The organism is Burkholderia sp. MSMB1589WGS, from assembly GCF_001636105.1.
GTDB classification, from domain to species: Bacteria; Pseudomonadota; Gammaproteobacteria; order Burkholderiales; family Burkholderiaceae; genus Burkholderia; species Burkholderia humptydooensis.
This window is the reverse complement of sequence record NZ_LNJT01000008.1, coordinates 1,949,749-2,007,419: the sequence shown is the minus strand read 5'-3', so window position 1 is coordinate 2,007,419 and position 57,671 is coordinate 1,949,749. Positions and strand designations below refer to the sequence as shown.

The window sequence follows — 57,671 nt, the reverse complement described above, 5'->3', positions numbered from 1 at the left end:
CCACCCACGTCCCGTCGCGCCACACGTATTCGTCCGACGGCCGCGGCGGCGTCGTCAGGCCCGCGTCCTCGGGCGTGATGCCCGCCTTCGTGATCTCGGCGGGCGCGCCGGTGCCGGTGCGGTACAGACGCGCGCCGCCGTGCGCATTTCGAAGACAATCTGCCTGACCGTGGCCGACGCGAGCTCGCTCGCGATCCATTGCGTCGTCGCGAAGCGATTCGACCGGTCGCTCGCGTCCGGGTGGCTGCCGAATGCCGGTTTGTCGAAGTACGTTCCTTCCGGCGCGAAATGCACGGTCTGAACGCCGTTGCTCGTCACGCCGAAGTGGCCGTCGGCGATATGGAACAGGCCGGTGTCCGGTGCGCCGTCGTTCGCGAACGTCAGCGACGGGAACGCGGTCGAGCCTTCGGCCAGCACGATGCGCGCGCCCGGATCGAGCTTCAGCTCGCCCTTCAGCGCGCCCTTGTGCCGGACGGCCTTGCCGTCGACGAGGAACGTGCGGTCCGCGAAGACGTGCGAGGCACGCATGCTCAAGATGGCGGGAACGATTATCCTAGCGCACCGGCAGTTCATGCTCGAGCACCATGACGCGCTGATGCAATGCCACCGCCGAACATTCCGGAGCCGGCGCAACGAGGACTTTTACTGCAGAGGAACCATGTACGTCTTGATCTACATCGCGGCTGTCGTCGCAGCGAACCTGAGCGTCGCGCACTTCGGCCCGGCATCCACGCCGATCAACGCCTTCCTGCTGATCGGCCTCGATCTGGCGATCCGTGATCGCCTGCACCTCAACTGGCGGGGGCGCGCGCTGTGGGCACGCATGTTCGCGCTGATCGCAGGCGCAGGCGCCGCAAGCTATTTGCTCAATCCCGCGTCGGGCGTAATCGCGGTGGCGTCTCTCGCTGCATTCAGTGCCGCGGCCGTCGCCAGCGCAATCGTGTTCCAGGCTGCCCGCCGTTATCCCGTTCTCGCACGCGCAAACGGCGCCAACATAGCCGGCGCCGCCGTGGATTCGCTCATCTTCCCTCTGATCGCGTTCGGCACGATATTCCCGACAATCGCGTTTCTGCAGTTCCTCGCGAAGGTCGCCGGCGGCGCTGTCTGGTCGTGGCTTGTCTTTCGCAATGTCCGTGTCGCCGGATGCGAAAGCAACTGAAGCGGGAAGGAGTAAGCTGAAGGCGGCACGGCTGCACTGACGCTCAGCTCTGCGCGCGCACAAATAGATCCGCGAATGTCTGCGCCAAGATAGTCGGTTCGACGGATAACAGCAGTGCACATCTCGATTTCGCACCCTCATCAGAAAGCGGTACGAAGGACACATCGCTCAAGCCTAACGTCGTCACCCGCTCCGGAACAATCGCCACCCCGTAACCAGCCGCGACCAAATTCAGCATCGACGTTTTGGGAGAAACGATCCGTGAAGCTGTTGGCACGAAACCGCGCTTCATGCAAAGATCGATTACGACACGTGCTAGTGTCCTGTTCCGTTGTTAACTGAAAAATGTTCGCGTAGCATGTTGACGTCAACGGAACGGGAGACGTCAGCATGCCAATGGGACGACCGAAGGCGGAACTGGTGCTGAGCGAAGACGAACGCTCGCAACTGATGTCGATAGCACGTTCTCGTTCGATTTCGGCTGCGCTGGTCGCGCGGGCGCGCATCGTGCTGGCGGCTGCTGACGGCGAATCCAACAGCGCAATCGCACAACGTCCCGGCAAGCCACGCACGATCGACGATGAGCGGCTGGCTCAACTGATTCACAAGACCCTGCACACGAAGCCGGCAGATGGATCCACTCACTGGAGCGTGCGCACGATTGCCGTCGAAACCGCCCTCCGCAAACTCGGCAATCATTCTTCCTCTATCGCGGCGCAGCCCTGCCTCATTAGCCGGCCCTGAACAGTTCTGAAAGATTTATGCAGCGAGGCTGCGAGATCGAAACGGTGTTGTTGAATTTGCAGGGAGCAAGCATATTGATACTTGAATCCTGGAAATCCTGATGAGATATGAATGGATCCGAAGACGCCAGCGCCAGAGGAAGATCGCCGGGCTGCTGTACTCGCGACATGCATTCGACCTGTCGGACGAAGAGGTCATTTGGCAATGGTTAGAGAATCCATACTGGCAAGTGTTCGCCGGCGAGACGTACTTGCAAACGAAGCCGCCGATCGATCCTTTGAGCCTGACGCGCTAGCGCAAGCGACTGGGCGAAGCCGGCGTAGAAGAACTGTTGGCCGAGACGACCGAAGCGGCCAAACGTGCAAACGTCATCAAAACTTCGGGCCTGAAGCGGATGATTGTCGATACGGCGGTGATGGAGAAGGCGATTGCGTACTTTCCTCGATTCGCTCGAACTCGCCAAGGAGAAACTCATCCCCCATTAAAGACTCGTTCTTTGTCGGTCCGACTACCTGTCAGATCGAGTCCCGGCTAATACAGATGCAGCGCGTAGCCAAGACCGACCACATCGATGCAACCACCCTCGCCGAGTTCGCTGCCGTACTGGCCCAACGTCCCGACTACGAGCGCTTCGTGCGACCGCTCAGCGATCCCGCACAGCAGAATCTGGCGGCTCTGGTCACCCGGCGATGCCAGCTTGTGGTCATGCGACTCTCCGAGCGTCAGCGCCTGCGCCTGGCTCGCCCGGTCACACGCCCGAGCATCCAGGCGTTGCTTGATGCCATTTCCTGTCAATCAGAGGTCGGAGGCGCATCGCCGGCGGGCGCTCCGGGCCCGTCAACACTTCCATCACTTCCTGCCTGGTATTAGTCAAAAACACAGCCTTATGCCTACCCGCTAGTTTAAGTGAGAGGCTATGTCCGGTGTTTCAGGGGGCTGCTCCACTTCACATCGATAGTTCTTTTCGCAGATCGGCCGCCGTCTGCATCATCAAACTATAACGGCTAGAAAGATCAGCCGTCGCCCAAGGTTCGCGAAGCCATGCCACGAGGTCCCCTCCATTGACGATTCCTACCTGCAACGGCTGTGTCCTAGCATTGAACGCATTGAGGTTCAGCAGTAGTAGTGCCTGCCCCTGGTTCAACGAAGGTGGCACTGGACCGATACCAACCGCCATCAGATAAACATCGTTCATTTGCTTGAGCAGGAAGGGGTGTTCGTCAATAGTAAGTGTGATCAGGGTAGAATCAGACACTTGAACGCGCATCTCACTGAGCCAACTCTCGACCCAAGTCTGGTAATCAAACATCAATATCTCCTTTCTCCATTCGCCGACCAAACTCACACTCGCCTGTCTGGAATGCGATACGCCTTGGCGTCATCGATAGTTTTCGAAGAAATAGATTCAGATAAAACACTGATTCGCGGTTTGTAATTCGCCGCCAAATTTGACAACGCTTCGTTATACTCTTTACGCGTTGATGCTTTGTTGAGTCGATCCTCAGTTAAATTGAGTAATGCGTGGTTGGCCGCTGTTTGACCATACTTGAAGCGTGCACGATAGATAATGTCCGAGATTGCTCTACGCGATGCGTTGACTGTATCCTGCTTCTCGTTCAGCGCCTGTACCGCGCGCAATGTCGGTGAATTTGTCTCCGCGCCGCGAATCGCATCGGTGATGCGTGCGAGCGATTTGGGCTGTTGCGGGTCCAACATTTTCCTCGCCAAATATGTCGCCCTATCAGCATCGCCTTCGGTCAATTCGTCGAGTCGTTGAACGAGCAAAGCCAGCCTATCCGGTGCAAGACGCTCCATCCCGGCAATTGAATTCGAGAGATCGCCAAGCATCTCGTTCGCACGAGTACGAAATCTATGCAGATTCGCTGTCAAGTGTGGATGATCGTCGTGTAATGTGTGAAATTCACTATCGGCAAGTGCCAACATAGCGGCATCCGTGGACAGGAATTCCATGGTGATTTTCTGCTGACCGCGTAGAGCAATGTGCTCTTCAACCTTCGACTGTAAGTCGCGCTGCATCGCTCGCTTGTCGTCTATCGACATGCCAAAGTTCAGCGTCCCGCTCATCAATCCCGAGAAGTCGCCACGCTCGTTTTTTAATGGCACTTGCACAATCTGCTCACGCAAATCACCTAAGCCGCGCATTTGCAACGAATTTAATGCTGACATCGGTGCACCGGTCAGCCAGTCCGCGATGACGTCCGATAGGCCGGAAGGCGCGATCGGCTTGTCCGGCACCGCGCTGAACATCAAAATCAATGCATTCGGGTGCGGCAGCGCCCGGCTAGCGGATTCATGATTGACAAGGGCCGGCGCGGGGACATTGAACATGATCCCACCATCCTGATAGCGCGCGGTGCCAAAGGCCGAACTATGCGTCTGTTGCGCAAAAACGAAGGGTAAGGAGCTAGAAATGAGAGCCGCTTTTGCAATATCCATTTCCGGCGTAGTTTCCGCTGAAAAAATCGCGATCTGAGGACGATTCTTCTCCATCATCGTCCCCGTGCAACTCAACTCCTTGATAGCTGGAATATGTGGACTCAACGTATGAAGATCCCCAAACGTCACCGCCCCACCTGCCTCGAGCCGGAAGCGAATTGCTTCGATGGCGGCTTTCTGTTCACCACATTTTTTCAGATCAAGACCTGATAAATGTGCCATCACGCTCGCGCGTGATTCTTCGCGGATCAGATTTTCCAGCGCAGGTGCACGTGTTTGTGCATTCATCAAAATCGTGAGCGTGTCTCCTACATTCTTGCCGATCCCTGTTTTCTCGCCGATACGCTTGCTTGTATCGCGCAGAATCTCCTCCGCAACGTGTCTGCCAATCTGGAATGCCGGCGGGCCAGCCCGCTGCCGAAGCAAATCCACAAAATCAACACTATTGGATAGTTTAGTGAAATGTTCGCTGGAAATACCAGATGCAAGTAGGGCGGCAGTAATGGCGCCGGCTGACGATCCCGAGATTGACCTAATTTTCGACATGACCCCTTGGGCCTCAAGCGCGACTACCGCGCCGGGATACGCAGCTCCCTTTGCACCTCCACCACTCAATACAAGATTTTTTATTTCCGGATAGTTCAGCGAAATTCGTGCTTTGCCATCCTGATTTTTTTCCAATGTCAAATTGCGCGGACCCACGTTCTGAGCCAATGGCACGTATGCTGATGCGGACGTGGCAGCTCGCCCTGCCTGCACGTTAAACTTCAACCCGATTCCGGCGGCTATTTTCGCAGCATCTGCGAGCAAGTTCGACTCGGTATTAATATGTACGCCAGGCGCGGCACCTGCGATTGGAGATAATGGCTTTGATTCGCGAACCTGGCCAGCCATCAAAATCTGCCTATTGATCGGCATCGACTTACTCCTGTTTCACTGAACAGAGTCAATAATGCTTCCAAATTCGTTTTGATAATTACTGAAATTTCAGTGATTTTTTGTTTCTTTCAATCTCAAACCGATAATTTGGCGGCCGACTGAATCGGCAAACCTAATAGTAGCCGATTCAGCAGAATGTCGACCAAGAGCATTCTGTTTCCGCTGACGATCAAGCAACCGGGTGTCGAAGCCGCGGGGTTCCACCATCGACAGAGCGAGTTGTCTATCTCAACCGCGAACAATTCCGCTGATGCAAATACTCGATCACCATCAGAAGAACAATCGTGCAAGTTCGGCTCCCGGATGCTCCGCGCGCATGAACGCCTCGCCGACGAGAAACGTGTTCACGTTCGCGGCGCGCATTGTTTCGACGCTGGTCCTCGACAAGATGCCCGATTCAGTAACGACAATCCGGTCCTGCGGAATCATGTCGAGCATGTCAAGAGTCGTCTGGATCGTCGTCTCAAACGTGCGCAAGTTGCGATTGTTGATGCCGAGAAGTGGCGTCTTCAGCGTCAGCGCCTGCTCCATCTCATGGCTATCGTGCACTTCAACCAGCACTGCAAGCCCGAGCGAGTGCGCATACGCCTCGAGATCCTGCATCTGTGACGTGTCGAGCGCTGCGGTAATCAGCAAGATCGCGTCCGCCCCCATCGCACGAGCTTCGATGATCTGGTACGCGTCAATGATAAAGTCTTTGCGCAACACGGGCAGCGTACAAGCGGAACGCGCCTCCTTGAGATAGCGGACTCCACCTTGGAAAAATTGCTCATCGGTCAGCACGGATAGGCACGCGGCTCCGTGCAACGCATACGAGAGGGCGATGTCGGCTGGCGCAAAATGCTCGCGCAGCACGCCCTTCGACGGACTCGCCTTTTTGATTTCCGCGATGACGGCCGCGTCGCCGGTCGCGTGCTTCGAACGCAACGCCCCAACGAAATCGCGCAAATCGCATGTGGAGGCTTCCCGTTTTAGCGCCTCGACTGGCGTACTACGCATGGCCGCTGCGACTTCTTCGCGCTTGACCGCGATGATTCGTTCGAGAATATCGCTCATTTGAGTTTCTCCACAATTCATAAAACAAGGTTATAGAGACCGCAGGAGCAGATTGCGCACATGATCCGGTCAGGCGATCATGCTGGCGGCAGCGCCGTCTCGAAAGGTGCAATTGGAAGGATATTTATTTGCCACTGTAATGTAATTGTATGCTTTGTTGCATCCGGGTTTTCATGGATGAATGATTCCTCGCATCGGCGATCGGATGCTGATTCGCTGCCAGAGCGCAATCAGGCTTGCCGGAATCTTCGTCGCAATGGTTTTTCAAGGATCGGTCCGACGCTGAGGCCGATCACGACAACCGCCCCGACGCGCCGCTTACCCTGCGCGACCTCGCCGGCCCGTAGCACGGCATGCTGAGCGGCGGCACGCTCGACGCATCGCCGGACAATCTCCCCTTGCATTGAAGGAATGCCTCGCCCACCCGTCAAATCCGCGCGTTGTACCGGATATTCAGTGCATACAAACTGCTTTCAGACGACTATTGTTCTCAGTACCCCAAAACGCCGCCGACTACTGACCAGCCCCACGTAAACGTTAATCGATTGGCATTGCCCACGTTGAAGACGAAATGGCATTGAATCGTAGGAATGCAAGAGTGAAGCAGCGTCCGCTTCGATGAACTTTCTTCGTAAACACGCTTGATAACGCAGCGCTTTTCATGTGCACGACGAATTGCTCCCATGAATCGACCACGGCAAATTCCGCATAACCGACAGGTTCGCCAGCGTGCACATTCCAAAAACCTGTCTCGCATTCTCGATCGAGGCTCTGTTTCGCGCATTACATTGCCCGATTCGGCGTCGACTCTTTGCGGGCCATTCCTTCGGAAGCGCGGTCTCTTGAACCAAGGTGTTCGGAACACGACACTGCCTGGCAAGAGCGACCGGTAGCTGAAAGTCCATGAGCGCGGCGCTGGTCGGCACGTCTCGCTTTACTCGCACGCTCCACTCCGAAAGCTCACATCTGCGAACCTCTCGGCGCGTCATGGATTACTGCCGAATCGAGTAAATCCATGTTTCCTTGGAGAGGCCGGCTGCCCACTTTCCATCGGCGGAACCGAAATCCAACTTGCTGGAATCATTTCATGACAGATCTTTTAGACCGACTTAGATCTATAGAGGATTTTCAGGCGGAACTCCTCTTCCCCGAGCAGGAATTCCTCCTTCGCGTTCACGCGGCTTCCAGCCCGCCCGCGGTCGCGTGGGTCACGAAACACCGTCAATTGCTGCGCGAAGCACTTCTGCGCTATGGCGTCGTGTTGATTCGCGGGCTGGATTGCGACCGGAAAGCATTTGGCTCGATCGCGGAATTGCTCGAGCCGTCCGAATTCGATTACACCGCCGGGAGCGGACCGCATACGTCCGTCGACGCCAATGTCTTCACGATAGACGTACCCGGTTCCATGGCATTGCCGCAGCACAATGAGATGGCCTATAACTTTTACTGGCCGATGCATGTTCTCTTCTTCTGCGAACAACCGCCCGCACCAGGCACGGGCGGAACGACGTCCGTATGCGATTCCCGCCAATTCTTACGCGACATGGCTCCGTCGATCCTGGAGCCGTTCCTGAAATTTGGCATCCGGTATGTACGGAACTTCCCTAAACACATGCCGTACAAGTCGATAGAAGATACTTTTGGAACGAGCGACCGGACCAGAGTAAACGAGATATGCGCGGAGCGGAAGATCGAACCGATCTGGATCAGCGATGACCACCTGCAGATTCTCCAGCATGCCACAGCCGTCAGGCGTCACCCCATCACCCAGGAAGAAAGCTTCTTTAGCTCGGTTTGCGTCTGCCATCCAGCGAGTTGGTGGGATTTGGTCAAGCGGGCGTACCCGAACGCCCCGCCTCCGCGCTCGCAAGATGAAATATGGCAGACGGCCTTATACGGAAACGGCGCTCCAATTCCCGACGATGTAATACGGCATTTGCTTCATGCTTACGAGCAGCGTGAATATCATGTGGAATGGGAAAAATCCGACATTCTCTATATCGACAACATGCGCGCATCGCATGGCCGCCGTGCGTGCATCGGTACGCGCACGATTCTCGGCTCGTTCCGTACTTCCATGACAATGGCGCAGTTGGAGGCGCACAACTCCTGAATGTTTCAGGCACGATCCCGGTTGGATCGTCGATGACTGGATAAATTGCATCGGCGCCATCGCATCCGATTATCGACGACCAAACCGGACAATCATCACTTTGACTAGCTTCACCATCCAGTCAATTTTTCGATGCGAGAAAATCATGAATGAGTTGACCGGAACTTGGTCGCTGGAGGCAAGCGAATTTAGGTTGGCGAATGGTCGAATCATCTACCCGATGGGGCGCAGCCCGATGGGACGCATCATCTATACGGACACCGGGTACATGTCCGTGATCATGATCGCCCGAGGAAGGAAAAATATCGAATTCATTCCAGAGGCATTTTGGAAAAACATATTCAGCATAAAAAAAATGATCGGCATGATTCGATTGATTCGCGCAAATTCCGGAATCCTGAGCTACTCCGGAAAATATTCCATAGAGGGGAAAACCGTCTTGCATCACGTGGATTTGTCCAGTTACCCGGATTTTACCGGAATGAATTTGTTGCGGGATATGAAATGTGACGACGGCAAGCTCGTTCTCGATAATGCAACCGCCTCCGGCTCGAGCCGCCTGGTTTGGATACGTGAAACCTGATCAACGGCCGAGAACGGAGGTTCTGGTAATTCCGGCTATTTTATTGAAACAACTCGACTTGAGCGTTGAGTCGCGCCTGAACGTAAACAATGCGCCAAGCAAGACAGGGAGGCAGAAACGGCACAGTGGCAATTGCAAGGCGCAAGCATATTGACGCGTAAATCGTGCAAATCCAGACAAGGGGCCGATGAGTTCGAAGACGCCTGTACTGAAGGAAGATTTCCTGCGCCGACTTTCGCGTGAACGGCGACTTGCCGCCTCCGCGAGCCCGCGTGGCCAAATTGAGCGACTGCGATCGATCGAGCGTGGCAATGAGCTCGAGCGGTTTGGAACGGGAGGCGGTAGGCAATCTCGTCGCACCATGCGGCAGGACTGCCGCGCTTGACGCATATCGTTGCCCCGTCGAAGAAGGACATGGTCGTGCAGTAGTTCAGGAAGCCGTATCGGCAGATCCTCAAGGGCAAGACGTACTTGCAGACGAGGCCGGCGTTCGATCCGCGGTGTTTGACGCGCAGGCGCAGCAGCCGGGTGAAGCCGACGTTGAGGATGGCCGGCGGAGACGGTCGATGCGGCGAAACGGGCGAACTCCATCAAGAGCGCGAGCTTGAAGCGGGTCGCCGGAAGATCGGTTAAATCACGAACAATGGAGTTCGCAAATGAGAGATATGAGCAAATTTGAATATGATGCGGCCAAGATCAGACCCTTCAACATAGATCCTCAAGTTGCAGCCATCATCAAAAACCCGGAGCGGCCTGAAGCCTTTCCTCCTTTGGCAAAAGTACCCAAGAGCATCCCCGGAACCAGCGGATTCATTGCAGGAATGAAATCCCTCTTCGCCTATAAGCGCGAAGGGCTACAGTTTTTCGCGAATCAGGCAAATATTCACGGCAAGGTGTTTCGCAATCAGCTCGGCCCGTATTCGATCGTCGGCGTGGTCGATCAGGAGGTCATTTCTCAAATATTAAAAAACGGGGATCGATGTTGGTCGACTGCACTTGCGGTAGAGAGAGTGACGCGAGGGCTCAGTTTCGATATCGACCTGAAGAAGAAGAGCCGCTTGATGTCGTTGGATTTCGATGCTCACCGGCAGGTGCGCACTTTGGTTCAGCCTGCTTTCAGCGATCGCGCGCTCGCTAGCTATTTGGCCATCATCCAGCAGGAATTCACTCGGAATATCGAGGCGTGGCCTCGCGATGGAGAAGTGCCGTTCCGAGTGGAGGCCCGTCAAATTTTTTCCCAACTTGCAGCACGCCTTTTCTTCGGCATTGAGGATTCGAGCGAAGCCGCACGTCTCGAAGGAGCCACACGTGATTACTGGAATGCGATTCCCGTCGTGTTGAAGAATCGGCACCTCAACGAACGATGGAGACGTGGTTTGGACGGAGTCGCGACGCTCAGCAGCATCATGTACGACCTGATTCCAAAGCGCCGCGACGAAGGAGGGATGGACCTGTTCAGTCAACTGTGCAAGTCGAGGGAGGATACGGGGGGCCTGGACGACGACCAACTGGTTGATTTGATGCTCAACATTGTCTTCGCCGCGTTCGACACGACGACGATGGGAATCACCAGCATGGCCTATCTGCTTGCCAAGCATCCTCATTGGCAGGAGGTCCTGCGAGCAGAATCCATGCGGCTACCTGAGCAAGCGGCGTTGGCGGACTTCAACGGCATGGAGCGAACCACCCAGGTCTGGAAGGAAACGCTTCGAATGTATCCCGTATCCGCCATCACGCCCCGCGTTTCCCTAGGCGAATGTCAAGTCGGCCCTTACGTCGTTCCCCCTCGAACGCTGGTCTTCAATTTCACCGGCCTGCTTGGTCAGGATTCCGATCTTTGGGATCATCCACAGCGCTTCGACCCCGAGCGATTCTCGCCGGAGCGCGCGGAATACCAACGGCATCGTGGCCAATACCTCCCCTTCGGACACGGCGTTCATACTTGTGTCGGCGCCGCCTTGGCGAATCTTGAGGCGAAAGTATTTTGGAGCATTGTTCTGACTCGGTATAAGTTCAGTCTTGCCAAGGATTACGATGCGGTTCATTGCATGAATCCCTTGGGTAGTGTCTCCGGCGAAGTGGCGTTGAAGGTCGAGAGATTGTGATCAGGCATGCTGCCCATACGTCGCGTGGACAAGAGGAGCCTGCATCGTGCGCGCGCGTACGCAACCCATGTTGCCGGTGGGCTACGTCGAAGGCGTCACGCATGAGGATGCCCGACACAGCATCACCACGCAGCGCCCCCTCCTGAACGCGCTCGACGGTGCCGTGCCCGCGTTACTATCTTCCCGCCCCGATAATCGGTGCTTTGGCCAGCCAGGTCCGACATGATTCCCGCCCCCAGTCGCGGTCCTTATAAGGGGGTGTTGTCACCGGGCCTGGTGGGTGGCTGGTGATCGCTGATAGGGGGTTTGGCCGGGATATCCCGCGCCGTCCGTAACGTGGATGCCGAGACTTGCCACCGTTGTTGCAGGCCAATTCGTTCACTCTGCATAAACTGTGATGCAAGAAACCCAACAACATATCGCCGTCGATGTCTTCGTCGTCGTCGTCGTCGGTAAAGGCCAGCTCCCGTGGCCCATTGCCCGCAATGAAGGCGTACTCGTCGCCCGTCTGCCGGGACAGGCCATGCGTCGCATCGCCGATCTGCATGCCGGCGAAGCGAAGACCGACAAGCCGCATAGAGCCGCATGGACTTTGCGCGCCAATCAGCGGAGGGACCCTAGCGGATCGCCTCGCGCACCGAGAAGCGTGCAACGACGGCGGCAAGCTGCTCGAGGTCGTTCCCGAGCAGCGTCAAGATCGGGTGCGCACGCGGCGCCGCACCCGGCACCGCATATTTGACGAAAGTGGCCAGCGTGCCCGAAGGGCCGACATCGACGTAATCACACGGTCCGATGGCTTCGAGCCGGGTGATCGCCGCCTCGAAGCGGATGGGATCGCGCACCGCCGCGAGAAAATGCGCGCGGCGCACGGGCTGAACCATCTCTCCGCTCGCGCAGCAGACCACCGGCAGCCGCCCAGCGCCCACGGCCATTGTATCGAGCACCGCTTCGAGCGGCATTTCAGCCGCGCGCACGAAGCACGAATGAAATGCGAAGGAAACCGGCAGGTACTGATAGGCGATGTCCCGTGCACGCAGGATGCGCTCCACCTCGGATGCGCCGGTCAGGCTCGCGCTCACCACGAAATGCGAGGCAAAATTCAGCGCCGCGAGTTCAGCGTGAGCGCCGAGTCCGGCCTCGTCGAACAGCCGTGGGCCGGCAAGCACCGCGATCATCTTGCCGTGCTCGCAGCTTGCTTCCAGAGCCTGGGCGTGACGAATCACGGCGACGAGTGCGTCGCGCGCATCGATGCACCCGGCGACGGCCGCGGCCGCGAAGGTGCCGAGGCTCGTGCCGAGCACTGCATCGGGTTCGACGCCGGCCTCGATCAACGTGCGCGCCAGCGCGTATTCGACCATATAGATTGCAGGATGGCTGAACAGCGTGCGATCGAACACGTCGGTTTGCACGCGGCTTCGGCAATACAGCGTCGAGACCACGGACGCACCGGCCAGCTCGCGTGCGACGTCGTCGAGCCGATCCATCCATTCACGGAACAGAGGCTGCCGTTCGTAGAGCGGGCGCGCCATCTGGAAAGATTGCGAGCCTTGCCCGGAAAACAGGAAAACAACGCGCGGTCGGGGCATCGGTCTATACCTTTCTTCCGTCCTGAAGGCCGCTCAACGATCGGGATACCGGCGCGCGCGACAGGCGGCCGGCACGTAGTACGAATATTAGACGGCAGTCAGCTCATCGAGATCGAAGTAGCCGTGATAGCCGTTCATGTAGACCGCCGCGCGATGATTGAACAGCAGCACCGCCTCGGTCCGCGTAACGAGGTCGCGATATTCGGGCCGCGTCGAGCTCACGCGCGTGCCAACCGGATGATGACGGTTCCAGTCCGCGACTTTCTCCGCGGCGCTGCGCGAATCCGTCAGCGCGGCGCCCGGGCGCCGTGCAGGCGCGGCCGCGCCCACCATCGCCTCCGCCTCCTTCTCGTCGGTCATCGCCATTACGTCCGCCTCGCCGGCCAGGCCGGCAATCAGATCCGCAGGCGTCTGCTCGCGGATGGTCTGCACGAGACGGGCCAGCACCTCGCCGTGGCCGAGTTCCTCGAATTCCGCCGGCTCGCCGCGCCGCTCGGCAACGCCGAGCAGATACTGGACACTGTCACACCAGCGAACCGCGCTGTCGATCTGGCCGGCGAGTCGCACATCGATACCGTCGGGCTCGTAGGGCCGCGCAGTCACGTTGGAGATCACCGGCACGCGCGGCGCCGCGAATCGGAACGATTGCAGGAAGCGCGCAAATTCCTCGCGCGCCGCACGCATGAACGGTGAATGAAACGCGCCACTCGTGGCGAGCGGATAAAAGCGCATGCGCCCTTGGCTGAACAGCGGCCGGGCCTTCGTCATCTCGTCGGCCGCGCCCGAGATCACGATCTGCGAGGGCGTGTTGTAGTTCGCGAGACTCAGTTGCGTCAGTCCGTTCTCGGCGAGCATGCGTTCGATGCTCGCTTGGTCGGCATTGACGATCGCGGCCATCGCGCCGTTTGCGGCGCGCCCCATCAGTTCGCCGCGGTAGCGGACCAGTTTCAGGCCCGTCAGGAAATCGAAGCACCCGGCCGCGAGCAGCGCATTGAATTCGCCGAGGCTATGGCCCATCACGAAGTCGGGATCGCTCCCGCCGTCCTCTACGCGCGCGAAGTACGACAAGGCATTCACGACATAGAGCGCTGGCTGCGTGAAACGCGTGTCCTTCAACTCATCGCGCGGATCGTCGAGACACAGCTCGCGGATCGAGTAACCGAGCACGTCGCTCGCCTGCCGAGCCAGACCGTCGAAGCGATCGAACAGCGCGGCGCCCATGCCCTTCGCCTGCGATCCCTGCCCCGGAAACATGAATATCTTCATCGTCGTCACTCCTGGAAGACATCGGCGCCCGCGTCATGGCGGCTCACGCAGACGGCGGTGTTCACACCGCCGAAACCGATGCTGAGGTTCAGTGCATGCCGGATCGTGTGTGCCACCGGCTCCTGCCGTACCCACCGGAAGCCCGGATCGATCGGGTTGTCGAGATTGCGCGTCGGATGCAGGCGCCCGGCCCGCATCTGCAGCAGCACCGCGGCCAGCTCGACTGCGCCGGCCGCGGTCAGTCCGTGGCCGACGATCGACTTGGTGGCGTTCAGCCACGCGTGATCGAGCCCGCAAGCACGTAGCGCCTGCAATTCGATGACGTCGCCGAGCACCGATCCGGTGCCGTGCGGATTCACGTAGTCGATGTCGCTCGCATCGAGGCCGGCGCACGAGAGCGCGCCACGGATCGCCGCGGCCTCGCCCTCCAGCGATGGATCGGGATTGCGGTTGCCGTCGAGCGCCACACTCCAGCCCGCGATCCGCGCGTACGGTTCGACGCCGTCACGCGGCCGCGAACCGTCGCGCTCGATCACGAGCGCCGCGCAGGCTTCGCCGTAGACAAAGCCGTTGCGATCGGCGTCGAACGGCCGGCACGCCAGCGCCGGCTGCGTCGCGCAAGGGCCGGCCGCCATCGCGCCGAGCGAGCTGAAACCCTGACATTCCCAGTACGACAGGTCCATCAGCGCGCCGATCGCGATGCAGGCGTCCACGCGCCCCGAGCCCACCGCCTCGATGGCCTGCAGCACCGCCATCTGCCCGCTCGCGGACGCCGAGCCCACGGTCTGCGCAAAACCGCGAATGCCGAATGCCTCGGTGCAGATGCCGCACAGATCGGTATCCATGAACGACATCGCGTAGGTCGGCCGCAGGAACGCGATGCGATCGCGATACGCGTCGTGCAGCAACGCAAGCTCGCGCTGCTGCACATTGCTGCCGCCAATCACGAGGCCGATGCGCTCCGGCGCGACATCGTCGAGGCGCGCATCGCGCCACGCCTCGTCGAGCGTGACGAGCGCCGCCTGCGCCGACAGCGACGCCGTGCGCAACATGCCCCGCGGCATCGACTCCGGGATTGCCAGCGCATCGATCTCCGCACCCGGAAATGCGGTGGCCGGGGTCTCGCCGTGGGGCTGCCATTGCCGGCCGCGCCGGCGCATCGCGTCGAATCGGTGCCGCCCTTCCAGCAACGCGTCGAGGAACGCCGCGCGACCCTGGCCGATCGCGGAGACGACACCGATGCCGCTGACGACGGGAGCGTCAGGCGTTCGCATCGATGATGCCCGCGAGTTCGCCGATGTTCCGCGCATTCGCCATCGCGGCAAGCGGCACGTCAAGCGACAGCGCCTCGAGTGTCATCACGATGATGTCGACACGGTCGATCGAGTTCGCGCCGAGATCGCGCAGCGAGTCGCCCGGCGCGAATACGTGATCCTCCAGCCCCGGGACGACTTCCCGGGTATGCTTCGCGATCAATTCCAGAATCCGTTGTTGACTCACGGCCCTGCTCTCCTGTCGGTTGATATCCTGTTGCGCGCCGGCACGGCCGGCGCATCATTCGTGCTCCCACGGCAGCTTGCCGGCGTTCACGAAACGCGAAATGCCATGCAGGTTGGCAGCGTCGCGGAAAACCTCGAGATTGGCCGCAATGGCCGGCGCGCGCGCGGCGGCAAGGCTGCCGTCAAGGGACGCCGCATAGCGCTTGTAGCGCGCGATCGCGTCCTTCTTCAGATGCCGAAGCCGCAACAGATGGCGGCGCAGCGAATCGGCGCTGTCGGCCTCGCAAACGTCGACGAGCCCCCATTCGCACGCGCGCGCGGCATCGACGGGCTGAGTCGTCAGCGTCATGTAGTGCGCCTTCGCGATGCCGACGCGACGGATCAGATACGGCAGCACACAGGCCGGCATCAGCCCGAACAGCAGCTCGGACAGGCCGAAGCTCGCTGTACGCGCGGCGAGCACGACATCGCAGGCGGCCGCGAAGCCGACACCGCCCGCGTTCGCCCGGCCCTCGACGTGCGCGATGCTGACGAACGGGCCGGTCGCGAGCCGCCGCCACAGATCATAGAGCGGCGCCGGGTCCGGTGCCGTCGGCGCCTCGTCCGTGGCGCGGCGCGCATCGAGCTGCGCGAAATCGGCGCCGACGCAGAATGCATCGGGCAGGCCCTCGATCACGACGATCCGCGTCGCCGGCTCGCAGCGATCGAGCACGTCGCCCATTTCGTCGACGAGCCGCGCATCGATCGCGTTGCCGGTATCGGGCCGCTCGATCCGCATCCGGCAAATACCGTCGTCGAGCCGGACCCGCAGGTTGTGCCAGGTCCCGCTCAGCTCACCCATTCGTACTCCCGATGGAAGTCGCGGATCGACTTCAGGAACAGCGTCGGCCTGCGATGCACGCCGCGCGCCTGCCGGAGCAGCGTCGCATCGGCGTCGAGATGGCGCGTGCCGAAGCGGATCTCGCGACTGCGCGCGAGCACGGTCTCGTATTCGTCCAGGGTCATGTTGTAGCGCCGGTCGAGATGCTCGCCGATCCCGAGTTCGGCAAGCCGGCGCGCGCCATCCTGCGTCGCGACGCCGCTGAAGAACTCGGAACAGCAACCGGAGCCGTAAGAAAACACGCCGACGCGGCGCGGCTCGCTGAAATCGCCGTGGCGGATCGTGCTCGCGAGCGACAGCGCGGCGGTCGCGCCCATGATGTTGCCGACACGCTGGCAGTAGGCGAGTCCGGGCGCCACGCGTCGCTCGAAATCCGCCTCGATCGCAGACGGCTTCGCCATCGCGAGCTTGCGCATCATCGTGCGGTGCGCGCCCTTGACCATACCGCCGAACGGTGTGTGGAACGCGAGGTAGGAGAATGTCGCCGCAAAGTCCGCGTCAGCGACGCGCTCGCGATAGTCGAGGAACGCGTTCTCGCAGCAAGTCAGGTAGGACAGCAGCGAAAGGTCCGCATTGCCGGCGTCGGCATCCGCCGCCGGACGGCAGGTGTCCATCACCTCGTAGCCGTAGCAGCCGTTCGCGCCTGCATCGATCTGGAACACGTGCGGCTGGTCGCTGACCAGCATCGCGACGGCACCGGAGCCGCCGCTCGGTTCGGAGAACGACCAATCCGCCGACAGCGCGTCGCCGCGATCCTCGACCATGAAGCGCGACACGTCGGTCGCCAGCACCAGCGCCTTGCCGCCGGGACGCGTTCGCGACAGCACGAAGTTGATCGCCGTCTCCAGGCCCGCCGTGCCCGAATAGCAGGCCCCCTTGATCTCGAACATCCGGCAGTGGCGGCCCAACCCGAGCAGGTCGTGACAATACGTGCTCATCGATTTGCTGAAATCGAAGCCCGATTCCGTGCAGGTGATCACCATCCGGATCTGATCGCGCTCCTGCTGCGTCAGCGCGTCGACGATCGGCTTCGCGGCATTGACCGCGAACGTCACCGGGTCCTCGTACGGCAGCGCAACCGTCTTCTCCTTCATCAGCAGATTCTCGAAACGCCGCATGTCGAGGCCGCGATGACGGGCCAGGGCCGTGACGTCGAGGCGGGCCACGCCCGCGTACAGATTCATTGCTTCGATTCCGACCATGTTCACGTTCTTCTCTCGCCTTCTCTGGGGATTCATCCGGTGCCGTGCCGCCGCGTCACGCGCCCGGCAACGGCTCGCGCTCGATGTGGCGCTGGAGCCGGCTCAGCACGTCGCCCGGCCCGACCTCGTGAAATTCGCGATAGCCCCGCGCGAGCAGCCATGAGACCGACTCGTACCACCGCACGGGACTGAACATCTGGTTCACCATTGCCGGCCGATAGTCGCCAGCCGGATAGGCACGCGCCGTCCAGTTCGAGACGACGCGCATCCGCAGCGGCCGCAACCGGATGCTCGACAGGAAATCGGCGAAACGCGCGGCCAGCGCCTTCATGCGCACGGAATGAAACGCGCCGCCGACGTCGAGCGCAATGAAGCTCGCGCCTGCCGCCTCGAACCGTTGCGCGAGCAACGGTTCGGCGAGCTGCTCGCGCGCCCCCGAGATCACGCATTGCAGGCGATGGTTGAGGTTGGCCACCTCGGGCCCCGGCTCATTGTCATGAATTTCGCCGCGGTAATGGTCCAATATTTCCCGGACACGACGCTCATCGATGCCGGACACCGCGGCCATCGCGCCGCCCGGCGCCTCGCTCATCAGGGCGGCGCGCTTTGCGACGATCGCGAGGCCGGTGGCGAAATCGAATGCGCCAGCCGCGAACAGCGCCGCGTATTCGCCGAGGCTGTGTCCGGCGACGACGTCGGGCGAGGCCTCGCCGGCGTCGATCCTGTTCAGATACGACAGGCAACTGACGACATACAGCGCCGGCTGCGTGAAGCGCGTGTCGCCGAGCTCGCGACGCGGATCGTGCGTGCACAGCTCGGCAACGTCGTAGCCGAGCTGCTCGCTCGCACGCGCCGTCAGCGCCGGATATGCGTCGAACAGCTCGCGCCCCATGCCGCGGCGCTGAGCGCCTTGTCCGGGGAACAGAAAGACTTTTCTCATGTGAAGGGCTCGATGGGATGGGTCGGATGCAAGACGCCGCCGCGCGCATCGCGGCGACGCCGGACGGTCAGACCGTCACCTCCAGGTGCTGCCGCAGCCGCGCGTTGAACCAGCCCGCGTGCGTCATCGGCAAGTAGTGGCCGGCTTCGTCGAGCAGCTCGAGCGCGGCGCCGCCGAGCCGCGCGTGCAAGCGCCTTGCCACCTCGGGCGGCACCACGCGGTCGCAGCCGCCCGCGAGCACCAGCACCGGAAACGGCGGATCGGCGAGGCGCGCCTGCGCTGCGGCGTCGGCGGCGAAACCCAGGTAGACGTCGAGGATGCGCGCGTCGTAGCAAGCCTTGATCGCACGCGGGTCGCCCTCGAAATGACGGTCCACCTCGGGCATCACCTGTGTCGAGATCTCGTCGACGAGCACGCGCATCGCGCGGTCGATGCCGTCCCTGCCCGGCGCGTCGAGCGCGTTCACCAGCGTCATCGACGCCACTCGACCGGGATCGGCGCCCGCCATGCATTGCGCGACGAGCCCGCCCAGCGACCAGCCGACGAGATGGACCGGCGCGTCGACGCCGAGCCGGTCGAGCGCCGTCCAGAAGAGCCGCGCGACGCCATCGAGGCCGTCGCCCGTCGCCCGCAGCGCATCGGCGCCGGTGCTCGCCGCATGGTCCGGGTAGTGGCAGACGATCACCGAATGGTCGGCCGCGAACGCGCGCACCTGGTGCAGCCACGCCGTGCCGAGGCAGGCCATCGGCATCAGCAACAACAGCGGCGGCTTTTCAGGCGCGACGTTGTGCAGGATGTCGAGCACGACCTCGTCGTCGAGCGCGAGCAACTCACGGCCGAATCCGTCGAGCGTGCCGAACGCCATCCGGTAGTAGCGCGCGAACGGATCGTCGGGCGCCGGCGCGGCAGCCGTGCCGGCCAGCTCGTCGCGCCGGGCGCGCTTGCGCAGGCCGGCGCGCAGCGCACCGACATCGCGATGCCGGTAGGCATCGCCCACGCTCAGCGTGACGCCGAGCAGATCGCCGACCTCGCGCACGCGCTGCATCAGCGTGCGCGCATCAGCGTGCGGATCCCCGTTCGCCGCGCCGTGCCCTTCCCGCCCGTCGACCAGAAGATGCCGCACGCGAGCGTCGAGCGCGTCGAGCGCGTCGTCGCCGGCCGCGCGAGCCTCGCTCCGCGTCAGCGCGTGATCAAACGGGTATGACGGCAGATCGGCCAGCGCCACCGCGCGCGTGTCCCAGGCCGCCCGCCAGTCGACCGCGATGCCGTCGAGCCAGAGGCGCAGCGCGTATGCGAGCTTTCCTTTCTCGAGCCATTGCCGTGCGAGCGCCCTCACGTCTTCGTCGCCGTCGAACTCGTGGCGTGCTTCGGCGACGCGCGCCACGCGATAATCCGCGAGCGCCGCCTCCGCCCCCGCCGCTGCGTCACCGAACAGCCGCAGTTGCTGTTGTAGCGCGTCGGACGTTCGCGCCACCACGCCGAAGCGCCAAGCCAGCGCGTCGCGCCCTGTCTGCAAGGTGTACGCGATGTCGCGCAGCGCCGCTGCGCCAGCCTCGCCGGCCGGCACGTGCCGCGCGATATGCGCCGCCAGCGCGCGCGCCTGCGCGCGCAGCGCGGGCTCGCTGTGCGCGGACAGCAGAAAGACGCGGGACGCCGACGCCGGCGCCCCGATCCCATCCTGGCGATCCGGGGCGGCCCGATACTCCAGCAGCACGGCGTGCGCATTCGCGCCACCTGCGCCGAAGCTGCTGACGCCCGCACAGCGCGGCTGGCCGTCACGCGTCGCGGGCCAGGGCTGCGACGCGTCCCCGGCTATCGCCAAGCCGCTGCCGGCGAGATCGACACCGGGATTCGCATCGGGCGACAGCGGATGGCCGGGGATCGTTGCGAGCCGCAACATCAGCGCGGTCTTGATCACGCCGGCCATGCCGCTCGCCGCCCCGAGCGGCCCGAACCGCCGGCCGAGCGAGCCGACCGTGCAGCGCGGGGCATCCGCCGGTACGGCTTGCCCCCCTCTCAACTCGGCGAACGCGTCGCACAGCGCTTCGCGCTCGATCGCATCGGCCAACGCCGTGCCGGCGCCATGCGCCTCGACATGGCCGATCCGGGCCACGTCGACGCCGGCCCGCCGGTATGCTGCGACCAGCAGTTCGCGCTGCGCGTCGACGCTTGGCGCGGCCGGCGACAGCGTGCGTCCGCCGTGGTTCTCCGCGACCGCGGCAATCACCGCGTGAATGCGGTCGCCGTCGCGCAGCGCGTCGTCGATGCGCTTGAGCAGAACCATGCCGATGGCGCCATCGGCGTCATGCGATGCGATCGGACCCACGCCGCCCGCGACGACGAGCGCGCCACGTCGCTGCCGAAGATGCTCGACGCCGCGCGCAAGTGCGGCCAGCGAACTCGAGCAGCCGGTGTCGATGGCGTGGCTTGGGCCGCGGAAATCGAATTCGAACGAGATCCGGTTCGGCAACGCATGCAGCGCGGGCGCTGCCGCGGGCAGGCCTGCGTCACCCGCTTGCACGTCGTGCTTCGCCGGCGAGGATACGCCGAGGTAGACGGCGGTATCGCTGCCGTGCAGCGCGGCGGGCGCCATCCCCGCGTCCTCGAACACATGCCAGGCGGTTTCGAGCACCGCCACGAGCGGCCGGTCGGCCGGCAACGCCGCCGGATCGGCGCCGAACCAGTTCGACGTCCCGGCGTCGGGCCGCGCCGCCGGGGTAGCGTCGCAGCCTGCCGCGCCGGCCGGATTCGATGCGGCCGCATCGAGCTCGTCCGCCGCGCCGTTCCCCGCGCCGTGCGGCGCGATCAGGCGCTGCCGGAACGCATCGAGCGTCCGCGCACCGGGAAAGCGAACCGCCATGCCGACGATCGCGATCGCCTCGCCATCGCCATCGCCATCGCCATCGCCAGCGGCGCGGCCCGGCGCTCGCGCCGGAGACAGCGCGCAATCGGCCGCCTCGGCGCCTTGCGCAACGGATGGCGCGGCCGTGGCCGGACGCGACGCATCCCGCCGTTCGGCGCGGCACTCCGTGAGCAGGCCGACCGCGAGGTTCGGATACGCGCGCAGCAGCCCGTCCGCCAGTGCGCGGACGGTGCCGTGCTCGAAGAACATGGTCGGCATCGTGTCGATCGCGAAGCGGCGGTTCAGGCGGTTCGACAGCTCCGTGAAGCTGAACGAATCGAGGCCGCACTGCGTGAGATCGTCGTCGATCCCGATTTCGTCCGGATCGATCTTCTGCAACGCGCCGATGAGCTCGCGCAAGCGGCACTGCAATGCCGGCCGCGCGTCATGCGCGTCATGGGCCGCGTCGGCGATGTCGGCGGCCCGGCTCGCGGCCGACGGCGCCGCGTCCTCGCGCAGCGTCACCATCACGAGCCGCTTGAGCCGCATCACCGGTCGGCCGTCGAGATCGGCGACACGGATGTCGCAACTGCGCGTGCGCGCGCCGGCTACGCCCGGCGCCGTGCGGATCGCCACCCGCACCTGGCGCGGAAAGGCCCGGTACAGCAGGCATTCGTCGATTCCGTAGGGCACCGCGAGTCCGTTGGCCGCACCGTCGCGCCCGCACAGATCGACAATCGCGAACAGCAGATCGAACATCGACGCGCCCGCAGTGTCGGCGGCGGCGTCGGCCGGCGTTTCGCAGGCGAGCGTCAGGCGGACGGTGTCGCCATCAGCGTCGCCGTCGACGATCCGCACGCGGTTCGGCAACCGCGGTACATCGCCGGTTTCGCCGGCGAGCGAGCCGCCGAACCGGCGCACGACGCCCGCGAGCCCATGCGGCGCGGCGGCGCCGTGCGCGAGATCGTGCCAGACGTCCGCGCCCGGCGCGGCCGCGACCCAGCCGAGCTCGCACTGCGCATGAGCGCTCGCCGGCTCATCCTCTCCTTCGCCGCTTTCGAGCGTGACGGCCCACGCGTCGTCGCGCGCGACGACATGCAGCACCGCGTCGCGCCCCGGCGCACTGACGAACAGCGGCTTGTGCCACGTGGCGCGGCCGATGCGCAGCACCTCGGCGGAATCATGCGGCAGCGTCTCGGCCACGATCCGCGCCAGGTCGAGCAGCGCAACCGCCGGCAACAGCGCCTGCCCGTCGATCCGGTGAGCACGCAGGTAGCGGTCGTCCGGCGCGAAGCGGCACGGGTAGACGCGCGCGCCGCCGTCGTCGCGCCAGGCCGCCGGCGCACGCATCGGCACCGTCGTCGCCTTGTCCGCGCCGTCGCTCGACGCCGGTGCGACGCTCGCCGCGGTATCCGGCTTCACGCGCCGCGCGCTGTATCCCTCCAGGCTCGCCCAAGCCCGGCCGTCGGCGTCCAGCAGATCGACATCGAGCTTCACGACCGGGCTGCCTGCCGCGCCGGCGCGCCGGCGCAAACGCACCCAGCGCACTTGCCCCGATGGGCCGGGGGCGCGATGGCAACGCAGCCGTTCGAGCGCGAACGGCAATAGCGGCATCGCGCCGTCGGCGGCGCTGCCGCGGGCGGCGTCGAGCGCCGTGAGGCCGAAGCCGATCGACGCCTGCAAGGCGCTGTCGAGCAGGCCCGGCACGAGCAGGTAGCCGGCGGTGCCGGGCGCGTCCGGCTCGAGCGCACGCATGCGCGCCAACACCTCCTCGCCGTCGTGGAACAGCGCGTCGATGCACCGGTGGCTCGGGCCGTAATCGAAACCCAGCTCGGCGAAGCGCCGATACAGCCGCGCCCCGTCGATCTGTGCGCCGCGCGTATAGACGGGCAACTGCTCGACGACGACGGGCGGCGCGGATATCGCTTCGATCCGATCCCGAACGGCGATGCCTTGGGCATACGGCTGCGCGTCATCGGCGCGAGCGCTGCCGACCGTGAAGCGGAACGCATCGCGACCATCCACGCCGGTCTGGCCGCCCTGCGTCGCAACGGGCTCCATCGTCACTGCGATCCCGGCCATGCCGTCGGCCGCCGCGAGCGGCCGGGTCCAGACAACGTTGTCGAGCCGGTAGCCGATCGAGTGCCGCTCGCATTCCGGCGTCGCGAGCGCGGCTGCGGCCACGAACATTTCGCAGTACGCCGCACCCGGCAGCGTCGCCACGCCCCGCACGCGATGGTCGCGAAAGAACGGCTCGTCCCCGGAGAAGGTGCTGACGAAGCGCAGCGAGCGGTCGGCCCCGCTCAGGCCATGCAGCAGCGGATGCAGCGCGGCGAAGGCGCGCGGGCGTGCGCCCGGCGCCGCGCCCGCGCGGATCGCGGCAGCCATCGGCGCCGCCGGGCCGCCGCGCGGGGCGCCCGCGCCGTCGCCGCCGCGCGGCGTGACCCAGTGCCGGGTCGCCGCGAACGGATAGCTCGGCAGGCTGAGACGCATGGGCCGTGTGTCGCCATAGCAGGCCGCCCAGTCGATCCGCGCGCCGCCGACCCAGCGCGCGGCGATGCGCATCACGTCATCGCACGCCTCGCCGTGCGCCGGACCGACACCGTCGGCGATGCCGGTCAGCAGGCGCGCGTCGCCGCGTCCGTCCTCGAGCCAGGCTTCGAGCCGCGCGAGCGCCGCGCGCAGCGCGTCGGCTGCGGGCGCATCGTCCACCAGCAAGGCAAGCCGGTGATTGAGCGGCTGCCGGCCGGCCTGCAGCGTCCAGGCGATCGACTCGACCCCGGGTTCGCGCTGGCCGTGCAATCGATGACCGCCGTCGCGCAGATAGGCGACAAGCCGCTCGACGCTCTGCCGCAGTTGAACGGCCGTGCGCGCCGACATCACCCACAGTCGCGCGACGGCCGGCCAGCAAGCGTCGACGGCAAGCGCGGGCAGCGATTCGCGCACCAGCAGATGCCCGTTCACGCCGCCATAGCCGAAATTGTGCACAGCGGCGACGCGCGGCACGCGGCGTCCGTCGATCTGCTTCGGGCGCCACTCGGCATGCTCGGTCAGCAGCCGGCCCGCAAACGGTTCGTCGTGCCGCCAGTTGAGATGCCGGTGGTGCAGCACGGGCAACAAGCGGTCATGGCTCAGGCAGAGCAGCACCTTGATCAGCGCCGTCACGCCCGACGCCGCGCCGAGATGGCCGATGTGCCCCTTCACGCTGCCGATCGGCAGCGGCTCACCGCCCGCGCGGGCGCCGTACAGCGCGTGATAGACCTCCAGCTCCATGCGGTCGGTCAACTGATCGCCGCTGCCTTGCGCCTCCAGGTAATCGACCTCGGCGGGCGACGCGCCGGCCTGGGCCAGCACGCTCCGGATCAGCGCCTCGTGCGACGGCGCATGCGGCGCCGTCAGGAAACGGCCCTGGCCGCCGTGCGTCACGTCGACGGCGCGGATCACGCCGTGCACCGGATCGCCGTCGCGCAACGCCTGGCGGAGCGGCTTCAGCAGCACGAGCCCGAGCCCTTCGCCGAACAAGTGCCCCGACGCGTCGCGGTCGAACGGCTTGATGTGGTCGCTCGCGGTCAGCATTCCCATCTTGCGGTTCAGCACGAAGAGGCCCGGGCTCAGCAGGATGTTCACGCCGCCCGCGAGCGCCATCTCGGACTCCGCGCTGCGCAGGCTCGCGACCGCCGCCCGGATGGCCGCCATCGAGCTCGAGCACGCCGTATTGAGCGTGACGCTCGGCCCGGTCAGGCCGAAGAAGAACGACACGCGATTGGCCAGCATTGCATGCGCGTTGCCGGTGTTGATGTAGGGGTCGACATCAACATCGGCGTCGGCGATCAGCGATAAATAGTCGTTCTTCTCCGCACCGAAGAACAGTCCGATCCGCCGACCGCGGAGCGAATCGGGCGCGATCGCCGCGTTCTCGAACGCCTCCCACGCACATTCGAGCAGCAGCCGTTGCTGCGGGTCCATCAGTTCCGCCTCGCGCGGCGAGATGCGGAAATGCGCGGCGTCGAAGCGGTCGATCGCCGTCAGGAACGCTGCGTGACGACAATCAGTCTTGCCCGGCTCGCCGGCCGCGTAATCCTGCCAGCGCCAGCGGTCCTCCGGAATCGTCGTCACCGCGGTGCGATTCTCGACGAGATTGCGCCAGAAGCCGGCCAGGTCGTTCGCGCCGGGAAAGCGCCCGGCCATGCCGATGATCGCGATCTCCTCGGCCGCGGCCGGCGCGGGATCGGCATGCGGCGGCGCCGACTCGTGCGCGCGATGCGCCCCAGGCGCGGCCGGCAGGCGCGCCGCGAGATGCGCGGCCAGCTCGGCGAGTGTCGAGCACGACAGGAACAGATCCGTCGCGAGCGGGCCGGTCGGGAAGTCGCGCGCGATCAGCGTCGCGAATTCGTTGAGGCTAATCGAATCGAAACCGAATTCCGACCACGGCGTTTCGATGCCGATGTCGGCCACGGGCAGCTTCAGGATCGCCGAGGCCTGTGCACGTAAGCCGTCGAGCAGCGTATCGGCCGCCCGCGGCGCCGCGGCGCCGGGCCGTGACGCCCTCGTGTCGCCATCGCCGGCGCAGGCGGCCTGCAGGCGCGCACGCAGCCAGTCGCCCAGCTCGCGCAGCGTCGGATGGTCGAGGAACACGCCGACCTCGAGTGCCAGGCCGGGATAGCGCTGGCCGATCGTGGTCGCGAGTTCCGTCAGCAGGATCGAGTCGAAGCCATAGTTGCTGAACGGCGTGTCGGCGTCGATCGCCTCCGTCTCCATCTTCAGCGTCCGCGCGACCAGCTCGCGCAGACCGTCCTGCAGATCGTCCGCTGCGCCGCGCGCGGTGGGCGTCTGCGGAGGCTGCGGAGGCTGCGAAGGCTGCGGCGTCGAGAGAAACACGCGGTCGATCGCCGCACGCTCGCCCGGCAGCACGACGACCTGCGGCGCCGGACGTTGGAGCAAGGTCAGCAGACTGTCGATGCCCTCGTCCATGCCGAGCGGCGTAAGGCCGCTGTCGGCGGCAAGCCGCTCGAGGCGACGCGGATCGGCATGCATGCCGCCTTCGAGCCAGTACGGCCAGTTGATGCTGAGGTAGCGGCAGCCGCCCGCGGCGTCGGCGGCCGCTTGCCGCAGCCGGCAATATTCGTCCATGAAGCCGTTGCCGCTCGCGTAATCCGCCTGGCCGGCGCTGCCGGCCAACGATGCGATCGACGAAAAGCAAACGAAGTAGCGCACGCCGAGACGAGCCGCGTGGCGGTCGAGCAGTTGCGTGCCGAGCACCTTCGGCGCGAGCACCGAGCGGATGGCGTCGAGCGGCTTCGCGCGCAGCGGCGCATCGTCGATGGCGCCCGCGGCGTGAAAGATCGCGGCGAGCGGCGCGGAACCGCCGAACTCCGCCAGCAGCGCGCGCACCCGGGTCGCATCGCTCACGTCGGCGCAGACATAACGGACCGCCGGATGCCGCGCGAGCCAGCCGCGCTGGCGGGCATCGAGCGCGTCGGCCGAGCGGCGCCCGCACAACACGACGCGCAGCGCGAAACGGCACGTCAGGCGCGCCGCGATCGCAAGACCGAGCGCCCCCGCCCCGCCCGTGATCAGGACCGTCTCGCCGCGCGAGAACGGCTCGGCCGCCGGCGCGACCAGCGCGTCGGTTTTCGCGGCAAGCGCGCGCTCGCAGCGCCGGCCGTCGATCCATCCGATGTCGCGATACTGCCCCGGCGCCAACTCGGCCAGCTCGCGCGCGGCCAATGCGGGCGTTGCGCGGCCGAGGTCCGCGTTGGACAGCCAGACGCCGCCGCTCGCGAAGCGCGGGCTTTCAAGCGCGGCGCTCTTGGCGAGCCCGTGCCATGCGGCGCCGATCGGCAGTGCATGGCGCAGCGGCGTCAGATGCAGCAGATGACAGCGCGCGATGGGCCTGCCGAGCAGGTCGCGCACCAGCGCAAAGGCCGACAGCACGCACGCCAGATAGCGATCGGGCGCGTGGGCGTCGTGTTCGGCGCGCTCCGGCGCGAGATCGTCGATCAGCAGCACTGCCACGCGCGCGCCATCGCCCACCGCGTCGAGCGCGCGAAACGCCGGTTCCGGCCGCGTCGCGTCAGGCGCCTGCGCATCGGCCTCGATCCGCACGATCCGCGCCCCCGGAAAGGTCGCGGCCAGTTCGTCGCCCCAGGCAGCCGCGACGCACGCCTGGCCGACCAACAGCACCGTGTCGAACGCCTGCGCCGACGCCTCGCGATACGGCCGCGCATGCCAGTGCGGCGTCGCGAAACGCGGCAGGCGCGCCGCATCGACGCCGGTCGCGTCCGGGGCCGCGCCCCCCGCACGACCCGCGTCGTCGGCGCGCAACGCGTCGCGCAGACGCGCGAGCAACGCGATCCCGTCAGCCTCGTCGAGCGCGCCGTTGCGCAGCCGATCGAATAACGCCTTGAAGTTGTCGCTCATGTCAGTCGTCCTGTTTCGCCAGGGCGTGCAGCACGCCCTGCATGTCCAGCTCCCCGGCCCTGAGCCGCGCCAACAGCGTCCGGTAGTCGTCCCACTCGGGGCTGCCCGGGCTCGGCGCGCGTTCCGCCGCCGGCTCGCCGCCGGGCGGCGCGGCGCCGTCATCGCGCAGGATGTATTGCCGCTTCCAGTCGAGCGTGATCGCGTCGGCCGCGTGCCGGCCGGCATGGCGGCAGTCGTCCTCGTCGATCTCGCCGCGCGCGAGCAGCTCGCGCAGCGCCGCGTCGCCGAGCCCTGCGAGCAGGCGGTAGCGGACCGTGTCGAGCGCCGCACCGGCGCTGCCGCTCGTCAGATTGCGGCGGTTCAGCGCCGCCAGGCGCGCTGCCGCGTTGGGGTCCGCATGCTCGCCGCGCAGCCGATAGATCGGCGGAAACGGCGGCAGATTCACGAGCCGCCAGAACTCGCGGAATTCGCGCGCCGGATCGGGCAACAGGCCGAGCCGCAGCCCGAACACCACGTTCGCGATCGGTCCGTTGATCGCCGCATGGCGCCGGTCGAGACGATAGTCGAGCTCGCTGCCGGCCAGATCCGCACGGCCCGACATCACGCGCGCGTACCAGCGGGCAACCATTTCGGGGAAGAAGAAGGTGCCGGAGTACGCGACGGGCAGCGGGCACGAGGTCGAGACAAGGCTCGGCCGCTCGCGATGGAAGATCCCCATCGCGAAATCGGCGCGCATCGATACGTCCGGCAGGCAATCGAGCCGTTCGTCGATCTGGTAGCCGGTACAGAACACCACGGCGTCAATCTCGACGTAGCGCCCGCTGCGCCGGAAACGGCAGCCGTGCGCGTCGAACGCCTCGATTTCGTCGATGACGGCCTCCACGCGCCCGCTCGCGACGAGCGAAACGATGCCGTCGTTGATCTGCACGACCGGCTGGCGACGGAAATCGTCGAGATCGGGCAGCAGACCGCTGTCCTGGTACTGGCGGAAATACTCCGGCATCGAATAGCGCACGCGCTCCATCATCTGCGCCGGATCAACGTTCGCGAGCAGGCTCGCGGGCGACTGGAAATCGTTCGGCACGAAGCCCGTCATGCGCGGCATGATGAATTTCGGCCGGCGCATGGTCCAGATCACCTGGCTCGCGCCGCGCGCGGCCTCCTCCGCGATGTCCATGCCGCTGATGCCGTTGCCGACGATCAGCACGCGCTTGCCGTTCAGGCAGCGCTCGTCGACGTATTCGGCGGAATGCAGGATCGTGCCCCGGAAGGTATCGAGGCCGGCGAACTCGGGCCGCCACGGCTTCCAGTACAGCCCCTGGCACAGCGCGACGCCGTCGTAAATGCCGGTATGCGCGACGCCGTCGCGTTCGGTGGCGACGCACCACTGCTCGCCGTGCGGCTCGACGCGGCGGACTACGGTGCGATAGCGGATCCGCTCCGTCACGCCGAAACATTCGGCGTAGTCGCGCAGATAGCGATGCATGTCGGCGACGCCATGAAAGTGCCCGTCGACCGGCGCGCCGTCGAAGTCCGAGAACGCGCTCGTGTACTTCGACGTCTGGAAGCGCGTCTTGCGGTAAGCGCCCGCGCGCTTGTTCTCCGTGTGCAGCAGCCAGACGCCGCCGAGATCGGCTTGCCGCTCGAACACGTCCGGCCGGTGCCCCTCCTCGAGCAGCGACTTGGCCATCACGAGCCCGGCCGGTCCGGCGCCGATCACGGCGATCCGCTTGCCGAGGCCGCGCGCTGTCGATGCTGTCGATGCTGTCGACGCTGTCGATGCCGTCAATGCAGGCGACGCAATCGATGCGGCCGAATGCGGCGGGTCGATCACCGGCGGCGCGCCGCCGATCCAGTAGCGCGACTTCACGAATGCGTAGCCCGGCAGCGCGATCCGGCGCGGCGACAGGCCGTCGAACGCGCGCGCCTCGCCGCCCGTCTCGCCGCCCGCGACCCAGAGGGCCGCCGCCGCATGCGGATCGCCATCGGCAAGCGCCCGGGCAATGCGCGCCGAGCGGTCGGCCGCCTGCGCGGCCGGCGCCGCGCCTTCGTGGATGCCGGCCCGCGGATCAACGCCGCCGGCGAGCCAGCCATCGAGCCGCTCGATCAGGCCGGCGAGCGACGAAGCGACGATCGCCAGACGATGCCGGAAGGTGGCGCGGCCGATTTGCAGCGTATAGGCCACGTCGACGAGACGGGGCGCCGAAACGGCCGCGTCCTGCGCCACGAGCGCATCGCGCAGCCGCGCGGCGGCGGCCCTCAGCGACTCGGGGCGCCGTGCCGACAACACCACCAACTGCTCGCGCGAGGCCGCGTCGGCGATCGCGGGCGGCGCGGCCGCCGGCGCTTGCTCGACCACCATGTGCGCGTTGGTTCCGCTGAAGCCGAACGAGCTCACACAGGCCATCCGCGGCGCGCCGTCGGCCGTGCGCCACGCCTGCGCCACGCGCGGCACGTGGAACGGCGAGCGCGCGAGATCGATATGCTCGTTGACGGACTCGCAATGGAGCGTCGGCGGAATCGTTCGATGCCGCAGGCTCAGCACCACCTTGAGCAGCCCCGCGATCCCCGCCGCGAGGGCCAGGTGTCCGATGTTGCTCTTGACCGAGCCAATCGCGCAGTAGCCGGTGCCGGCATCGAATTCGCGAAACGCTTCGGTCAGCGCCCGCACCTCGATCGGATCGCCGAGCTTGGTGCCGGTGCCGTGCGCCTCGGCCATCATGATCCGCTTCGGATCGATGCCGAAGCGGCGGTAGACGCCGCTCGCGAGACGCCGCTGCGCGTCGGGATTCGGTGCGGTAATGCCGTTGGTGCGGCCGTCCTGGTTGATGCCCCAGCCGCGGATCACGCCGTGGATCGTGTCGCCGGCGGCAAGCGCTTCGTCGAGCCGGCGCAGCAGCACGGTGCCCACGCCCTCGCCCGGGACAAAGCCGTCCGCGGCGCCGTCGAAAGTGCGGCAGCGGCCGGTCGGCGACAGCATGCCGGCCTTGCTCGACAGGATGTGCAGGGTCGGGCCGGCCATCACGCAGACGCCGCCCGCGATCGCGAGGTCGCAGTTGCCGAGCAGCAGGCTGTTGCATGCCTCGTTGACCGCGACGAGCGCCGAGGAACAGGCGGTATCGATCGCGAGGCACGGGCCGTCGAGATTGAGGAAATACGGCATGCGCGCCGACAGGATCGAACTCGCGCCGCCCATGAACGACTGGGCGCCCGCCTCGTCGCGCCGGCCAAGATCGGCGTAGTCGCCCGTCGCGCAGCCGACGAACAGGCCCGTGCGCTGCGTGGCGAGACTGAACGGGTTGTAGCCCGCGTGCTCGATCGCGTGCCAGCAGTTCTCCATGAAGACGCGCTGTTGCGGGTCCATATGCTCGGCCTCGCGCGGCGAGATGCCGAAGAATTCGGCGTCGAACGCGTCGGCGTCGTCGAGCAGGCCGATCCAGCGGCTGTAGGTTTTGCCTTTTGCCTGCGGATCGGGGTCGTAGTGGCGGTCGAGCGACCAGCGGTGCGGCGGCACCTCGACGATGCTGTCGCGCCCTTCCACGAGGTTGCGCCAGAACGCGTCGAGATCGGCCGCGCCGGGAAAGCGGCCGGCCATCCCGATGATCGCGATGTCGACGCGCTCGGCCGACGCGGCGCGACGCGGCGCATCCGCGGGCGTCGGCGGCGGCTCGGGTGTCGATCCGACGGCGGGCGGCGCCTGCACGGTCGCGAGTGCCGGCGCCTGCGCAGCAATGCTGGGCGGCGCAGGTTGAAGCGCCGGCCGAGACGCCGGTTCCGATGCCGCTGTCCGCGCGGCGCGATCCGCAGCCGCGTGCGCCGCCGCGTCCGGCCCGGCCGACGCGCCCGCGTCGGATAGATGGGCGCACAGCGCAGCCACGTTCGGATGCTGGTAGAGCTGGGTCGGCGACAGGTCGACGGCAAGCCGCTCATGCAGCTTGCGCGCCCAGGTCACCGCGGTCACCGAGTCGAGCCCCATGTCGACGAAGCTAGCGTGCGCGTCGATGTCCTGCGCGTCGAGCTGCAGCTCGGCTGCAAGCGTCTGCCGCACGATCTCGACAATCGCGATGCCGGCCGCTGCCGCGGGCGTCGGCTCGAGCGTTGGCTGGGGTTTCGGCCCGGGCGCTGGCGCGGCGGCCGGCACGCCATCCGTGGCTTCGCGCAGGTACGCGAGCAGCTTCGCGACGCTCGGATACTGATAGACGTGCGCGGGCGTCAGCTCGATCGACAACGCCCGGCCGAGCGTGCGGGCCCAGGTCACGGCGGTCACCGAGTCGAGGCCGAGATCGACGAAGCCCGCCTCGTCGTCGAGTTCGTCGGCGGATAGCTGGATTTCCGCGGCCAGCGTCGACTTCAGCAAGGCCGCCAGATCGCGCGCGGGCGTGCTCGGCATGTCGGCGGCCGGCGTCGCGCCGACACCGTACGCGCGATCGATCCGCCGCGCCACGTCGGGGTTGTGATGGAACGTCTGTTCGTGCATCGCGAGTTCCTTGCGTATCGCCGCAGGCATGGCCTGCGCGAGCGCCGCAAGCGCTTGCCGCTTGTCGCGGATCAGCTCGTTGCGTGTCCGCTGCGCGGACCATTGCGCAGCAATCCGGCGCGCCCGCGCGAGCACCTCGCCGCGCGGCGCCACCGACAGGCCGGGCAGCCGCTCGCGCAACTCGCGCCCCTTGTAAGGCCGCGCCCCGAGCAGGATTTCCCGGCCCAGGTCGAGGCCGAGCCGCATCGGGAACACGAGCGTGGAGCCCGCGCCCGGCGTGAAGCCATACGACAGGTACGGGCTGTGATAGACGCTCTCCTCGGCGAACAGCACCGCGTCGCAAGCCATCCCCATCGCCCAGCCCGCGCCGATCGCGTGGCCCTGCATCGCCGCGATCACCGGCACCGGGCAAGCGAGCGGCAGCTCGTAGAGACGCGCATCGGTGAATTTCGCGGTGCCCTGCTGGATTGCCTGCAGGCCCTCGCGGGTCCCGCCCGTCGCGAAATAGTGGCCGTGGCCCGTCAGGATCAGCACCTTGCACCCGGGTGTCTCGCTCGCCCAAGCGACGACCACCTCCATCGCGGCAACGAGCGCCGGCGTGAACGCGTTGCGGGTGGCCGGATCAGAGATTCGCGCGACCGCGACGCCGGCATCGTCGAGCGTCAGCTCGACGCACGAATGCGGCAGCGCCACTGGTCGGCCGGAATCGGCCGCGGCGGCGACGTCCGCGAGTTCGGGCTCGTGTGCGCGATCCGCGAGCACCGGCCACGACGACGGCGCGCCGAGCGCGCCCGCCTCCGAGAAGAACACGCCGCGCCAGTGCGCCTTGAGCAGGCTGGCCGCGCGGCCGCCGCCGGCGACGAGCGCCTGCGTCGCCGCGAGCGCCTCGCCGCCCATCGCCTGCGCGGGCACCGCATGCAGGCCAAGATTCGCCGCCTGCCAGGTCTCGCCCGTGCGCACCGCGCCCGACAGCATCGCGGCGGCGCCGGGCCGCGCGCCGAAGCGCGCGCTCAGCAGTTCTTCGGCCGCACCGGACGGGGGCGTCGCGCAGCCGTAGCGGCTGCCCGAGTCGACGATCAGCAGATCACAGGCGGCGCCGATCAACCAGCCGAGACCGATCGCATCTCCAGGGAGCGCGGCCAGCACGACCGGCGGCGCGCCTCCGATCGCGGCGACGAGCCGGGCGAGCGCGCCGTCGGGCACATCGTCGAGGGCGTGGTGAAATCCGTCGCGCGGGCCGTGCAGCAGCACGGCGTCGACCGGCTCGCCCGACACCGGGCGCTCGAACAGCTCGAACAGCTCGGTCAGCCGCGCCACCAGATCCGCCGCGCTCCAACCGGCGGGCAGATCGACATGGCGCAGCGAGGGATGCGCGTCGTCGCGCCGCGCGATGAGCGGCTCGGCGGCCGGCGCGCGTCGCACCGTCGAGTCGGGTTGGGGAGAATGCGCTGCCGATCGGGAGCGCGCGGCTTCGGCCGGCGACATCAGCGTGATCCGCGCGTCGGACAGCATGCCGCCCGGCGCGATGAAGCGGCGCGGCGCGGGCAGCCGGATCGCGCCGGCGCAAGACGCGTGCGGCCCGCCCGTCGCGGCGTCGGCGGCTCGCGCGACGGCGTCACCCGTCGCAACATCGAGCGCCAGCGCGGGCGCGAGCGTATCGAGCCAGAAACGCTGCGGCTTGAACGGATAGGTCGGCACGGCGATCGCACGAGCCGGCCGCGCGCACGGCGGAGCCTGCCGGACGCGCCAATCGATGTCGGCACCGCGCACCCAGGCGCGCGCGCAGGCATCGAGATCGTCCGGCGCAACCGCATCGGCATCGGCGGCGACATCGACATCGACGATACGGCCGCGGTGGAAGCCCTCGACCGGCTCGCCGCGCCGATGCGCGCGCAGCACCTCGAGCAGTTCCGTCGTCGAGCGACAGACGACGGCGCAACGTTCCGCCATCGCACTGCGGCCTGTCTGCAGTTCGCGGCATAGCGCCGTGAGCGGGCCGCCGCCATCGGCGAGAAACGCGATCATGCGGTCCAGGTACGCGTCGAGCCTATCCGCGTTGCGGGCGGACAGCACGAACACGGCCGGCGCTGCCCCCTCGTCCGCACCGTTGCGTGCGGCGGCGTCCGCCTCGGCGTCGCGGTACTGCTCGACGATCAGATGCGCGTTCACGCCGCCCGCGCCGAACGACGAAATGCCGGCCCGCAACGGCGCATCCGGGCCGGGCTGCGGCGTCCAGTCGCGCAACATGTCGCACATCACGAAGCCGCTGCCGTCGAGCGCGATCTCCGGATTCAACTCGGCGGCATGCAGCGTCGGCACGAGCTTGCGGTGGCGCAGTTGCAGGACGACCTTCGTCAGCGCGGCGATACCCGCCGCCGCCTCGAGATGCCCGATGTTCGATTTCACCGAACCAAGCGCGCACTGCACGCCGGCGCCGCGTTCCCCGAATGCCTGCACGAGGCCGCGAAACTCGATCGGATCGCCAAGCGCCGTGCCCGTGCCGTGCGCCTCCAGATAGCCGATCGATGCGGCATCGCAGCCGGCCCGCGCCAGCGTCAGGCGAATCAGCGCCTGCTGCGACGCCGGACTCGGCACCATGTAGCCGTGCGTCTTGCCCGAGTGATTGATGCCGCTCGCGCGAATCACGGCATGGATCGCATCGCCGTCGCGCCGCGCCAGCGCGAGCGGCTTCAGGATCACGGCGCCCACGCCCTCGCCCGGCACGAAACCGTCCGCGCCGGCGCCGAAGCTGCGGCAGCGCCCTTCGGGCGACAGCATGTGGCCCGAGCACAGCGCGACGTAGTTGGCCGGATGCAGGTACAGGTTGACGCCTCCCGCGATCGCGATGTCGCAATCGCCGCGGCGCAGCCGTTCGCAGGCCTCGTGGATCGCAACGAGCGAACTCGAGCACATCGTGTCGATCGCGAGGCTCGGCCCGGTCAGGTCGAGGCAGTACGACACGCGATTCGCGATCGAGCCGAACGAGGTGCGCGGCAGAAAGGCCTTGTTCTGACGCCAGAATTGCGGCCCATACAGCTCGAAACCCGTCTTGGTCGCGCCGACGAACACGCCCGCGCGCGCCCGATGACGCTCGACGAGCGCCTCGCGGCTGTAGCCCGCGTCCTCGAGCGCCTCCCACGCGCATTGCAGGAACAGGCGCTCCTGCGGGTCCATCAGCCAGGCGTCGCGCGGCGCGATCGAGAAGAACTGCGGATCGAAATCCGCGAACCCATCGAGGAAGCCGCCCCACTTGCTGTAGCTGCGTCCGGTGCGCGAAGCCTCGTCCTTGTCAGCGACGTAGAATCCGTCGAGCGACCAGCGCTCGGCCGGAATCTCGTCGATGCAATCGACGCCGCCCGCGAGATTGCGCCAGTATTCTGCGAGGTTCGCGGCCTTCGGATAGCGGCCAGCGATGCCGATGATCGCGATGAGATCCTCGTCGCCAGGGTTCGCGGCGGCGCGCGCCGCATCGCCGCCGATCGCGCGGCGGACGTTGTCGCCGCCCGTTGCGCGAGGCGGCTCGGCCTCCGGCGCGGCGGGCGCATCGGCATGTTCCGGTTCGCCGGCCCAAGCGCGGCTTTGCACCGGATGCTGCGCGACCAGATGCGCGGCCAGACTCGCGAGCGTCGTGTGTTCGTAGAGCAACGCGCTGCCGATGCCCGGATAGTGTTTGCCGAGCGCCTGCTGGAGATGGATCACGCGGACCGAATCGACACCGTAGTTCTCGAACTGGGCGCGCGGGTCGATGCGCTGCGGCGACAGCTTGCAGAGCCGGCCGAGCAGTTCGCGCAGCCGGCCGGTGACGCGCTCGTCGAGATCGGCGCCGTCGCGCGCCGCGGGCGATGTGCCGCGCCCGGCCGGCACGGCGCTCGCTTCGCCGGCCTGCGCGGCCGCACGCATGCGCGCCGCGTCGCCATGGACCACCAGCAGGTGCTCGCCCGCATGCGCGAGCGCGCATTTCAGCGCACGCATGCCGTCGTCGGCGCCGAGCGGCAACATGCCCGCCTCGCGCAGCAGCCGTGCCGCATGCCCGTCCGGCGCCATGCCGTCGCCGTCCCACCACGGCCAGCCGATCGATATCGTGCGGCCTCGACAGGCGCCCGCCGCGGCGCGGGCCTCGCGCCGCGCCGCGTAGCGGTCAAGGAAAGCGTTGGCCGTCGCATAGTCGCTCTGGCCCGCGTTGCCCATCGCGCCCGACAATGACGAATACAGCACGAAAAAATCGAGCGGCAGATGACGCGTCGCGCGATCGAGATTCACCGTGCCGGCCACCTTGGGCGCGAGCACCTCGCGCAAGGTCTGCGCCGTCTTGCGCGACGCGGCGCCGTCGCGGGCCACGCCGGCCGCGTGGAACACGCCGTGCAGCGCGCCGTGCGCACGCGCGACGTCGGCCACGAGTTGCTCGCAGGCCGCGCGATCGCTGATGTCGGCTGCGCGGTATTCGACCGCGACGCCTTGCGCGCGCAGCGTGTCGAGCGATGCACCGGCCGGCGTGCCCGCCAGTTCGGACGCGGCGCGTCGGCCGACCAGAACCAGAGTCGCGGACGGCATTTCACGCGCGAGATGGCGCGCGAGCACGATGCCGAGCGCGCCGCCGCCGCCCGTGATCAGGTAGACCCCGCCTTCGCGCCACGGCGACCCGGCCGGCTCCCTCGCGTCAGTCTCGCGCCACACGCGGCGCGACAGCTCGCCGTCGTGAAAGCGGACCAGTGTGGCGTGCGGATGACGTGCGGCCAGCTCGGCCTGCTCGCGCATCGCGCGCGCTGCGGCATCGGAGATCACCTCGCCGCACAGCACGAGCTGGCCGGCGAAGCCCGGGTATTCGAATGCGAGACTGAGCAGCATCGCTTCCAGCGCGCTCAGCAGTTCGCCGCGCTCGCCCGGCGGCACGAGCAACTGCACGCGCACGGCTGCGCCGGATGCGGCGGCGAGCCGCGCCTGCAGATTGGCGAACACCGCCAGCGCCAGCTCCGTAAACGCCTCGTCGATGGCCTCGATGTCGGCATGAGCCGCAGCGCCGACGATGCGGCCGCAATCCGCCGGCCAGCACGCCGCGAGCCGTTGCGCCGCGTCGGCGTCCCAACCGCACAGCAACACGTCGGGCTCCGATTCGGCCATGCGCGCGCGCGCGTCGCTTGCCGCCGCGTCCGGCAAGCGTTCCCAGTCCGGCACGCGGTAGCCGAGGCTCGGCGCAGCCGCGATGTCGGCGCCGCCGCTGCGCTCCGGCGCCGCATGCGGCGTATCGACGTCGGGCACCGGCAGCCAGTAGCGCTCGCGCGCGAACGGATAGGTCGGCAGATTGACGCGGCGCGGCCGGCGCCGCCCGACGCCGTCATACAAGCGCGCCCAGTCGAGATCGACGCCCTCGGCCCAGACCGTCAGCAGCTCCGCGTGCTTGCCTTTGGCGAACCAGTTTTCGACGAGCGCGTGGCTGTCCTGGTCCGCGCTGAACAGCGGCAGCAGTCGGCTGCCGCTCGCGCGCGTGCCGGAGAACACGCGGCGCGGGTCAGGCCGGCCGTCGAGATAGCCGTTGAGCAGCGCAAGCAGTTCGTCGCGCGACGTCGCGATGAATGCGACGCGCGCCTCCCACGGCTCGCGCCCGGTCTGCAGCGTATAGGCGATGCTCGCGAGTCCCGCGGGCGGGCGATGCCAGTGACGTGCGCCGCCCGGCGCCCGCGCGCAGTCGGCCAGATAGCGGGCCAACGCGCCGGCCTGCTGCGCCAGTTGCTCGGGCGTGCGTGCCGACAGCGGCACGAGGCAGGCGCCGCCGCCTTCGTCGTCGATGGCATCGTCGCCGGGCCGCGCATAGTCCTGCAGCACGAAATGGGCGTTCGAACCGCCCGCGCCGAACGACGAGACGGCGGCGATCCGGCGCCCCGCCACGCCGGCCCACGGCCGCCGTTCGCGCACCACGGCGAATGGGCTCGCCGCGAAATCGATATGCGGATTCAGCCGTTGCGCGTGCAGCGACGGGAACAGCTCGCCGGCACGCATCTGGCCGATCACCTTGGTGAGCGCGGCCATGCCCGCGGCCGCCTCGCAATGGCCAACGTTCGACTTGACGGAGCCGATCGCGCAGAACTGCGTGTCGGCCGTATCGCGCGAGAAGGCGCCGGCGAGCCCCGCGATCTCGATCGGATCGCCGAGCGAGGTGCCCGTGCCGTGCGCCTCGACGTAGCTGATCGCGCGCGCGTCGACTTGCGCCTGCTTCAGCGCCTGGCGAATCACGTCCTGCTGGCGCTGCGGCTGCGGCACGCTGTAGCCCTGGCTCTTGCCGCCGTGATTGATCGCGCTGCCCCGGATCACCGCGTAGATCGGATCGCCATCGCGCTGCGCATCGGCAAGCCGCTTCACGCAGACCACGCCGACGCCCTCCGACGGCACGTAGCCGTCGCCATCCGCGCCGAAGCTGTGGCAGCGGCCGCGCGGCGATACGAATCGGCCGCGGCTCAGCAGATGGTACTTGTTCGGATGCAGGTTCAGGTTGACGCCACCGACGAGCGCCATGCCGATGCCACCCGAGGCCAGTTCGCCGCAGGCGAGGTGCAGGCACGTCAGCGAACTCGAACACATCGTGTCGATCGCGAGGCTCGGGCCGCGCAGATCGAGCGCGTAGGACACGCGATTGGCGATGCTCGCGTAGCTGCTGCCGACGAGTCGTTCCGGATCGTTGTTCGCGCACTGGATGTATTCGCTATACATCACGCCGACATAGACGCCCGTCTCGCCCGCGCCGGTCCCGATGCCGGCCGCCTCGCGCTCACGCCTCTCACGCGCGAGGCGGCCGCGCGAGTAGCCGGCATCCTCGAGCGCGGCCCACGCATGCTGCAGGAACAGGCGCTCCTGCGGGTCCATGATCTCCGCCTCGCTCGGCGAGATGTTGAAGAACAGCGGATCGAATTCGTCGACGCCGTCGATGAAACCGCCCCACCGGCTCGCGTGCGCACCGGGACGATGGCCGTCGCCGTCGCGGTGAAATGCGCGCCAGTCCCAACGCTCGGCCGGAATCTCGCGGACCGCGTCAACGCCGCCCGCGAGGTTGTCCCAGAACTCGGCGACATCGGCCGATCGCGGGTAGCGTCCGGACAGGCCGATGATCGCGATGTCCGAACGCGCCGCGTCGCCCGGCGCGGTGGCGTCGAAGGCGCGCCGGGCGATCGGCGCTTCAGCCGCCGCTTCAGCCGCCGCTTCAGCCGCCGCTTCGGCCGGCGCTTCAGCCGGCGCTTCAGCCGGCGTTTCGATCAGCCCCTCGACCGCGCGAGGCGCGGCGGTCGGCGCGGTGCGCGAGGCCGCGCCCGGCGCCGCCATTGCGGCCAGCACAGCGAAATGCCGCTCGGCGAAATGTACGGCGAGTTCGTCAATCGACGGGTACTGGAAGAACAGCGTCTTCGGCAGGATACCGAACGTTTTTTCGAGCTCGCGCGTCGCCTTCATCATGTCGACCGAATCGATGCCGTATTGGTCGAGCGGCTGGTCGGTCCGCAACTGTTCGGGCGGCAGCTTCAACTCGCCGGCTACGATCCGCTGAAGCAGCCGCGCGGCGGCGCCGCGCAGGGCCGCCGCATCGGCGCGCGACCGTTCCGGCGCGGGCGCGGCGCCGGCATTCGCGCTGCCGGCCTCGGCGAGCTGCGCATCGGCGGCGCCCGTCAGGCTCCGTTCGAGCCGCCGGCGATCGCCGGCGGCCGCGACAAGTTCGACGCATGGCGCCGCGAGCGCACGGCGCAGCGCTTCGACGCCGAGCGCGGCATCCATCGGCCGCATGCCGGTTGCGCGATGAAGCCGCTCCGCATCCGCCATCGCGGCAGCCATGCCGCCGTCCCAGAGCGGCCAGTGGATGCAGAGCGATCGGCCGCGCGCGCGCCCGGACTCGACCGCCGCGTGCCGCCGTTCCGCATACGCGGCCAGATATGCGTTCGCCGCCGCGTAGTCGCTTTGTCCGACATTGCCGAATACGGCGCTGCCGGACGAAAACAGCACGAAGCAGTCGAGCGGCATATGTCGCGTCACGCGATCGAGGTTCGCGGCGCCGAGCACCTTCGGCCGCATCACGCGTCGCCACGTCTCGTCGGTCTTGTTCACGAGCAGGCCGTCCTCAGCCACGCCGGCCGCATGCAGCACGCCGTGCAACGGGCCGTGCTCGCGCTCGATGCGCGCCACCACCTCGGCAAGCGCGTCGGCATCGGTCACGTCGACACGGTAGCGCGTCACGTGGGCGCCCGCGTCGGCAATCTCGCGCAGACGCGCCTGCTGCCGCGCGTCGAGCGCGTCGGGGTCGCCCCGGCCGAGCAGGAAGAGGCGCGGCGCGGCGACCGATGTCGCAATGTCGTGCGCGAAAGCGAGGCCGAGATGGCCGGCGCCGCCGCTGATCAGGTAACGGCCGCCGTCGCGCCATCCATGCGCGGGCGCATCGGCTGCGAGCGGCGCCCAGCGCCTGGCCTCGCGGCGCGCCGCGTAGCGCACGTAGTCGGCGCTGTCGCGCGCGAGCGCCTCGTCGACGAGCGCGTCGGCGATCTCGCCGACGCCGGCGCGCGCTGCCCACGCGACGCACCGCGTTTCGCACTCGGGATATTCGGCCGCGACGCATTTCAGCATCGCATGCGCGCTGCGCACGAGCGGCGACGCATCGTCGATCGCCACCAGCAATCGTTCGGATAACTGCAACGGCGTTGCGAAGCAGTCCTGCAGACAGTGTTTGAGGCGCAGGCTGGTTTCGATCGGATCGTCGCATTCCGGGGCCGGGCCGCACTCGACGCGGACGATCTCCGGCCGCGCCGATCCGGCCGGCCATCGCGCCTGCAGCGCTGCCGCGAGCGGGTCCGCCGCGCCGGCCTCACCGGGCGCGATGCCTTCGCCGTCCCGGCCGAGATCGCCGACCAGCAGGATCCGGTGCCGCGCCGGTTGCCGCGCGGCGCGCGCGTCGGCCGCGAGCGGCTCGTCGCGCCATTCGGGGCGCGCGAGCAGCAACGCGTCGTCGCGCGAGGCGCGCGCGCGCCGGGTGCGCGAGGTCAGCCCCTTCAGCGCGACGCAAAGCCGGCCGTCCGTGCCGTACAGCGCGACGTCGAGGCGCGTCGTCGCGCCGGCGTCCGCCGCGTGGCGCGTCACGCGCACCCGCATCCGTGGTTCGCAGGCGCGCCAAACGGCGATCTCGTCGACCGCGAACGGCAGGCCCGGTTCGGCGCCGACCGGCTCCGCCAGATAGAAGCCGGCGGCGGCCTGCAGCGCGCCGTCGAGCAGGCTGGGATGCAGCCACATGGCAGGCAGGCTCGCCGCGAGCGGCGCCGGCAGCGCGAGATCGGCGTGCAGTCGGTGCGGCCCGTGCAGCACGATACGTTGCAGCGCGCGCTGCCGCGCGCCGTATTCGAAGCCGCGTGCGGCCAAGAAGCGGTAGCAGGCGTCGGCGTCGTAGACGGGCGCGCCGGATCTCGCGTCGGGCGCATCGGCTTCGGTATCCGCCCCTGTTTCGGCCTCCGTACCGGCATCGACGCCCGGCATCGGTTCCGGCAGGTAGACGCCGGTGCAGTGCACGCTCAAGCCCGCGTCGGCGGCCAGCGCCGCGCGCGGACTCGCGTCGAGACATGGTGCGACCTCGGCAAGCGCGCGCCCGGTCGAGGCGAGCGTGAAGCCGATTCGTCCGCGCGCGTCGGCCAGCAGTTCGACGACGAGCAGCCGGTCCGCATCGTCGCCGTCACCGTCGATCGCGAGCGGCCGTTCGAGGCTCACGTGCGTGAGCGCGAAACCTTCCGCCGACGCGAAGCCCGCATGCCGGAGCGCGGCGCGCACGAATTCGAAGTAGGCGGCGGCCGGCAGCACGCGCACGCCGTCGACCCGATGATCGGCGAGGAAAAATTCGCGTCCGGTCAGCGCGCAGTACAGCAGCGCACGCGCGCCGCCGTTCGCGCGGCGTGCCGCGTCGGCCGGCGGCGCATGCAGCCAGCGCACCGCGCCCGTGTCGTCGACGCAGCCCGAACGCCGGTAATGGCGCAGCAGATCGAGCGCCGCATCGCGCGGCAGGCCGTTGCGCTCCACCTGCCCAAAGATGTCGAGATGATAATTAGCCATGAGATTTCCGTGGGAGGCGCGCGGGCCGGCCCCGAAGGGCCGCCGCGCGGCCGTGTTCAGCGCCCGGATCGGACGGTCTGCCATGCCGTTCGCGAGTCCAGGGTCCGGTCGATCAGCGCGTCGATGACCGACGCGTAGAGATCCTCGTCGAAGGCCTGGGCGTGCCCGCCGTCCGCGCCGTCCGCGCCGCCGCTGTCGCCCGCGAAACGTCCCGCGTCGGGCTCCGCCGGGACGCGCCAGTACGAGGCTCCAGCGAACGGATAGGTCGGAAGATGGACCCGGCGCGGCCGCGCGGCCGCGCCGTCGTACAGACGCGCCCAATCGACCTGCGCGCCGTCGCGCCAGGCGCGCGCGAGCGCGGCCGGATCGTCCCGCTCGAGCAGGCGCCGCGCATCGACGTCGGCCTGCGCCGCGCCGCGCAAGCCGCGCGCACTGGTGTCGGCGCCGGCCGCATTCTCGCGCGCGAGCCAGGCGCGCAACTGGTCGAGCGCCGCCTCGACGCTGTCGGCGACCCAGGCGGCACGCCACGACATCGGCTCACGCCCGGTTTGCAGCGTGAACGCCAGATCGGTGAGCGACACGCCGGCGCCGTCCGTCTCGAGGTGATGCACGAGATCGGCCACCTTCCGATGCAGGCGATCGGCGCTGCGAGCCGACAGCACGAGGATCGCGGGCCCCTTCGCGCGCGGCGCCGGGACGTCGCGGCGCGTGGGTGCCTCGGTCACGATCACGTGCGCATTCGCGCCGCCGGCGCCGAACGACGACACGCCCGCGATGCGCACCGGCCGGCCGCTGCGCGACACGCGCGGCGCCCAGTCGGCGAGCTGCTGCTGCACACGCAACGGTGTGCGGCCGAAATCGATCTCCGGATTGCCCTCGGCCGCATGCAGCGACGGGACCAGTTGGCGATGCCGCAACTGCAACAGCACCTTTGCGACGCCGGCGAAGCCGGCCGCGCTCTCCAGGTGGCCGATGTTCGACTTCACCGAACCGATCGCGCACGATGCGCCCGCGCCGCCCTGCTCGCCGCCGAACACGTCGGTAAGCGCCGCGATCTCGATCGGATCGCCGAGCGCCGTGCCGGTGCCGTGCGCCTCGATGTAGCCGATCTCGGCTGGCGTCACGCCGGCACGTTCCAGCGCGCGGCGCAAAGTGTCCGATTGCCGGACCGGACTCGGCACGGTGTAGCCGAGCGTCTTGCCCCCCGCGTTGATCGCGCTGCCCTTCAACACGCCGTGGATCGCGTCGCCGTCGGCGAGCGCCTTGCGCAGCGGCTTGATCACGAACGCGCCGACGCCTTCGCCGTCGACGAAGCCGTCCGCGCCGGCGCCGAACGCCTTGCAGCGATCGCCGGGCGAGAGCATCGTCATCGCGCACAGCCCCTGGTACTGGACCGGATCGACGATCAGGCTGACCCCGCCGACGATCGCAACGTCGCACGAGCCACATTGCAGGCTTTCGAGCGCCGTGTGCAGCGCCGTCAGCGACGACGAGCAGGCGGTATCGATCGCCATGCTCGGCCCGGACAGATCGAAGCAGTACGAAACCCGGTTGGCGATCGACCAGAAGTTCGGCTGCGCGTTGTAGGCGCCGTTCATCGCGCCGACGAACACGCCGACGCTGCCCGCCTCGCTGAGGCCGTGCGGCGTGTAGCCGGCATCCTCGATCGCGCGGTACGCCTCCTCGAGGAACAGGCGTTCCTGCGGATCCATCTTTTCCGCGTCCTTCGGCGAAATCCGGAAAAACAGCGAATCGAAACGGTCGATGCCGTCGAGGAAACCACCCCAGCGCGTATAGATTTTCCCCGCCTTGCCCGGCTCGGGATCGTAGTAGTCCTGCCAGCGCCAGCGCGACGGCGGGACTTCGCCGATGCAGTTCACGCCGTCGCGCAGATTGCGCCAGAATGCCGCGAGGTCGGGCGCGCGCGGAAACCGGCCGCTCATGCCGATGATCGCGACGTCGGTGTCCGCGATGCCATCGTCCGCGGCCGCCGGGACGGCGGCGCGGCGCTCGCCGGGTTCGGCCGCGGCGCCGGCGGCCGAACCCGCGGCGTGAGCCGGAACCCGAGCGGGTGGCGCGGCGCCCCGCACGTGTCCGAGCAGCTTGTCCCGTTCGGTGCGCAGCAGATGTTCGGTCAGCGCGCGGACCGTCGAGACCCGGAACAGCAGCGGGCTCGTGACGTCGTCGAAATAGCCGCGCAACTGCTTCGTCAATTGCACGACAAGGATCGAGTCGAGTCCGAGCGCCTGGAAATGCTCGTCGGGCGTCAGTTCGTCGGCGTCGAGCTTCAGCGTGTCTGCGACGAGCCGCTGCACGAACGCAAGCGCGGCGTCGAACAGCGCGCCGTCCGACGGCGGCGACGCCGCGTCGTCCGGAGCGTGCGCGCGCGGCGCCGGTTCGCCAAACGCGGCGAGCGCCGGCTGCGTTTCAGACGCAGCCGCATCGCGTGACGCGGCTGCCGGCTGCGTCACGCGCACCACGCCGTCGCTCTCGAACACGATGACCTGCTGCCCCAGCGCATGCTGTTCGCGCGCGGGGAACGCCAGTGCGCGCAGCCCCTCGGCCGCGCCGAGCGAGGCCCAAGTATCGGGCGACAGCGCGGGGCCGCCGGAAATCCGCAGCTCGGGATCGGCGCTGAGCCACCAGCCCGGCAGCAGGCCGAACGTGACATGGCCGAGGACGTTCACCTCGCTGACCTCGTTGACGACCGCGATGCCGAAGCGGTGCAGCGTCGCCTTCAGATGACGCAGGGTGTCGCGCATCGACGCAGTCGCGTGCAGCACATTGGTCGCGAGCACCACGTCGTAGCGATCCTCGCCGATGCCCTGTGCCGCCGGCGCCTGCTCGATGTCGAAGCGCCGCGTCCTCAGGTACGGATGACGCTCGCCATAGCGCGTCTCGCCATGAATCAGGAAGGCCTTCGAGACATCCGTGTAGCCGTACTCGGCGATATTCGCGCGCCACGGTTCGAGCCGGCGCAGCAGGCCGTCCGTCGAGCCGCCCGTGCCCGCGCCGATCTCGAGCAGGCGCAGTTGCACATCCGGCTGCATCCTCACCCGCGCCTCGACATAGGCGGCAATCACCTCGCTCTGCACCGCGTTGAAATGGTCGGACACCGGGTTGTTCCGGTAGATGCGTTCGACGCGCGACATGCCGCCGTCCGGAAACATCACATCTGTCGCGGCGACGCGGCCGCGCAGGATCTCGCCCAGCGCACGCAGGCACGATTCGAGCAGTTCAAGCTGCGCGACACAGCCGGGGCTGCGCTCATGCTCGTCGGCGAGCCGGCGCCAGTCCTGCCATAGCGCGTCGAGCGAGTCCTCCGGCGCGCGGCACGACAGCCTGTCGCCGTCGGCGGCCAGATGACCGGCCGCGACGAGCAGCCGATGGCTCTGCGCGAGCCACTTCGCATAGACCTCGGCATGCGGCGGCGCGCAGGCGCGCAGTTGCGCGTCGAAACGGCTTGCCGGGACGCTTGCGCCGCTCGTGGGAGCGAGCGAGGCCTGCTGCAGCGTCGCCAGCATCAGCCGCTCGACGAGCGCGCCGGCGCGGCGCCGGAACGTCAGCGTCTCGCGGCTCAGCGCATCGAGATCGGCCGCAGGCGCCGCGCGCGGCGCGAGCCGCCCGGCCGCGACGGCCGGAATCGTGCGCGGATAGCGGCGAATCACCGTGGCCGGATCGTAATGGCGCGCAGCGATCGGCCGGGCCGTCTTCACGTAAGCGACCTGCACGCCGGGCCGCGCGAGCAGTGCGTCCACCGCGCGCAGACCGTCCTCGGCGCCGATCGAATCGAGACCCGAGGCCAGCGCGCGCTCGCGGTGACGCCCGCCGGCCACGATGCCGACGTCGCCCCAGTAGCCCCAGTTGATCACCTTGACGTCGCAGTCCAGCAGCATGCCCAGCTTGCGCGCGTAGCCATCGGCAAAGGTGCAGCCGGCCACGTAGTTGCTCTGTCCGGCCGAGCGCGAGAACGCGTTCAGCGACGAGAAGAACAGCACGAAGTCGAGCGGTTCGCGCGCGAACAGCGGGTACAGATTCACGCACGTCTTCAGCTTGGCGTCATAGCCGAGGCGGAATTGCGCCTCGTCCATCTGCGCGAGCGAGCGATCGGCCAGCACGATCGGCGCGTGCACGATGCCGTGCAGCCCGCCGAAACGCTCGACGATCTCGGCGTGAGCGCGCTTCAGCGCAACGGGGTCGGCCGCGTCCGCCTGCAAATAGGTGACGCCGCCGCGCCCGAGCGCCGAGAGCGCGCCGAGATGCGCGCGGATCTCGTCGTTCGGCGCGCGCCGGCCGAGCCAGACGATCTGCGCGCCGAAACGCTCAATCATGCGGCGCGACCAGGTGCGGCCCAGCCCGCCCGCACCGCCGATCACCAGATAGACGCCGCCTTCGCGATACGCCGGCTCGGCGCTGCCCTCATCGACGACGCGCGCGAGACGCTGGCGATACCAGCGGCCGTCGCGATGCACGCGCACGTCGCCGTCGGCATCCGCCGTCGCCGCCAGATGCGCGTCCAGCCCGCCGAAGAAACGGCCATCGTCGCCGGCCGGCGCATCGATGTCCCAGTGCCGCACCGTCCAGTGCGGATACTCGTGCGCCACCGCGCCCGCGAGACCGACGATGCCGGCATCGGACACGTCGGTGTGACCGCCGCCAAGCGCGTGCAGGTTGCGCGTGACCACCGTCAGCGCGAGCGGCGCGCTGTCGAATCCGGCGTTGATCAGCGTGCCGAGCAGCCGGAACAGCGGCAGGATGCCGCGCGATTGGCGCGCGACCAGCGCGTCGGGATCGAGGCCCGGATCGTCGCCGCCGGCGCTGATCCAGAGCAGATGCGGCGCGGCCGCCGTCCCCTTACGCGAGCGCAAGACGCGGTGCAATGCGTCTTCCGGGCCGTCGAGGCCGTCGAAGCAGACGACGGCGCGCGTGCCGCCCAGCGCGGCGCGCACCGCGTCGTCACCGCCGAACACCCACAGCTCGCCGGGTCCGGCCGGCCATGCCGCATCGTGCGCCGTCACGGGCAGCGGCTCCCAGACCGGGCTCAGCGTGACCTCGCCGACGGGCAGCAGGCCGTCCGCGCACGCGGCCGCGAGTTCGCGCGGCGCCGGTGCGGGTTGCTTGCGCGTGTGAAGCCCGCGCAGCTCGATCGCGATGCGCCCGTCGGGCAGCGCGATATCCATGTCGACGCTCGCTTCGCCGTCGCGGCCCGGACGAATCCACGCCCACAGCCGCGACGCACGCGGCGGCCGCACGATTCGCATTTCGTCGAGCGCGAACGGCAGGCTCGCCTCGCGCGGGCCGCGATCGATCGCGAGACCGATCACGGCCTGCCAGGCAGCGTCGAGCAGCCCGGGATGCAGCCGGAACGCGCCGGCGCCGTCCGCGAGCCCGGCCGGCAGCACCAGTTCGGCCAGCACGTCGTCGCGACCGAGATAAAGCCTTTCGAGCCCGCGATGGCCGGGCCCATACTCGATGCCGACCTCGCGATAACGCCGGTAGCAGGCCTCGGCCGGCATGCGCGTGCCGTCCCGCTCGCCGCGCATCCGCTCGAGGTCGAGCGCGCGCGCGGGCAGCGGCCCGGTCAGCGCGATCTCGCCCTCGCCGCAGGCGTCGTCGCCGGTGCCGGTGCCGGTGCCGAAGCTGAAGCGCCACGCGCGCGCGGCGCTCCCGGCCGACAGGTTCATCACCACGCCCGGACGCGCCGCGTCCCAAACGAGCGGCCGCGACCAGACGACGTTGCGCAGCACGGCACCGCTTTCACCGTGCTCGCCGGTCTCGCCGGCAGCGAAGCAGGCCGCCGCCAGCGCCATTTCGAGACTCGCGACGCCGGGCAGCAGTCGCTGCCCCCGCACGCGGTGATCGGCCAGGAAAAACTCGTCGCCGCTGAAGGTGGCGGCAAAACGCCGCGCACCCGCCTCGGCCGGCAGTTCGCGGTGCAGCAGCGGATGCAGCGTGGCCGGCGCGGCGCCGGCGTCGACACGGGCGGCCCCCGCGGCCGCCGTCGGCTGCGCGTCGGGCAGCCAGTAAGGCTTGCCGGCAAACGGATAGGTCGGCAGGCTGATCCGCCGGCCCTGCGCGGCGAGCGCGCCGCGCCAGGTGTCGATCTCGCCGTGCGCCCACGCATCCAGCTCGCGCGGCACCTCGGCTGCGAAGCCGCCAAGGCTGCGATAGGCAGCGGCAAGTTCGGCCTCGTGACGCGCGGCGCCGGCATGGCCGACGGCGATGCCGTGCGCGGCCAGCGCCGCCGCGTCGCCGCCCGCGCCGGCGCGCGCCAGCTTGCGCCGCACTTCGTCGAGATCGGCCGCGACGAACGCGAGCCGGCACGGATGTGCGTCGCGGCCGCGATCGAGCGTGAACGCGAGATCCTGCAGCGACGGCATGGCGGCCGTCGTCGACGACAGCCAGCCGTGCAGCGCGTGAACGATCGCATCGAGTTCCGCCGGCCGCCGCGCGGACAGCCCGATCGCAACCGGGCCCGGCGCAGACCGTGAGGCACCGCGCGCGGCCGCCGGCAGGTAGGCGTCGGCCGCGTCGAGCACGATGTGCGCGTTCGAGCCGCCCAGCCCGAAGCTGCTGACGCCGGCGCGCCGGCGCGACGCGGGCCAGTCGCGCGTCTCGCGGACCAGCTCGAACGGGCTGCCGGCGAGCTCGAGATACGGATTCGGCTGCTTCAGGTGCGGATTGCCAGGAATCCGGCCGTGCCGGAGCATCAGCACGGTCTTGATGAACGCGGAAATGCCGGCGGCGGCCTCGAGATGACCGATGTTCGCCTTGACCGAGCCGATCGCGCAATGTGGCGCCGCGCAGGGCCGGCCCTCGGCCAATTCGGCGAACGCGCGCACCAGCGCCTTGATCTCGATCGGGTCGCCGAGCGCCGTGCCGGTGCCGTGCGCCTCGATGTAGCCGACGCTGGCGGGATCGATGCCCCCGCGCCGGTAGGTATCGACGATCAGTGCGCGCTGCGCGTCGGGGTTGGGCGCCGACGGCGAGCTCGCGCGCCCGCCGTGGTTCTCGCCGCTCGCGACGATCACGGCGTCGAGATGATCGCCGGCGGCGATCGCCTCGGCCGCGCGCCTGAGCACGACGACGCCGACGCCCTCGCCGCGGCCAAAGCCGTCGGCGCTGCGATCGAACGTCTTGCAGCGCCCGTCCGGGCTCAGCATGCCGGCCGCCGCCGCCGCCTCGGTAACGGCCGGGTTCGCGATCACGTTGACGCCGCCGACGATCGCGATCTCGCAATTGCCGCCGGCAAGGCTCTCGCAGGCGCGGTGGATCGCGACGAGCGAGCTCGAGCACGCGGTGTCGATCACCTCGCTCGGGCCGCGCAAGTCCAATTGGTAGGACACGCGGTTCGCGATCATGAAGTGCGCAAGGCCGAGATGGCCCGCCGATTCGGCGCCGATCCGGCTCAGCCACAGATCGCGGTAGTCGCTCGTCGTCACGCCGACGAACACGCCGACGCGCCGCTTCGCCAGATCGCCGATCCGATAGCCTGCATCCTCGACGGCGCGCCATGCGCATTGCAGGAACTGACGGAACTGCGGGTCCATGAACTCCGCCTCCATCGGCGTCAAGCCGAAAAATTGCGGATCGAAGCGCTCGATATCGTCGACGAAGCCCCCTTCGAGCGGTGCGGCCGCCCCGCTCGACGACGTGGCGCGCAGCCCCGCCACATGACCGATCAAGTCGCGATTGTCGACCAGGTTGCGCCAGAATTCGCCGGGTGTATTCGAGCCGGGGAAGCGGCAGCTCATGCCGATCACGGCGATGTGCTCCCGTGGCGTGGCCGCGCCGGTCCGCGGCCCGGGTTCGACGGATGCCGCCGCTCCGGCGGCCTGCGCCGGGCGTGCCGGGCGAGCGATGAGCGCGGCCAGCGTTTCGGGCGGCAGGTCCGGACGGGCGTGCGCGAGTTGCTCGGCCAGCGCGCGAAGATCTGCGCATTCGTAGAACAGCGTCGGCCGCACATTGATCGACAGCGCATCGCTCAGCATCGCGGCGAGCGCGATGATGTCGAGCGAGGCGAGGCCGAGCCGTTGAACGCTGCTGTCGGCCGCGACGGCCCGCGCGCTGTTGCCGCAATGCTCGGCGACGATCGCCAGCAGCGCGTCGAGTAACGGCGGCTGCGGCTGCGGGTCGGCGTCGGGCTTCGCCGCCCGCACCGAATCGCTCGCCGGCGAGACATCCGCCGCGGCTTCGGCTTGCGCCGGCCGGCCGCCGAGATGCGCGGCCAACCGGTCGAACTGCGTCTCGACGAGATGGTCGGCGACCGCGCCGAGCACCGGGTATTCGAAGAACAACGTCGGCTGCAGAGTCAAGCCGATCCGCGCGCCGAGATCCTGTGCGAGGCCGATCAGGCTGATCGAGTCGTAGCCGAGATCGAGGAACAGCGCGCCGTCGTCGATCTTGGCGGCGTCGATGGCTTGTTGCGCGGCGACGGTCGCCCTCAGCGCGTCGAGCACGGCCGCACGAAGCTGCGTCGGCTCCGGCGCCGAATCGCGGGTGGAACCGGCGCAAGCTCCGCGGGCCGCGAAATCGACGTCGGCGGGTTCCCGCGCCGCTCGCCCTGCGGCGGTCCCGGCGTCGGCCGCGGCCAAGGCGAAGCGAGCGTCGAGCGCACGCACGATGCGGTTGCGATCGACGCCCGGCGCGACCAGCAGCACGCTGTCCTCCGGCGTCGCGACCGGGCACGCGTTCAGCACGGCATCGAGCACCGCGAGACCCTGTGCCGTCGTCAGCGCGTCGAGTCCGGTTCGCTCGCGCATCATTGCGCGCCGGGCCGGCGCCATCGCCATGCCGCCGTCGAGCCAGAGCGGCCAGCCGATCGCGAAACTGCGGCCGCGCCGCGTCCCCGCGAGCGCTTCGCGATTGCGGCGCACGGCCAGCCGGCCGAGGTAGGCGTTGGCGACCGCGTAGGCGGCCTGCCCCGGGCTGCCCAGCGCCGACAGCGACGAGAACAGCACGAAGCACTTCAGGTCCAGGTCGCGCGTCGCATGGTCGAGATTCGCGCCGCCGTGCAGCTTCGAGGCAAACACGGCCCCCGCGTCGGCCGCGCTGCTGTGCCGCAGGTAGGCGTCGTCGATCACGCCGGCGGCATGGATCACGGCGTCGAGGCGGCCGTGCTTCGCCATGATCGCGGCCACGGCGCGCTCCACGTCACGCGGGTTCGCGACGTCGACCGCGAGCGTGTCGAGCCGCGCGCCCGCCGCGCCGGCCGCCGCCGCGAACGCCGCCCATCCCGCCGGATCGATACGGCGCCCGCTGATCGTGACGCGCAGCCCGCGCCGCGCCAGATCGTGCGCCACATGTCGCCCGATGCCGCCCATCCCGCCGACGAGCCAGACCACGTCGCCCGCTTCGAGCGGACGCACGGCGAGCGCGCCGCCGCCGCGCTCGCCGGCCGCCGCCCGATCCGGCAGCGCGGCCGTCGCGACGCGGCGCGCCTGGCGCCCGCCATCGAGCGCGACGCGCACCTCCGGCTCGTGCGCGTCGACGTGCAGCAGTTCGCCCCGCAAGCGCTCGCGATAGGCGACGGCCGACGCATCGGCAATGCCCGCCGCAGCGTAGCGCACGGTCTTCGCCGCCACGCGGCCGTATTCGAGCGCGGCCGTCGCGGCGAGCGCCTGCAGGCTCGGCATCACGTCATCGTGCGACGCATCGGGAATCAGCATGAGCAGGTGCGCGTCGCGCGCACCGGCCGCATCCGCAATCGCGCGAATCGCCTCGAAGGCTTGCCGGTACGCGTCCTCGATGCGGCGGGCGCGCGCCGGACCGTCGTCATCGCCCGCGCCGGCCTCGCACGGCAGCCGGCACAGCCGCGCCGCCGGATCGAGTTCGCGCAGCCAGGCGTGCAGCGCCGCGTCGTGATCCGGCGCAATGAACAACCTGTCGACGTCCGCGCCGGCGCGTGCCGGCGCGGCGGCCGACAGCGGCGCGTCGCACCAGCGTGACGTGCCCGTCGTCACCGGGACGGCGGCGCGCTCAACGGCGCCTGTCGCGTCCGGGCGCTCGCCCGGCAGCCAGGGCCGCACCGAATAGCCGCGCAACGCCGTCGCGATCCGCCCGTCGGCATCGAGCAGATCGATGTCGTAGCGTTCAAGCTTCGCACCCTTGCCCGACACGCGGCGGACGTGGATATAGCCGGCGTCGGCGGGCCGTGCGTAATCGGTCACGCTGTCGATACCGTACGGCAGACGATGTACGCCGGTCTCGCCGCGCGCCGCGATCCACATCTCGACGGCGCCGAACGCCGCGCTCAGGATCCCCGGATGCCAATGGAACGGCTCGCTGCGCCCGGCCGGCAGCCGGTACGCGGCCAGCGCCTCGTCGACGCCGTGCCGCAGCCACGTCATCACCCGGAACGGCTCGCCGAACGACGAGGCTCCCTCGACGAGCGCGGCCAGCGCGTCATGGTCGAGACGCTCGGTGGCGCGGCGCGCGATCGCGTCGACATCGACGTCGACCGCGGCGAGCGCCGCATCCGGCGCCGGCTCCCAGCGCCCCACGAAGTGCAGGACCTGCTCGCCGCCCTCGCGCGTGCTCGCGACGCGGCAGCGCCGCTCGGCACCCGCATCCACCCACGTCGTGACGGGGGCGGGCCGCGCGCCGTCCGCCAGGTCAGGGACCTGGTACGGCGCAAGCCAGACGAGCTCGCGCAGCACGCCGCCGGGCGCACTCGCGCGCGCATTCACGTAGCGCACCATTTCGAGGTAGCACGCGGCCGGCAGCACCTTCATGCCGGCGATCCGGTGGCCGTCGAGAAAGAACTCGGTGCCGTCGAATTCGCTGCGATAGCGCGGCTCGGGGCCGTCGGCCGCCGCATGCACGAGCGGGTGCGCCGGCGTCGCGGCGCGGCGGCGCCGCGCCGGCGCCGAGCGGCAGCCGCGCATCGCGAGCAGCAGTCGGCCACCGTCGTCGAACACCTCGATGTCGTGGCGCATGCCGGCCGCGCCGCGCTCGCCGTCGAGGCCGGGGCGTACCCAGACCCAGCTCGGATCGCGCGGCGCGTCGACGATCGTCAGACTGTCCATCGCGTGCGGCACCGGCAGCGCGTCGGGCTCGGCGCCGAGCACGTTGCCGATGTTGGCCTGCAGGGCGGCATCCGTGATGGTCGGCGACAGCAGGTATCCGTCGTCGATCCCGGCCATGCCCGTGCGGCCGACCTGCGCGAGCAACTGGCCACGGTAGCGGTAGAGCTTCTTCAGGCCACGATGGCTCGGGCCGAATTCGATGCCGAGCGCGGCAAACGCGCGGTAGCAATCGGCCACATCGAGTTCCTCGGCTTGACGGCGGAACGCAGCCGGATCGAGCAGGCACGAAGCGCCGGCATCGTCGGTGCGCGCGATCTCGACCAAGCCGCTGCAATGTGTGAGCGCCGCCGCGGCGCCGTTCGCGCCGTCGGGCCGGCTCTCGATCGCGAAGCGAAAGCGCGACGCCGCGACGCCATCGCGATCGAGGCGAACCTCGACGATGCGCGGACCGGCGCCGAGCGACAACGGCTGCCGCCAGATCACGTCGCGCAGCACGACCTGGTCCGTCGCGGGCGCGTCGGGCGCGGCCTGGCGGACCGACCAGCGCGTCATTTCCCAATAGACGACGGCGGGCAGCCAGGGCTCGCCGTGCACGCGATGGTCGCGCAGGAACGGCTCGCTGCCGTCGAGACGACGCGAGAAACGCCGCGTGACACCGTCCGCCTCGCCCGCCTCGCCCGCCTCGAGCGGCGGCCAGGGATTGCGCGCCGGCGCGGGCATCTCGACCCAGTACGATTCGCACGCGAACGGATAGACGGGCAGGCGCACGCGGCAACAACCGCGGCCCGCCCAGCGCGCCGGATCGAGCCGGCCGCCCGCCACGAAGTGGCAAGCCTGCGCGGCGGGATCGGCTGGCGCGCCTTCGTCGGCGTCGCGCGGCGACAGCGACGCGTTGGCGTCGCCGTGGAACACCGGCCCCGAAGACGACGGCGACGCCGGCACGCCGGCACGGCAATGCGCGATGAAGTCCTCGACGCGGCTCGCGACGCAGGCCCAGCGATAGCGCATCCGCCGCCGCCCGACGGCCAGCGTGAAGGCGATGTCGGAGAGCGACAGGTCGCGTGCGGCCTCGCCGGACAAGAACTCGGCCATCCGCGCCAGTTGCCGGTCGAGCTGTTCGCGCGTCTGCGCCGACAGCACGAGCAGTTCGGGCTCGCCGCGCGCGAGCCGCCGGCCCTCGGCTGCGACGGGCGGCGCCTCGGCGATCACCGCATGCGCATTGGTGCCGCTGAAGCCGAACGAGCTCACGGCCGCCATCCGGCGCCGGCCGGGCTCGACGCTCCACGGGCGCAGGCGTGTGTTGACGTAGAAGGGGCTGGCGTCCAGGTCGATCGCCGGATTGCCGGATTCGAAGTTGCACGACGGCGGCAGTTGGCGATGGCGCAGCGCGAGCAGGATCTTCAGCACGCCGGCGATGCCCGCGGCCGTCGTGGTGTGTCCGATGTTGGTCTTCACCGAGCCGAGCGCGCAGAAAGCGCGATCCTGCGTATAGCGGCCGAACGCATTGGCGAGCGCGGTGAATTCGATCGGATCGCCGAGCGGCGTGCCGGTGCCGTGCGCCTCGACCATCTGCAGGCCGCGCGGGTCGATTCCATAGCGGTCGTAGACGCCGGTCTCGAGTTCCTCCTGCGAGCGCGCGCTCGGCGCGGTGATGCCGTTCGTGCTGCCGTCCTGGTTGATGCCCGATGCGACGATCACGCCGTCGATGTGATCGCCGTCCGCGATCGCGTCGGCAAGGCGCTTCAGCACGATCGCGCCGACGCCCTCGCCGGGCACGAAGCCGTCGGCCCGCGCGTCGAACGCATAGCAATTGCCCGTGGTCGACAGCATGCCGGCGCGCTGCGCCTGCTGATAGAAGCCGGCCGTGCACTGCACGAACACTCCGCCGCACAGCGCCATCGATATCTCGCCGTTGCGCAGCGCCATGCATGCCATGTGCAGGGCGACGAGCGAGCTCGAGCAAGCCGTGTCGATCGCGACGGCCGGGCCGTGCAGATCAAGAAAATAGGAAATGCGAGCCGGGATGATGGAGACCGCGTTGCCCCAGTACGACTGGATCGGCGGGCGCGCTCGCGTGTCGCTGTCGGGCGCGCCGGGGCCGGGGAACAGCAACGGATAATCGCCGCCCGAGCAGCCGACATAGACGCCGCATCGCCGCTCGCCGCCCGGCTCGCCCGCATACCCGGCGTCCTCAAGCGCCTTCCACGCCTCCTCCAGGAACACGCGCTGCTGCGGATCCATATAGCGCGCCTCGGTGCCCGAGATCTTGAAGAAGAACGGATCGAACAACGACGGATCGTCGAGAAAGCTGCCCGTCTCGCAGCGCGCCTCGCCGCCGCCGAGATCCCAGCGCGTCACGGGCCCGATCAGGCTTGTGCCCGACGCGAGGTGGGACCAGAACGCATCGAGGTCCGGCGAACGCGCAAAGCGCCCGCTCATGCCGATGATCGCGATGTCGTCGTCATGCGTCGCGCGCGCGCCGGCACGCGCGGCCCCGCCCGCTTCGGCCGCGCCGCGCGACGCATCGCCGCGCATCGGCCGGGTCGTCCCGTGCGCGCGGCTGCGCGGCGCGGGCTCATCCGGCTCGCCCACGCGAACCACGATCTTGCCGATGTTTTCGCGGTCGGCGAGGCGGCGATAGGCATCGTGCACGTCGCGAAACGCGACCACCTTGGAGATCGTCGGACGGATGATGCCGCGCGCCGTCAGCGAGACGAGTTCGTCCCAGTGCTGCGCGATGCGCTGCGGCGCGCGCGCGCCCATGCGCGCGAGATCGACGCTGTAGAAGGTCTGGTTGTCCGACAGCGACGAGAGGTCGACGCTGCGCGCGCTGCGCAGCGAGGTCATCGCGATCTCGACATAGCGGCCGCCGGGCGCGAGCGAGTCGAGCCCCTTCTGCAACGCGTTGCCGCCGAGCGTGTTGATCACGACGTCGACGCCGCCCGGCGCGAGCCGAGCCAGTTCTTGCGCGAAATCGTGCGTGCGATAGTTGATGGTGTGCGCGACGCCCAGCTCGCGCAGATGACGCAGCTTCGCCTCGCTGCCCGCCGTTGCGTAGATCTGCATGCCGTGGTGCATGGCGAGCTGGACCGCGATCAGCCCGGTGCCGCCCGTCGCGGTCTGGATCAGTATCCGCTCGCCGCGCGCCGGCGCGGCCTTGCGGAACGCATCGATCATCGTGATGCCGACGATCGGCAGCGCGCAGGCCTCCTCGAAGGTCCAGCCCGCGGGCTTCCCGAATGCCTGGCCGGCCGAGCAGACAAGCTGCTCGGCATGGCAGCCTTGGCACAGGCAGACGACCTCGTCGCCGGGCCGCAATGCGGTGACGCCCGCGCCCACCTCGATCACGACGCCGGCCGCCTCGTTGCCGGGCACGAACGGATACGGCGGCATGTTCGGGTAAAGCCCGCGCGCGCAAAGCAGATCCGAGAAATTCAGCGAGAACGCGCGCACGGCGACGCGCACCTCGTCGTGCGCGAGTTCGCGCGGCGCGACGTTGGCGATCGACAGGTCCTCGATCTCGCCGGGGCCGTCGATCGTGACCGCGTGGATCGTGCGCGTGCCGTCGGCCGGCGGCACGCGCGGCAGCGGATCGGGCGCGGCGGCCGGCGCCCTCGCGATGGCACGCGCGGGTGCGACATCGAGCGCCGCCGCGCGGCCGGCGCGCGGCGACGGCTCCATCCCGGCCGGCGCCGTATCCGGCGCCGCAAGCGCCGCGCCGTGCCGTTCGCACAGATGGGCCGCGAGTCGGCCGACCGTGTTGTGATCGAAGATCACGGTGGTCGCGATGCGCAGGCCGAGCCGCTTGTTGAGCCGGTTCACGAGTTGCACGCCGATGATCGAATCGACGCCTTGGTCCGCGAAGCTGCGATGCGGATCAATCTCGTCCACCCCGGCGCGCACGGCGCTCGCGACCTGCTCCCGCACCATGGCCGTCATGCGCTCCAGTGCGTCGTCGGCCACCGGCGCGGCTTGCCGAGCCGGTGCCGTTGCCGCGAGCGCCACAGGCCCCGCCGGCGCACCCGGCACACTCGGCGCCGCCGCCTGCGTCGCGCCGCTCGCCTCGTTCGTCACGCGATGCTGGCCCGCCAGATGAGCGGCGAGGCGCGCAACCGTGTTGTGGTCGAACAACTCGATCGTGCCGAGCCGAATCCCGAAGTACGCATTGAGCCGGTTGGTCAGTTGGATCGCGAGGATCGAATCGAGCCCGATGTCGGAGAAACTGCGCGCCCGATCGATGCCGTCCGCATCCATTCGCAGCACGTCGGCGAGCAGCGCGGCGAGCGTCGGCTCGAGCGCGCCGCCGTCGCGCGCCAC

At 68.2% G+C, this 57,671-nt stretch carries 18 protein-coding genes and 6 pseudogenes (1 of these 24 running past the window's edge); 9 read left to right on the top strand and 15 right to left on the bottom strand.

What is annotated here, in order from left to right; all coding sequences use genetic code 11:
* Window positions 1-54: 54 nt before the first annotated feature.
* A complete protein-coding gene (locus WT16_RS26150) occupies window positions 55-528 on the bottom strand; it encodes a hypothetical protein (protein ID WP_063534561.1) in 474 nt (157 codons plus the stop codon).
* Here WT16_RS26150 and WT16_RS26145 point away from each other — a divergent pair.
* A complete protein-coding gene (locus WT16_RS26145) occupies window positions 527-1,159 on the top strand; it encodes a VUT family protein (protein ID WP_231892111.1) in 633 nt (210 codons plus the stop codon). The genes WT16_RS26150 and WT16_RS26145 overlap by 2 nt on opposite strands.
* Window positions 1,160-1,202: 43 nt before the next feature.
* Here WT16_RS26145 and WT16_RS32860 read toward each other — a convergent pair.
* Window positions 1,203-1,478 (bottom strand): annotated as a pseudogene (locus WT16_RS32860) (LysR family transcriptional regulator); the annotation flags it as partial.
* A gap of 71 nt (window positions 1,479-1,549) precedes the next feature.
* On the opposite strand from WT16_RS32860, the pseudogene WT16_RS32855 reads away from it, so the two are divergent.
* The 3 pseudogenes from WT16_RS32855 to WT16_RS34025 all read left to right on the top strand — a co-directional run.
* A pseudogene (locus tag WT16_RS32855) lies at window positions 1,550-1,840 on the top strand (IS630 family transposase); the annotation flags it as partial.
* A 199-nt stretch (window positions 1,841-2,039) separates the two neighbouring features.
* Window positions 2,040-2,339, top strand: a pseudogene (locus WT16_RS34030) (transposase); the annotation flags it as partial.
* Window positions 2,340-2,443: 104 nt separating this feature from the next.
* Window positions 2,444-2,641 (top strand): annotated as a pseudogene (locus tag WT16_RS34025) (IS110 family transposase); the annotation flags it as partial.
* A 208-nt stretch (window positions 2,642-2,849) separates the two neighbouring features.
* Here the strand turns inward: WT16_RS34025 and WT16_RS26130 are convergent.
* From WT16_RS26130 to trpC, 3 genes are all read right to left on the bottom strand, one after another.
* Window positions 2,850-3,212, bottom strand: a complete 363-nt coding sequence (locus tag WT16_RS26130) for a hypothetical protein (RefSeq protein WP_009916227.1) — start codon at window positions 3,210-3,212, stop codon at window positions 2,850-2,852.
* Between the two features lie 32 nt (window positions 3,213-3,244).
* A complete protein-coding gene (locus tag WT16_RS26125; protein ID WP_063534558.1) occupies window positions 3,245-5,278 on the bottom strand; it encodes a patatin-like phospholipase family protein in 2,034 nt (677 codons plus the stop codon).
* Between the two features lie 291 nt (window positions 5,279-5,569).
* On the bottom strand, window positions 5,570-6,355 hold the full coding sequence (trpC, locus tag WT16_RS26120) for an indole-3-glycerol phosphate synthase TrpC (protein ID WP_006028568.1): 786 nt from the start codon (window positions 6,353-6,355) through the stop codon (window positions 5,570-5,572).
* A gap of 1,087 nt (window positions 6,356-7,442) precedes the next feature.
* On the opposite strand from trpC, the gene WT16_RS26115 reads away from it, so the two are divergent.
* The 5 genes and pseudogenes from WT16_RS26115 to WT16_RS32845 form a co-directional block, all read left to right on the top strand.
* Window positions 7,443-8,468 carry a TauD/TfdA family dioxygenase gene (locus WT16_RS26115; protein ID WP_063534557.1) on the top strand — a complete coding sequence of 342 codons (1,026 nt, stop codon included), beginning with the start codon at window positions 7,443-7,445 and terminating at the stop codon, window positions 8,466-8,468.
* Between the two features lie 145 nt (window positions 8,469-8,613).
* Window positions 8,614-9,051 (top strand): lipocalin-like domain-containing protein, encoded by a 438-nt coding sequence (locus WT16_RS26110; protein ID WP_171845186.1) that lies wholly within the window; start codon window positions 8,614-8,616, stop codon window positions 9,049-9,051.
* Window positions 9,052-9,707: 656 nt separating this feature from the next.
* Window positions 9,708-11,156, top strand: coding sequence for a cytochrome P450 (locus tag WT16_RS26105; RefSeq protein ID WP_063534556.1), 1,449 nt, complete (start codon window positions 9,708-9,710; stop codon window positions 11,154-11,156).
* Between the two features lie 55 nt (window positions 11,157-11,211).
* Window positions 11,212-11,322: pseudogene (locus tag WT16_RS35230) on the top strand (IS630 family transposase); the annotation flags it as partial.
* Between the two features lie 231 nt (window positions 11,323-11,553).
* Window positions 11,554-11,724: pseudogene (locus WT16_RS32845) on the top strand (IS110 family transposase); the annotation flags it as partial.
* 49 nt (window positions 11,725-11,773) lie between these two features.
* On the opposite strand, the gene WT16_RS26100 reads toward WT16_RS32845, so the two are convergent.
* The 10 genes from WT16_RS26100 to WT16_RS26055 all read right to left on the bottom strand — a co-directional run.
* Window positions 11,774-12,742: an acyltransferase domain-containing protein gene (locus WT16_RS26100; RefSeq protein ID WP_063534555.1), complete on the bottom strand. Its 969-nt coding sequence runs from the start codon at window positions 12,740-12,742 to the stop codon at window positions 11,774-11,776.
* 87 nt (window positions 12,743-12,829) lie between these two features.
* Window positions 12,830-14,008 (bottom strand): ACP S-malonyltransferase, encoded by a 1,179-nt coding sequence (gene fabD / locus WT16_RS26095; RefSeq protein ID WP_063534972.1) that lies wholly within the window; start codon window positions 14,006-14,008, stop codon window positions 12,830-12,832.
* Window positions 14,009-14,013: 5 nt separating this feature from the next.
* A complete protein-coding gene (locus tag WT16_RS26090) occupies window positions 14,014-15,282 on the bottom strand; it encodes a beta-ketoacyl synthase N-terminal-like domain-containing protein (protein ID WP_006028563.1) in 1,269 nt (422 codons plus the stop codon).
* A complete protein-coding gene (locus WT16_RS26085) occupies window positions 15,269-15,508 on the bottom strand; it encodes an acyl carrier protein (RefSeq protein WP_009916223.1) in 240 nt (79 codons plus the stop codon). The genes WT16_RS26090 and WT16_RS26085 overlap by 14 nt, the downstream gene beginning before the upstream one ends.
* Before the next feature lie 54 nt (window positions 15,509-15,562).
* Window positions 15,563-16,348 carry an enoyl-CoA hydratase/isomerase gene (locus tag WT16_RS26080; protein ID WP_015602714.1) on the bottom strand — a complete coding sequence of 262 codons (786 nt, stop codon included), beginning with the start codon at window positions 16,346-16,348 and terminating at the stop codon, window positions 15,563-15,565.
* Window positions 16,336-17,595, bottom strand: a complete 1,260-nt coding sequence (locus WT16_RS26075; protein WP_197486504.1) for a hydroxymethylglutaryl-CoA synthase family protein — start codon at window positions 17,593-17,595, stop codon at window positions 16,336-16,338. The genes WT16_RS26080 and WT16_RS26075 overlap by 13 nt, the downstream gene beginning before the upstream one ends.
* 49 nt (window positions 17,596-17,644) lie before the next feature.
* Window positions 17,645-18,529 carry an ACP S-malonyltransferase gene (fabD, locus tag WT16_RS26070; RefSeq protein ID WP_063534553.1) on the bottom strand — a complete coding sequence of 295 codons (885 nt, stop codon included), beginning with the start codon at window positions 18,527-18,529 and terminating at the stop codon, window positions 17,645-17,647.
* Window positions 18,530-18,596: 67 nt separating this feature from the next.
* Entirely contained in the window at window positions 18,597-27,791 is a 9,195-nt protein-coding gene (locus WT16_RS26065; RefSeq protein WP_063534552.1) for an alpha/beta fold hydrolase, read from the bottom strand.
* A 1-nt stretch (window position 27,792) separates the two neighbouring features.
* Complete coding sequence (locus WT16_RS26060; protein WP_063534551.1) at window positions 27,793-42,327, bottom strand: SDR family NAD(P)-dependent oxidoreductase; 14,535 nt, start codon at window positions 42,325-42,327, stop codon at window positions 27,793-27,795.
* Window positions 42,328-42,383: 56 nt separating this feature from the next.
* Window positions 42,384-57,671, bottom strand: the 3' portion of a protein-coding gene (locus WT16_RS26055) for a non-ribosomal peptide synthetase (RefSeq protein WP_063534971.1). It continues 8,754 nt past the right edge of the window; the window shows 15,288 of its 24,042 coding nt (coding positions 8,755-24,042); the start codon falls outside the window, past its right edge; the stop codon is at window positions 42,384-42,386.

Bases quoted from the DNA above. Each gene is read 5' to 3' on its own strand.
- WT16_RS26100 (WP_063534555.1), bottom strand. From the start codon at position 12,742: ATGCCCCGACCGCGCGTTGTTTTCCTGTTTTCCGGGCAAGGCTCGCAA.
- fabD (WP_063534972.1), bottom strand. From the start codon at position 14,008: ATGAAGATATTCATGTTTCCGGGGCAGGGATCGCAGGCGAAGGGCATG.
- WT16_RS26065 (WP_063534552.1), bottom strand. From the start codon at position 27,791: ATGAGCGACAACTTCAAGGCGTTATTCGATCGGCTGCGCAACGGCGCG.
- WT16_RS26130 (WP_009916227.1), bottom strand. From the start codon at position 3,212: ATGTTTGATTACCAGACTTGGGTCGAGAGTTGGCTCAGTGAGATGCGC.
- trpC (WP_006028568.1), bottom strand. From the start codon at position 6,355: ATGAGCGATATTCTCGAACGAATCATCGCGGTCAAGCGCGAAGAAGTC.
- WT16_RS26060 (WP_063534551.1), bottom strand. From the start codon at position 42,327: ATGGCTAATTATCATCTCGACATCTTTGGGCAGGTGGAGCGCAACGGC.
- fabD (WP_063534553.1), bottom strand. From the start codon at position 18,529: ATGAGAAAAGTCTTTCTGTTCCCCGGACAAGGCGCTCAGCGCCGCGGC.
- WT16_RS26090 (WP_006028563.1), bottom strand. From the start codon at position 15,282: ATGCGAACGCCTGACGCTCCCGTCGTCAGCGGCATCGGTGTCGTCTCC.
- WT16_RS26110 (WP_171845186.1), top strand. From the start codon at position 8,614: ATGAATGAGTTGACCGGAACTTGGTCGCTGGAGGCAAGCGAATTTAGG.
- WT16_RS26080 (WP_015602714.1), bottom strand. From the start codon at position 16,348: ATGGGTGAGCTGAGCGGGACCTGGCACAACCTGCGGGTCCGGCTCGAC.
- WT16_RS26125 (WP_063534558.1), bottom strand. From the start codon at position 5,278: ATGCCGATCAATAGGCAGATTTTGATGGCTGGCCAGGTTCGCGAATCA.
- WT16_RS26105 (WP_063534556.1), top strand. From the start codon at position 9,708: ATGAGAGATATGAGCAAATTTGAATATGATGCGGCCAAGATCAGACCC.
- WT16_RS26115 (WP_063534557.1), top strand. From the start codon at position 7,443: ATGACAGATCTTTTAGACCGACTTAGATCTATAGAGGATTTTCAGGCG.
- WT16_RS26150 (WP_063534561.1), bottom strand. From the start codon at position 528: ATGCGTGCCTCGCACGTCTTCGCGGACCGCACGTTCCTCGTCGACGGC.
- WT16_RS26145 (WP_231892111.1), top strand. From the start codon at position 527: ATGCTCAAGATGGCGGGAACGATTATCCTAGCGCACCGGCAGTTCATG.